The following is a 57,671-nucleotide window of genomic DNA, read 5'->3' on the forward strand; positions in this document are numbered from 1 at the left end:
TCGTGGCCGCCGGTACGCAGGCATCACGCCCGGTCACACCGGCCGGAGACGGCGTCGAGGAGATCGTGACCGGGGTGCTGGAGCGTGCCGTCGAGCCCGGCCGGACGTTCGCCGACAGCGGCCTCACCTCGTTCGACATGCTGCGGGTCGTCGGCGCCCTGGAACAGCGCTACGGCGCGCTGCCCAAGACCCTGCTGTTCGACCACCCCACGATGCCCGACCTCACCGCGTTCCTGGCCGGGCGGTCCGCCGGGACCGGCGTCCGGACCGAGACGGGCACCGGTCCACGGGCCACCGGCCGGACGATCGAGAGCGGCGCCGAGATCGACGGCGAGCCGGTAGTCGTCCGCAAGCGGACCCTGCCCGGCCGCCCGGCGCTGCGTGACATCCTGGCCGACCTCGACCGCCGCCACGCCAAGGAGGGCGGGCTGGCCGGACGGGACATCGCACCGTACGCGTTCGTCGACTCGGCACGGGCCGGCTACGTCAACTTCTCGGTCCGCGGCGACGACGTGTTCGCCTGGAGCTTCGTCGGGCACCACGACCACTTCCACGACCTCGTCGCGGAGTGGATCGCGTGGGCGCGGCGCAACGGCCTGCGGCCCAACTTCCTGTCCCTGGCCCACCTGACCGAGGTCGCCGGGGAACCGGTCACCGCGACCCCGTTCGGGGCGGTGCAGCGCCTGACGGACCTGGCCTCGTTCACGGTACGGGGCGGCCGGATGCAGCGCCTGCGCAGCCTCCTGCACCGGTTCGAGCGGGCCGGTGACTGCCGGATCGAGGAGTACCAGGCCGGCGCGTCGCCGGAGACCGACCGGCAGATCGTCGGTCTGATCGACTCCTGGGGTCGCCGCAAGCAGATGGTGAACCCGTACGTCGGCGTGGTCCGGGAGGAGATCGGCGGCGGCACGCTCGACCCCCGGCACCGGGTCTTCCTCACCCGTGTGGACGACGTTCTCGTCAACGCGGTCATCGTCACCCGGATCCCGTCCGAGCGGGGATACCTGCTCGATCTGGAGTTCTATGCCGACGAGATGCCCGCCGGTGGCCTGGAGTGGGCGATCGTCCGGATCATCGAGGTGACCGCCGCCGAGGGCTGCACGTCGTTCAGCTTCGGGGCGAGCTTCGGCGTCTCCATCACCGAGTCGCCGAACGCCGACCCGGCGGTGGCGGACGCGCTGGCGGAGCTGCACTCGGTGGGCGTCTTCGGGCCGGGCAACTTCCAGTTCAAGAACAAGTTCCGGCCCGAGAACACGCCGATCTACCTGTGCCAGCCGGCGACCGGCGACCGTACGTCGGTCACCGACATCATCCTGATGATCGCCAATCCGGACCTCGTGGACGGCGCCCCCGCCGATCCCGCGCCGCTGAACGACGCCGCACCGCCGCCGCACGCCATCGTGCCGCCGGACGCCGCCGTGCCGTCGCACAACGCCGCGCCGCCGGAGGACGCGGGCCCGCCGCCGGACCCGGCGCTGCGGCCGGGACGTACGGATCTGCTGGCCGCGCACGGGTACAACGCGCTCGCCCTGCCGACCGAGCTGGTCCCCTTCGACCTGCTCACCGACTCGTGGGCGGAGCGGGCGGACGGCTTCGTCGCCGCCCGGACGCGGCTGCTCGCCGAACGGTCCGGCCCGCCGGAGCTCACCGCGCACGACTGGCTGCCCATGCCAGAGGTGGTGCCGACCCGGTCCGGGCGGACGGCCGAGGAACTGCTGTGCCGCTGCCACCCCGGCCCGCGCGGCGTCGTGCTGCACGCGGCGGCCTTCCCGACCTGGCTGTCGACGCTCGCCGACCTCGGCTACGAACCGGTCGCCGTCGGGGTGGGCCGGCTCGACCCGGAGACGATCGAGGCGTTCGCGGCGGAGCTGACCCGCCGGCCCGCCGGGTCGGTGTCGTTCGTGGTGGCGGAGGCGGCCAACAACGCCGCCGGTGGCGTACCAGTCGAACCCGGCGCCCTCCGGGAGCTGCGCCGCGTCACCGCCGCGCACGGGGTGCCGCTCGTCCTGGACGCCAGCCGCGTCGTCGACAACGCCGTCGCGCTCGCCGGCCCCGGCGGGGATCCCTGGGCGGTGGTGCGGGACCTGCTCGCCGTCGCCGACACGGCGACGCTCAGCCTGTCCAAGGACTTCGGCGTCACAGCGGGCGGCCTGGTCGCTACCCGCGACCCGGAACTGGCGGCGCGGCTGCGCGAGCACGTGGCGCGGCGCGGCTCCGAGGTGGACCGGGCCACCCGGATGACGCTGCGGGCCGCCCTCGCGGACCGCCGGGGCGTCACGGAACTGGTCCGGCGGCGCGTCGCCGCGGTCGCGGTGCTCCGCGACGGCCTGCGGGCGGCCGGCCTGCCGGTCGTGGACGTCGACGGCGCCCACTGTGTCCTGCTCGACCTCGCCCGGATGCCCGGCCTGGCCGGTCAGGAGCACCCCACGATGTCCGGGCTGGCCTGGCTCTACGCCGGCGCCGGAGTCCGGGGCGCGCCGCACCTGGCGATCGGAGGGCCGCTCGCCGGCACCGTCCGGCTGGCAGTGCCGGTCGGCTTCGGGCCCGACGACGCCGAGGCGGTGGTGGCCGCCGTCTCCGCGCTCGCCGCCGCACCGGGAGAGATTCCCGAACTGGTCACCGGCGGGGTCCGCACGGCCGGGGAGGCGGCCCGGGCGGTCTACCAGCCCGCCGACCGGGTGCCCGAGGACGTCCGGCAGGCGCTGCGCGACCAGGCGCCGGCCGACGACAACGGCACCGTGCTGCGGGAACACCAGCCGGCCGTACGCCGACGGGTGGTGCCGGTGGCCGGCGCCCAGGTGGAGGTCTTCACCGCCGGCGACGGACCGCCGCTGCTGCTCGCGCACCCGTTCAACATCGGCGCGGGCGTCTTCGCGCGCCAGTTCGAGGCGCTGGCCGGGCGGTACCAGGTGATCAGCGTCCACCACCCCGGCGTCGGGGCGAGCACCGCCTCGGCCGACCTCACCCTGGACGGGATCGCCGCCCTCGAACTGCGGGTGCTGCGGGAGATCGGGGTCGACGGCCCGGTCCACGTCGCGGGCGCGTCGTTCGGCGGCCTGGTCGCGCTCACGTTCGCCCTGAACCATCCGGAGGACACCGCCTCGCTGATCCTGCTCGGCAGCTCCTACAAGATCGGCAACCGGGTCGGTGAGATCAACCGGCTGGCCGTCGTGGCCGCCCAGGACCTCGACCGCACGATCGAGGGGTCCGGCGCGGACCGGCTGCGGCACGAGCGGGCCGCCGTGGAGGCGCTGCTGCTGCGCTGCGAGAGCATGGACCCCCAGACCGGGCTGCGCTACCTCGACGTGTTCGCGGCCCGGCCGGACCTCCGCGACCGGCTGGGCGAGCTGGACCTGCCAGCGCTCGTGGTGCAGGGCCGGCACGACACAGTCATCCCGTCGGAGACGGCGCGGCTGCTGCACCAGGGCATCAGGGACGCCCGCTACGAGGAGATCGCCGATGCCGGCCACTTCCCGTATCTGACCAGCCCTCGGGAGTGCAACCGGATCCTGACCGACTTCCTGCGCGGCGCCGGAGGGGAGGGGTCGTGACCGTCCTGACTCCCGAGCTGGAACTGCTCGGTCCCGACGCGACGACCCGTACGACTGTGGTGCGGCCCGGCATGTGCGGGCCGGGGTCGCTGTTCGTCGGCCAGGTCGGCGACTGGACCTGGGACACCGTCAGCGCGCTCTGCGACACCAACGTCTACACCGCCCGCGACGCCGACGGGATGCCGACCTACCTGGCGTTCCACTACATCCACCTGCGCGGCGGCGCGGACCTGCACGTGCGCGGCATGACCTTCGGCGACGTGCTGCGGGTGGACTCGCGGTCCTTCGCCTCCGGCAGCGAGTCGGTGCTGACGCTGCACGAGATCCGGCGCGGCGACCGGCCGGGACGCGTCGTCGACCCGGACGAGTTCTACGCCCACCCCGACCCGGGATGCCTGTACGCGCAGAACTTCAACCGCTGGGTGGTGCGCGGCCCGTCCGGCGGCAACGGCGACCTGCGCAGCGCGTCCCCACCGGGGTTCCGGCACGGGCACCTGCCCGTGCTGCCCGCGCGGCACTCGCCCCGGCGCGCGTACGCCGAACTGCGCGCCCTCGGCGCCGAGCCCGACCCGTCCGACCCGCTGGACCGGCTGGCGCTGGACTACCCGGTCGATCCGAGCCGCGACCTCAACGGGGTGGGGCTGCTCTACTTCGCGTCCTACTTCTCCATCGTGGACTGGGCGTCGCTGCGGCTGTGGCGGCACCGCGGCGGCACCGACGCCGGCTTCCTCCGGCGGATCGTGCTGGACCAGCGGATGAGCTACCTCGGCAACGCCGACGTGGGCGCGGTGCTGCGGGTGCGGGTGTCCCGGCGGCCGGGCGGCGACGTGCCCGGCGCCGACGAGACGGTCCGGGTGGTGCTCGCCGACCGCGACACCGGACGGCCGCTCGCGGTGGCCCTTGCGCAGACCCGGACGGAGGGAACGACGTGAGCGCCAGCGACGAAGCGGTCCGGCGGGTGGTCCACGAGGTGATCACCGAGATCCTGCCGGCGGTCCCCGGCGACCGGATCCCGGGGGACGCGCACCTGCGCGACCTGGGCGCCGACTCGATCGACCGGGTCGAGATCATCCTGACCCTCCGTGAGCGGCTCGGCGTCGACGAGCCCCTCGGCAGCTTCAGCGACCTGCCCGACATCGACCACCTGGTCGCGTACCTCTGCGAGGTGACGGCATGAACGTGGGCATCGAGGCCCTGAACGTGTACTGCGGGGTGGCCTCCGTCGCGGTGCCGGTCCTGTTCGAGGGGCGCGGCCTGGACGCGGCCCGCCTCGGCAACCTGATGATGACCGCGAAGTCGGTCGCGCTGCCGTTCGAGGATCCGGTCACGCACGCGGTGAACGCCGCCAAGCCGATCCTCGACGCGATGGACGAGGCCGACCGCGACCGGATCGACCTGCTGGTGACCTCCAGCGAGTCCGGCCTGGACCTGAGCAAGTCGATCGCCTCGTACGTGCACCGGCACCTCGGGCTGAGCCGCCGCTGCCGGATGCTGGAGGTGAAACAGGCCTGCTACGCCGCGACCGGGGCGCTTCAGCTCGCCTGCGGCTACCTCGCCGCCGGCCTGTCACCGGGCGCCAAGGCGCTGGTGATCGCGACGGACGTGTCACTGGTGAACGAGAACGCCTCGTACACCGAGCCGGCGATGGGTACCGGCGCCGCCGCGGTGCTGCTCGGCGACGACCCGCGGGTGCTCGACGTGGACCTCGGGGCGTTCGGGACGCACAGCTACGAGACGTTCGACTCGGCCCGGCCGGGCCCGACGTTCGACGTCGCCGACGCCGACCGCTCGCTGTTCGCCTACCTGGACTGCCTGACGAACGCCTACGCGCACTACGCGGAGAAGGTGGCGGACGTCGACTTCGCCACCACGTTCGCCGGGCTGGCCATGCACACGCCGTTCGCGGGCATCGTCCGCGCGGCGCACCGCAAGCTCGCCCGCGAGCACCGGCTGCCCGACGCCGACGCGGACTTCGCCCGCCGGGTCGCGCCCGGCCTGGAGTACCCGCGGCTGGTCGGCAACCTCTGCTCCGGCTCGGTCTACCTGGCCCTGGCCAGCCTGATCGACCACCTGCGGCCGGACGACCCGGTACGGGTCGGGATGTACTCGTACGGCTCGGGCTGCGCCGCCGAGTTCTACAGCGGCCTGGTCGACGGCCGGTCCACCGCCGAGGTCGGCCGGATGCGCATCGGCGAGCACCTCGCCGGCCGGTGCGAGCTGACGTTCGACGAGTACAAGCGGATCCTCGCCGACAACGCCGACTGCCTGGTGCCGGTGGCGGACAAGCGGATCGACCCGGGGCGGTACGCCGAGGTGCTGGACCGGGTGGCCGGTGCGCGCACGCTGCTCGCCTGCACCGGCGTCCGCGCCTACCACCGCAGCTACGAGTGGATCGGAGCGGGCGCGTGACGCCGGGGCGGGATCTGGCCGCCGCGCTGCTGGCGGCGGGTCCGCTGCTGCGGGTGCTGCCGCCACCGGTGCGGGTGCGGTGCGCCGACCCGGCCACCGCGGCCGCGCTGGCCCGGCTGTGCGACCGGCTGGACGTGCCGGCGCCGGCGCCGGTGACCGACGCCGCCGACCTCGGCCCCTTCGAGCGGGTGGTGAGCGACCTGCTGGACCTCGACGCGAACCCGGCACCGCCGCCGGCGGACGAGCCGCGCGTGGTCGCCGAGGCGCGCGAACAGGACTTCACCTGCCGCTTCCGGTGCACCGACGTGCGTACCGGCGACGGGGTGGTGCTGCCCACGTACGCCGCCGGCGACCCGGACCGGCCGCCCGTGCTGATGGTGTCCGCGTGCGGGATGCCCGCCCGGCTCGCCGAGGGCTGGGCCGGCCGGCTGTCCCGCGACTTCCACGTGCTCGTCCCCGAGACGCGGGGCCTGTTCGCGGACGTGGACGGATTCTCCGCCGACACCGGCGTGGTGGCCCAGGCCGACGACCTCCTCGCGGTGCTGGACCGGTTCGGGCTGCGCCGCGCGCACCTGATCGGCCTGTGCGGCGGCGCGGTGCTCGCGGTCGTCGCGGCCGCGCGGGCGCCGGAGCGGGTGTCGTCGCTGAGCCTCTGGCACGGCGACTTCGACCTCGGCGACGAGAGCCCGAAGACCGACCACCAGCAGAACCTGCAGGCCCTGATGGCGATGGCCGCCCGCAGCCCGCAGCAGGCCGCGGCGGTGCACGCGGTGCTCACCAACACCATGCTCGGTGTCGCCCCGCCACGGCTGGCGCACCTGGTCACGTACCCGTACGCGACGCCGGAACTGCTGCGCCGGTACTGCCGGCTCAACGGCGCGATCATGGGCACGGACCTGCGCCCGTACCTCGCCGGGCTGACCACGCGCACGCTCGTCGTCACCAGCGAGGACGACCACACGGCGCACCCCGCCGGGTCGCGGGCCGTGGCCGCCCGGATCGCCGGGTCCGTCCTGCACGTCGCCGAGCACGGCGACCACCTGTCGCTGTTCCACGCCGAGGAGAGCCTCGTCGACCTCGCCGCGCGATTCGTCGCCGGCGACGACGCCCTCGGCACACGATCTCCCGCCGAAGCCGGCCGGCGGGTGCCCCCCGTCCCGACGAGAGGTGGAGAGGAGGTGTTCCCATGACCAAGGAGACCGCGCCCAAGAAGTCGCTCCCGGTGCGCAAGCTGGAGTCCATCAAGGCCAGCACCGTCGCCCCGTGCGCGCCCGCGCTGAACTGAACCCGGTGACACGGGGGCGGGGGTCCGGCTGCCGGACCCCCGCCCCTGCGCCCAGTCCCGCACCGTCAGAGGAGAGGTCCCACAGTGACCGAGTTCGCCCTCGACGCACCGGTCCTGGTCCGGCCGTACACCGCCCGCAGAGACGGTGACTTCGCCGTGATCGGTGACGACAGTCGTCAGGTCTACCTGTCCATCCCGGCCGAGGGCCTCGACCTGCTGGAGTGGCTGCGCGACGGCGCCACAGTCGGTGAGGCCGTCCGCCGCTTCGAGGCGACGCACGAGGCGTCACCGGACGCCGACGCGTTCCTCCAGGCGCTGGCCGACGAGGGGTTCCTCGCCCCGGCCGGCGCGCACGACCCGCCACCGGACGCCGAACCGGCCCGGCCGCCACGCCCCGGACACCTGGAGTGGCTGTCCCCGCAGGCCGCGCGGCGCCTGCTGAGCCGGCCCGTGCTCGCCGTCTGCGGAGTGATCGTCGGAGTCGCGGTCGCGATGGCCGTCGACCGGCCCGGGCTGGTGCCCGGACCGTCCAGCCTCATGTTCCACTCCCACTTCTGGGCCTACCTGCTGGTCGTCCTCGGCATCGCGGTGATCGGCGTGTGGCTGCACGAGCTGGCCCACGTCGTGGGAGCGCGCGCCGCCGGCACGTCGGCCCGCATGACTGTCGGCAACCAGATGTACGCCATCGTCGCGCAGACCGACCTGTCCGGGATGTGGATGGCGTCCAAGCGGGAACGTTTCGTCGCGGTGCTGGTCGGGCCGCTCGTCGACGTGATCGGCGCGGCACTGCTGTTCATCACGCTGTGGCTGAACGACGTCGGCGTCCTCGGCCTGCCGGAGCCGGTACGGCTGGTGGTGGCCGGCGTGCTGTTCACCTCGTTCATCCGGCTGCTCTGGCAGACGTTCCTGTTCCTGCGTACCGACTTCTACTACCTGATCACGACGGCGCTGGACACCCGGAGCCTGATGGCCGACACCGGCGCCTACCTGCGCAACCTCGTCCGGCGGGTGCTGCGCCGCCGGCTCATCGACCAGTCCGGGGTGGGGCGCGGCGAGATGCGCACCATCCGGATCTACGCGGTCGTCTGGGTGCTGGGCCGCGTCGTGGCCCTGGCCGTCCTGTTCACCGCGACGATCCCGCTGCTGTGGTTCTACCTGGTCCGGGTCGTCGGCTTCTTCCGCGGTGACGAGATGACCGGCCAGTTCACCTGGGCGGACGTGCTCGCGCTGGCGATGCTGTCGTTCCTGCTCGACGGCGGCGGCACCCTGATGTGGCTGCGGTCGCTGCGACGCTCCAGCCGGCTGCGCCGCCGCGCGCCGGACCGCGTCCTGGTGGAGTAGGCCCCCACGGACGACGACTCCGCCCGCACGCCGACGGCGCGGGCGGAGTCGTCGTCTGCGAGGCGCCTCAGCGCCCGGCGGACCTGCGGAACTGGGCGATCGCCAGGGGGATCGACAGGGCCAGCAGAGCGCCGATCCACAGCCCGGAGGCGGCGACCGGGTGTTGCAGCGGCCAGACGTCCGGCGCGGTGGACGGGTCGACGTTGCCGAACTGGACCCGGACCGCCTGGACGATCGCCGAGACCGGGTTCCACTCGGCGACCGGTTGCAGGACGCCCGGCATGGAGTCGATCGGCACGTATGCGTTGGACAGGAAGCCCAGCGGGATGGCGATGGTGAAGCCGGTGCTGCTGACCGCCTCCGGCGCCCGGGACGCCAGCCCCACCACTGCCATCAGCCACGACAGCGCGTACGCGAACGCCAGCAGGATCAGAAACCCCAGCGCCGCCTCGGGCAGCGACGTGCGGCTGCGCCACCCGACGACCAGGCCGAGCAGCGCGGTGACGGTGATGACCACCCCGCTGTTCACCAGGTCGCTCGTGGTGCGGCCGACGAGCACCGCGGACCGGGAGATGGGCATCGACATCAGCCGGTCGACGATGCCGTTGCGCAGGTCGGCGGCGATCGCGGTGCCGGTGTTGACGGCACCGAAGAGGACCGCCTGCACGAAGATGCCGCCGAGCAGGTACTCGCGGTACGGCACCCCCTGCGCGTCGATCGCGCCGCCGACGATGAAGCCGAACAGCAGCGTCATCATCGCCGGCGCGATGGCGGCGTTGAGCAGCATCTCGGGTACGCGCAGGATCATCCGCAGGTTGCGCTTCGCGACGACGACGCCCTCACCGAAGGCCAGTACGACGGCGTTCACTGCTTCTCCTCCACGGTCTCCTTGACGGGCTCGTCGCCTGTGCGCCGGCCGGGGCCGCCGGTGAGGGCGAGGAAGACGTCGTCCAGCGTCGCCGTGCGCAGCGCGGCGTCCCGGACCGGTATGCCGGCCTGGCGCAGCAGCCGCGCGCCGGCCAGGAGCGTGTCCACCCCGTCCCCGGCCGGCACGGAGATCCGGCCGGCTGTCTCGTCGACGCTGGCCGCACCGGTGCCGAGCGAGGTGAGTACCGCCTGCGCGGCGGTCAGGTCGGCGTCCGGCCCGACCGTGATCTCCAGGCTGGTGCCGGAGACCCGCCGCTTCAGCTCGTCCGGCGTGCCGCCGGCGACCACCCGGCCGTGGTCGATCACCACGATCTGGTCGGCCAGCCGGTCGGCCTCCTCGAGGTACTGCGTGGTCAGCAGCAGCGTCATGCCGCCGGAGACCAGCTCGCCGATGGTGTCCCAGAGCGCCGTCCGGCTCCGGGTGTCCAGGCCGGTGGTCGGCTCGTCCAGGAACAGCACCCGGGGGGTACGGATCAGCGCGGCGGCCAGGTCGAGGCGCCGCCGCATGCCACCGGAGTACTCCTTCGCCCGGCGTCCGGCGGCGTCCACGAGGTCGAAGCGTTGCAGCAGCTCGTCGGCCCGCTGCCGGCTCTGCCGGGCGCCCAGGTGCAGCAGCCGGCCCAGCATCTCCAGGTTCTCGAACCCGGAGAGGTTCTCGTCGACGGCGGCGTGCTGCCCGGACAGGCTGATCACCCGGCGTACCTCGGCGGCCTGGGTGACCACGTCGAACCCGGCCACCTCGGCCCGGCCGCCGGTCGGGGCGAGCAGTGTGGTGAGCAGCCGGACGGCGGTGCTCTTGCCCGCGCCGTTCGGCCCGAGGATCCCGGTGATGGTGCCCTCCGGCACCACCAGGTCCAGGCCGTCCAGCGCGGTCACCTTGTCGAACTGTCTGCGTAGCCCGTCAGCGACGATGGCGTTCGCCACGTCGTCTCCTCCCTCTGCGGTTCGGTCGGATGCTCACCGGCCGGCCGGCCGAACCGCAGTGGGAGCCGGTCGCGCCGGCCCGGTCAGAACTCGACCGTGAGCGCGGTCAGCCCGCGCAGCGTGAGCCCGGGCCGCCAGGGCGTCTCGTCGAGGCTCTCCGCCGGGCGCAGGTCGGGCATCCGGGCGAGCAGCGTGGTGATGGCGACCTGCCCCTCGACGCGGGCCAGCGGCGCGCCCAGGCACATGTGGGCGCCCCGGCCGAAGGCGAGGTGCCGGTTGGCGGTCCGCTCGATGTCGAGCCGGTCCGGCTCCGGGTAGCGGCCCGGATCGCGGTCGGCGGCCGCGAGGACCCCGATGACCATCTCGCCGCGGCTGATCGGCACGCCGCCGATCTCGGTGTCCTCGGCGGCGAACCGCGGGAAGCTGATCTCGATCGGGCCGTGGTAGCGCAGCATCTCCTCGACGGCGCCCGGCGCCAGCTCGGGCTTGTCGCGCAGCAGCTGCAACTGCTCGGGGTTGCGGAACAGCGCCAGGACCATGTTGCCGATCAGGTGCTGCGTGGTGCCGAGACCGCCGACCACGAGCAGCGCCACCATCTTCAGCAGCTCGTCGTCGCTCATCCGCTCGCCGTCGGCCTCGGCCAGGGCCATCCCGGAGATCAGGTCGTCGCCGGGCTCGGCGCGCTTGCGCTGGATCAGCGCGTCCAGGTAGCGCACGAACTCCTCGATCTCCGCCATCACCTCGGCCGGGCTCATGCCCTGCGGCGCGGACTGCGCGGAGGTCGGATCCAGCGACAGCAGCAGCTCCGACCAGAGCCGGAACCGGTCCCGGTCGGCGCGGGGGATGCCGAGCATGTCGGACATGACGGTGAGCGGCAGCGGCACCGCGAAGTCCTCGACCAGGTCGAAGGTCCGTCCCTCGCGTTCGAGCAGCCCGTCGACCAGCTGGTCGGTGATCTGCTGGACGCCGGGGCGCAGCCGTTCGACGTACTGCGGCGTGAACGCCTGCTGCACCAGCCGGCGCTGCCGCGTGTGCTCGGGCGGGTCGACGCTGCCCATGCTGCCGCCGAGCAGCCGTACCACAGCCTCGGGCAGCGCCGGCGCCTCCATGCCCTCGGGCATCACTGTCGGACTGGTCTTGAACCGGTGGTAGTCGGTGAGGAAGCTGGTGCACTCGTCGTAGCCGGTGACCAGCCAGACGTCCTGGCCGGTGGGCATCCGAACCCGGGAGACCGGGTTGGTGTCGCGGAGGGCGGCGTAGGTGTCGTAGGCCGTGTCCCGTGCGGCTGGTGACATCAGGTCCGGTTGTTCGGAGGTCGTCACGTCGGCGTCCCCTCTCCAGCGTTCGGCCGCACCGGTCGGCGCCGGCTCCGGATGAGCATTTCCGGGCCATGGCGACACCTCTGCTCAGAGTTGAGCACCGGCCACCCTGCGCACTACTGCGCAGACGTCACCGGCCCTCTTCCGGTGGACTGCGTGCTGTTGTCCTGGTTCCCTTCGATGACGGAGCGCCGACGCATGGACCTCGAAACCACGGAGACCGAACGCCTGCGCACGCTGGACCAGCAGCGCGTGTGGCACCCGTACACCCCCACCGACGCCTACCTCAACGCCAAGCCCCTGGTGATCACCCACGGCGAGGGTGTCTACCTGGTGGACAGCGACGGCAACCGCTATCTCGACGCGGGCTCCTCGCTGGGCGTGAACATCCACGGCCACCAACGTCGGGAACTGAACGAGGCGCTGGCCGCGCAGGCGGCGAAGATCGCGCACACCACGCTCTACGGCATGACCCACCCGGGCGCGGCGGAACTCGCCGACCGGCTGGTCCGGCTCGCCCCGGAGGGCATCGACAAGGTGCTGTTCCTGGAGTCCGGCTCCAGCGCCGTGGAGACGGCGATGAAGATGGCGTACTCCTACTGGGTCTTCAAGGGATCGCCGCAGCGCAACAAGTTCGTGTCCATGGGCGGGGCCTTCCACGGCGACACCATCGGCGCGCTGTCGGTGGGCCAGATGACGATCCTGAAGAACTTCTACCAGCCGCTGCTGCGCGAGACCAGCTCGTTCGCCCAGCCGTACGCGTACCGCTGCGGGTTGTGCAACAACAACTGCAACCTTGCCTGCGCGGACACGCTGGAGGAGGTGCTGGAGCGTGAGGGCGACGAGGTCGCCGCCGTGCTCGTGGAGCCGCGCGTGCAGAACGTCAGCGGCATGATCGTGGCGCGCGACGGTCACCTGGCCCGGGTCGCCGAGATCGCCCGCCGGTACGGCGTCCTGCTCATCGCCGACGAGCTGGGTGTGGGCTTCGGCCGTACCGGCCCGATGTTCGCCTGCCAGGCCGACGGCGTGTCGCCCGACATCCTCTGCGTCGGCAAGGGCCTGACCGGTGGGTACATGCCGTTGACGGCGACGATGGCGTCGGCGGAGGTGTTCGACGCGTTCCGCGGTGACGGCAAGATGCTGCTGTCCGGGCACACGTTCTCCGGCAACCCGCTCGCCGTCGCCGTGGCGCTGGCGAGCCTGGACCTGTTCGAGAAGGACGACCTGATCCGGCACGGCCAGGCGCAGGCCGTGGTCCTGGCCGAGGAGCTGGACAAGTTCCGCAGCGTGGCGCACGTCGGCGACGTCCGGCAGTGCGGCCTGCTGGCCGCCGTCGAGCTGGTGGCCGACGTGGAGACGCGCGAGCCGTTCCCGATGGAGCTGGGCGTCGCGACGCGCATCACCGAGCGGTGCCGGGAACTCGGCATGATCATCCACTCGGCGCCGAGCGACACCATCGTGATCGTGCCGCCGCTGGTGATGACCGAGGAGGAGCTGCGCACGATGGCGCGGATCCTGCTCCAGGCGACGCAGGAGGTCGTGGCCTCACTGCCGGCCTGAGCGCGGAGAAACGGGAACGGGACGGGCGAGAGGCCCGTCCCGTTCCGTCGTCTCCGGACCGCCTCAGGACCGTCTCCGGACCGCCTCAGGACCGCACGGCGAGATCGGCCAGCAGCGCCTCGGCCAGCTCGGCGGGCGGGCCGGCCAGGTAGAAGTGCCCGCCGCTGAACACGCGCAGGCTGAAGCCGGCCGACGTGACGTCGGCCCAGGAACGCATCTCCACCACGTCGACCTCCGGGTCGGCGTCCCCGGTGAACGCCGACACGGGACAGCGCAGCGGCGGGCCGGGCAACTGCCGGTACGTCTCGTTGACCGCGAAGTCGGCGCGCAGCCCCGGCAGGAACAACGCCATCAGGTCGTGCCGGCGCAGCACCTCGTCCGGCGTGCCACCGAGCGCCGCGACCGCGGGCAGGAACTCGTCCGCGCCGAGCGTGTGCCGGTCCGGCCGGCGGGCGGGCAGGTGCGGCGCGCGCCGGCCGGAGACGAACAGCCGTGCCGGGCCGCCGCCCGGACCGGCGGACAGCCGCCGGGCGGTCTCGTAGGCGACCACCGCGCCCATGCTGTGGCCGAACAACGCGTACGGGCGGTCCGCGTGCGCGCTGATCGCGGCGGCCAGCGGGGGCACGAGGTGGTCGATGCTGGTGTACGGCGGCTCCCGCAGGCGGGACTCCCGGCCGGGCAGCACGACCGGGCAGACGCCCAGGTACGGCTCCAGCGCGGCGCGCCACGGCCGGAAGAACGAGCCGCCGCCCCCGGCGTGCGGGACGCAGTACAGCAGCATCGGAGCGTCCCGGTCGGCCGGGCCCTTGATCCACTGGTTGCTCATCGTTCCTCCTCGTCGGACCGCAGCACCACGTGCCCCACAGTGCCGGTGGCGCCGACCGCGGTGACGAGCGCGCGCAGCGGGACGCCGGTCCACGGCTCGGGCCGGCGCACGAACCGCACCGGCAGCGCGTCGAGGTCGACGAGCGGGTGGGGCGTCTCCGCCAGCAGGGTCGGTACGAGCCGGCGGTGCCGCAGCTGGAGGAGCACCTTGGTCAACTGCGCGAGCCCGGATGCGGCCTCCGCGTGGCCCAGGTTCGGCTTGAGGGTGCCGATCGGCACGCGTACCCCCTCGGGACCGGGCGCGGCGGCGGCCAGGAACCGGCCCACGGCCTCGATCTCGGCGGCGTCGGACAGGGCGGCGCCGGAGGCCGCGCACTCGACGTATCCGATGTCGGCGGGGGTGAGCCCGGCCCGGCTCACCGCCTCGGCGAGCGACCCGGCGAGGGTGGCCGCGTCGGGCGTGCCGAAGCGGCTCGTCGCGCCGCTGTGCCCCACCCAGGTGCTCTCCACCACGGCGTCGACGCGGTCGCGGTCCCGGCGCGCGTCGCCGAGCCGGCGCAGCAGCAGGGCGCCGGCGCCCTCGCCGGGCGACCAGCCGGCGGCGGTGGCGTCCAGTGCCGGGTGCGGCGTCTCGGCGACCAGGCCCAGACCGCGCAGCACCGCCACGTGGTACGGGTGCGCCAGCAGGTTGACCGCGCCGACCACAGCGGCGTCGCAGTCGCCCCGGTCGAGGCTCTCGGCCGCCTGGCGCAGGGCGGTGAGCGCCGAGGAACAGGAGGTGTCCACGGCGACGCTCGGGCCGCGGAAGTCGAAGGTGTGGGAGATCCGGTTGGCGATCTCGGAGCCGGTGCCGGAGATCCGGGCCGGGTCGCCGTCGCGCCACCGGTCGGTGCCGGCGAGGCGGTGGTCGTGCCACATCACACCGACGAAGACACCGACCCGGCCGAGGGACGCCGGGGTGTGGCCGGCGTCCTCCAGGCACGCCCACACCACTTCGAGCAGTACGCGTACCTGCGGGTCGAGGACGGCGGCCTCGGCCGGCGCGATCCCGAAGGCCATGCTGTCGAACGTCTCCAGGCCGGACAGGTAGCCGCCGGCCGGTCCGGAGCCCCGCCCGGGCGGGGGCGGAGTGATCGCGCAGTGGCCGGCGTCGAGGTTGCGCCAGAGCGTCCCGACGTCGTCCGCGCCGGGGTAGCGGCCGGCCACCCCGACCACGGCGATCTCGCGCGGCCCGGCGACGGACGGCGGACCGGCGGCGGGGGTGCCGGGCGTCTCGGCCTCGTCGTCGGGCGTCACCGGACCGCACAGGAACGCCTGCTGGAACACGTGGCCGTCGTCCAGCCGCAACGCGGCGCGGACCGGCGCCTCGGCGACCGCGCCGACCGGGCACAGTCCCAGCCCGTGGTCGGCCTGGGCGCCCATCAGCACCTGGCCGAGGTAGCCGGCCTCCAGCGCGAGGTACCGGTCGGCGTCGTCGCCGTAGAGCGGGCGGATCGCCCGCGCCTGCCCGACGAGGAGGAGCTGGAACGCCGCCCGGTCGTACACCGGGCGGTTGTAGACGAAGTGCGCGGTGCGGTCCAGGGCCGATCCGTCGCCGATGCGGCGCAGCGTGTGTTCGTCGGGGTGGTGGTAGTAGACGCCGGCCGGCAGCCCGGTGACCCGGTCGCCGGGCACGTGGACGTAGACCTGCACGCCGTAGGTGTCGCCGGCCGACGGGTACAGCCGCCGCGTCCGGTCGCCGTCGGACAGTGGACGCAGCAGGCTCAGCAGGTCCGCCACAGTGGACAGCGGCACGGGCCGGCCGAGGAAGTCGCGGCGCGAGGCCCGTCGCCGGTACCGCCGTGGCGCGGGGCGCTCCCCGGGCAGCGGCACGGCCTCGCCGTCGTCGCGCAGGTCGAGCCGGGCCGCGGCGAAGGCGGACCGTTCGGTGGGGGAGAGCACGTCGACCGTCCGCGGAGGCGGCGCGACGGCCGGGGACGGGTCCGCGGGTACGGGCGCGGGCGTGCCGGGCGACAGGTGCGCGGCGATGCCGTCGATCGTCGGGTTCTCCAGCAGCGCCGCCACCGGCACCCGCGTGCCGAGACGCTCGTGCAGCCGGGCCGAGACCTGGACCATGGTGAACGACGTGGCGCCCTGGTCCCACAGGTCGGCCGCCGGGTCGACGGTCTCGCCGAGCAGTTCGCCGAACAGTTCCGTGAGCACCTGACGGACACCGGGCTCGTGCGGAGCGTCCGCCGGTCCCGGCGGGTCCGGCGGCCCGACCGGCGACGTGACCGGCGGCAGCGGCCACGGCAGCCGGGCGCGGTCCAGCTTGCCGTTGTCGGTGGCGGGGAACTGCTCCAGCACGGCCAGATGGCTCGGCACCATGTAGTCGGGCAGCGTCTCGGCGGCGAAGGCCCGCAGGTCGCGGACGGCCGGTGCGGCGCCGCCGGAGGACAGCAGGTACGCCACCAGCTTGCGTTCGCCGCCCTCCTCACGGGCCACCACCACCGCGTCCTTGACGCCCGGATGGCCGCGCAGCCGGTGCTCGATCTCGCCGAGTTCGACCCGGAATCCGCGGATCTTCACCTGGTGGTCGGCCCGGCCCAGGAAGGTCAGGTTGCCGTCCGGCAGGAACGCCGCCCGGTCGCCCGTGCGGTACATCCGGTCGCCGGGCGGCCCGAACGGGCACGGCACGAACCGGTCCTCGGTGAGGTCCGGCCGGTTGTGGTAACCGGCGCTGAGCACCTCCCCGGCGATGTAGAGGTCGCCCTCGACGCCGGGCCGGCACGGGCGCCGGTCGTCGTCCAGGACGTAGTAGCGGGCGTTGTCGATCGGCCGGCCGTAGGGGATGCTGCGCCACCCGGGCTCGACGGTCCCGACGCGGTACCAGTTCGACCACACGGTGGCCTCGGTCGCCCCGCCGAGGTTGACGATCTCGGCGGCGGTGAAACAGGCCCGCAGCTCGTCGGGCAGGGACAGCGGCGTGTGGTCACCGCTGAGGAACACCAGCCGCAGGTCGGTCGTGCCGGGCCGGCCGCGGTGCGCGGCGGTCAGCGGTACGACGTGCGCCAGGGTGGTCGGCGCGGAGTTCCAGAACGTGACCGGCTCCCGCAGCAGGACGTCCAGCAGCAGCGCCGGGTCCTTCTGCTGCTCGGAGTCGGCGACGTAGATCGAGGCGCCGTAGCCGAGCAGCCCGAGGATGTCGAACACGGACAGGTCGAAGCCGAGCGAGGTCACGCACAGCCCGGTGTCCTCCGGTCCGAAGCGGAACGTCCGGCGCGCCCAGTGCAGGAGGTTGTGCACGGCCCGGTGGGTGACCGCGACACCCTTGGGCCGGCCGGTGCTGCCGGAGGTGAAGATGACGTAGGCGAGGTCGTCCTCGCCGGTGCACGGCTCCGGATCCGGCACCGCTGCGGAACCCACCCGGTCGGCGTGGACCACGGCGATCCCGTCCGGCCGGCCCGGCGCCGGCAGGTCCAGGTCGCTCGTCGTGACGAGCGCGACCGCGCCCGCGTCGGCGAGCATCAGCGCGGCGCGCGCCGGCGGCAGCGACGGCTCCACCGGCAGGTAGGCGCCACCGGCCTTGAGCACGCCGTACACGGCGGCGACCATGAGCGGCCCCCGGGCGACGCTGATCCCGACCACGGACCCGGCGCCGACGCCCGCGGCGCGCAGCCGGACCGCGATCCGGTTCGCCACCGCGTTCAGCTCACCGAAGGACGTGGTCCCGTCGCGCCCGCGTACGGCCACCGCCTCGGGCCGGGTCCGGGCCTGGGCCTCGAACAGCAGGTGCACCGGCCCGGCGTGCGGGAACTCGACGGCGGTGTCGTTCCACCCGTACACGACGTCGCTGAGGTCGGCCAGTTCGGCCAGCGCCGACCGGTACGCGTCGAAGATCCGGTCCAGGTCGTCGTCGCCGATCGCACCCTCGGTGGCGTCCCAGAACAGCCGCAGCGTGTCGTCGCCCTCGTCGATCGCGATGCAGTCCAGCGCCACGTCGGGCGTGCACGTCAGCCACGGGCCGGCTGTCACGCCGTCCGGCAGCGGCACGTCGCCGAGTTCGAGCAGCCCGGTGCACACGACCGGGTACCCGGCGCCGCCGTCGCGCATCCGCCGCAGCACCAGCCGCCGCAGCTCGGCCAGGCCCGAGGCGCCGTCCGCCGCCGCGTCGGCGGTGATCTGCCGGTCGTAGCGCCCGGCGAGGTCGAGCAGGCCCTCGCCCGGTTCGCCGGCGGCCAGCCAGCTCAGCGCGGTCAGCTCGGCGGGCCGGAACGGCTCGGACCGCGGCGTCCAGCGCACCAGCGGCACCGCGAAGCGGTCGCGGTGGCAGGTGCCGATCGCTGTGGTGAGCGCGGCCATGAGCAGCGCGTCGAGGGCGAGGCCGCGTTCCCGGGCCAGCCGCCGGATCCGCGTCCAGCCCGGCACCCGGGCGGTACGCCGCCGCCGTGGCCCGGTGCGCGCCTCGACCGGCGGGCCGGGCGGAAGGTCGGCCAGGCGGTCCTGCCAGTACCGGCGGGCGTGCGGGTCCGGTGCCGCCTGCGGTGCGCGGGGCGGCCCGGCCACCGGCGTGCCCGGCTCGGCGTAGCGGCGCATCAGCTCGCGCAGCAGCAGGTGGATGCTTCGGCCGTCGGCCACCAGCAGGTCCAGCGCCACGTGCACGGTGGCCCCGCCTGCCTCGTCCACCTGGACGCGCAGCTCACCCTGGGGGAGCCGGCCGAGCGGGAAGGCCCGGCCCACCATGTCCCGCTGCACCGCGTCGGGCGACGGCACGCCGCCCGCTTCGCCCGGCCCGGTCACCGGGATGTGCCACCGGTCCGGCACGTCGTCGCAGGTGACCAGCCGTCCGTCCGGGGTGACGACGGTCCGCAGCGGCTCGTGCGCGGCGAGCAGACCCAGCCAGGCCGCCTCCAGCCGGGGCAGGTCGAGCCGGTCGACGGCGAAGGCGTGCACCACCTGGCAGCCGCTCCACGGGCCGGTGCCGCCCGTGGTCCGGGCCACGAAGTACGCCTGCTGGAGGTCGTTCAGGGGCCGGCCGGCGTCGTCGGGGACGGGCCGTAGCCAGCGCAGCGTGTTGACGAACCAGGCGAAGGTCGCGGCGACCACGCCCGGGCCGAAGGCGTCCTCCGCGACGTCCCACCGCACGCGCAGTTCGCCGTCGCGCTCGCCGATCTGCGCGTCGAGCGTGACGCCAGTGGTCTGGCTGACCGCGTACCGGCCGTCGGCGCCGGTCCCGCCCACGTCGAGCAGGCTGGTGAACACCACCGGCAGCTGCGCCGGGACCGGCAGCCGGCGGGACCGCAGCTCACGGAGCGCGGCCACACCGGGCACGTCGGCGTGCTCGAGGTCGCGGCGCAGCCGGTCGTGGACCGCCCGGGCGGCCTCGGCGAACGGCCGCCCGGTCGTCGCCTCGGCGACGAACACGGTGGTCGAGGTGAACGGCCCGGGCACACCCGCCGCCTCGGCGGGCAGCCAGAGCCGGCTGTTCGTGGTCAGCACGAGCGAGAACGCCGCGTCGGCGCCGGCCCGCCGCAGTGCCTCGGTGAAGGCGGTGAGCACCACAGCGGTCGGTGAGACGCCGAGATCGCCCGCGTACGCGGTCACCGCGGCCCACTCGCGTCGCGTCAGCGCCGCCGTGTACGGCACCCGCACCGGGCCGGGCTCCACGCCGGAGGTGGGCAGGGCGGGTCCGGGCGGCAGGTCGCGCAGCGCGTCGGCCCAGTACTCCAGGCCGGCGCGGTACCCGTCGCCGTCGCGGTGGGCGGCGAGGGCCACGCCGAGGTCCCGCAGGCCGGCGCCGGGGGCGGGCAGCTCGCGCCCGGGGTCGTCGTGGAGCGCCCGGAGCTGACCGACGAGCAGCTCCAGCCCGGCGCCGTCGACGATCGCCGCGTCGACGCTGAGGTGCAGCACGCCGCCGCCGTCCGGGGCCCGGGTCACCTCGACCGTCCACAACGGCTCGTCGCCCGGGCCGTAGGAGTGGTGGGAGAGGCGCCGGCGTACGTCCTCGGCGTCGTCGCCGACCGGCATGGTCCAGTCCGGCGGCCGCTCGGCCACCCGCTGGCGCCCGTCGGGGGTCAGCACGAGCCGCAGCGCCTCGTGGTGCCCGACGAGCCGCCCCCACGCCGCGCGCAGGCGGTCCACGTCCAGGTCGGCGACGTCGTACTCACGGTAGAGGTGGCAGCCGGGCAGACCGGTCGCCTTGGCCAGCAGGTACCCCTCCTGGAGCGGGGTGAGCGGGAACGGTTCGTGCCGCCGCCCGGGCTCGGGGCGTACGTCGGGACGCAGCCCCGCGCCGGCGGGCGCGGCGTGGGCGGCCAGCTCGGCCAGCTCCCGGGCGGTGGCGCAGCGGCGCAGCGCGTCGGTCGGCAGCTCGGTGCCGAACGCGGCGCCGACCTCCAGCAGCAGCCGCGCGGCGGCGAGGGAACCGAGTCCCAGGTCGCCCAGGGCCGTGTCGGCGTCCGCTGTGACCCCGGCCGGCAGCACGCCCGACAGGACGTCCAGGACGATCTCCACGCGGTCCGGGATGGCGGTCTGCTCGTTCATGCGCTCCCCGCTCCGAAGGCCGGCGTTCGCCGCAACCTAAGCGGCGCCGGACCGGACGTGCTGCTCAACTCTGGGCAGCACGTCCGTCCGGCGGGCCGGACAGTCCAAGTCGTGTCCTTACGACCGAAGTCCGCCTGGGTGTTCCCGGGGCAGGGCGCGCAGCGCCGGGGCATGGGCGGTGACCTGTTCGACCGCTTCCCGGACGAGTGCGCCGCCGCCGACCGGATCATCGGCGTACCGGTGACCCGGCTGTGCCGGGACGACGACCTGCTCGGCGACACCCGGTACGCCCAGCCGGCGCTGTTCGTCGTCGGCGCGCTGGCCTACCTGGCGGCACGCGACGAGGAGCCGCCGCCGGACTACCTCGCCGGGCACAGCCTCGGCGAGTACGCGGCGCTGTTCGCGGCCGGCTGCCTGGACTTCGAGGAGGCGCTGCGCCTGGTGTGCCGCCGCGGCGAGATCATGGCCCGGGCGGCCGGCGGCGGCATGCTCGCCGTCCTCGGTGAACGGCTGGACCGGCTGCCCGGGGTACTCGCCGACGCCGGTGTCGACGACGTGGACGTGGCCAACGACAACGCCGACGGCCAGGTGACGCTCTCCGGCCCGCGCGAGTCGCTGTCGGCGGCGGCGCGGGCGGTCACCGGCGCCGGTCTGGGCCGATGCGTCCCGCTTCCGGTGGCCGCCGCGTTCCACTCGCGGTACATGCGCGTCGCGGCGGGCGAGTTCGCCGAGGTGCTGTCGCAGGTCCGCTTCGCGCCGCCGCGGGTGCCGGTGATCTCCAACGTGACCGCCCGGCCGCACGACCCGCTGCTGCTGCCCGACCTGCTCGCCGTGCAGCTGCGTCGCCCGGTGCGGTGGCGCGAGACCATGGCGTATCTGGTCGGCCGCGGCGTGCGCACGGTGCGCGAGCTGGGTCCGGGCCGTGTGCTGACGGACCTGTTCCGTCCGGTGCTCGCGGCGGCGCCGGCCGTGCCGGACGGCGGCGATCCGGGACCGGCGGCGCTCGGCTGTCAGCGGTTCCGCGCCGACTACGGCGTCACGTGGTCCTACCTCGCCGGCTCGATGTACCGCGGGATCAGCTCGGTGGCGATGGTCGCCCGCCTGGGCAAGGCGGGCCTGCTCGGCTTCTTCGGCGCGGGCGGCTTCGACCGCGACGAGGTCGAGGCGGTCCTGCGCTCGCTCACCGCGGATCCCGGTCCGGGCCGCTTCGGCATGAACCTGCTGGCGATGCCGGACAACCCGGCGCTGGAGTCGGCGCTGGCGGAGCTGTACGTCCGGCACGACGTCCGCTACGTCGAGGCGGCCGGGTACACCGGGGTCACCGCGGCCCTGGTGCGGTTCCGCTTCGCCGGCGCGCACCTGAGCGCCGACGGCACCCCGGTCGCCGTCCGGCACGTCGTGGCGAAGGTGTCCCGGCCCGAGGTCGCGGCCGCGTTCCTGGCCCCGCCGCCGCCGGCGATGCTCGCCGCTCTCGTGGCCGAGGGCGCGCTGTCCGCCGGGGAGGCAGCCGCGGCGGCGCGGCTGCCGGTGAGCGGCGACCTGTGCGCCGAGGCCGACTCGGCCGGGCACACCGACGCGCGGTCCCCGTTCACCCTCGTGCCGGACCTCGCCCTGCTGCGCGACGCGGAGATGCTCCGGCACCGGTACCACGAACGGATCCGGGTCGGCGCCGCGGGCGGCCTGGGCACCCCGGAGGCGGTCGCCGCGGCGTTCGTGCTCGGCGCCGACTTCGTGGTCACCGGGTCGATCAACCAGGCCACGCCCGAGGCCGGGACGTCACCCGAGGTCAAGGACCTGCTGGCAGGCGCCGGGATCCAGGACACGGCGTACGCGCCGGCCGGTGACACGTTCGAGTTCGGCTCCCGCGTGCAGGTGCTGCGCCGTGGCACGATGTTCGCGGCGCGGGCCACCCAGCTGCTCCAGCTCTACCACCGCTACGACACCTGGGACGAGGTGCCCGCCGCGATCCGCGACGCCGTGGAACGGACCACCTTCCGCCGGCCGTTCGCGCAGGTGTGGCGGGAGACCGAGCGGCACTACCGGGACACCGGCCGGGCCGCGGAGGTGGAGCGCGCCGGCCCGCGACGGCGGATGGCACTGGCGTTCAAGTGGTACTTCGCCCACGCCACGGAGGTGGCGCTGCGCGGCGACACCACCGAACGGGCGAACTTCCAGGTCCACACCGGACCGGCGATGGGCGCCTTCAACAGGTACGTGCGCGGCACCGAACTGGCCGACTGGCGGCTGCGGCACGTCGACGTCATAGCCGAACTGCTGATGCGCGGGGCGGCCGACGTCCTGCGCCGGCACTGTCCGCCGGTGGCCATTAGTGAGCAGAGCCGCTGGTCCGATGCTGACTAGCGTGTCCGGGCGCCCACCGAACCAGCCGAAGCGAAGGAGTCTCCGATGACCACCACATCGAGTCCGCCGTTCGTGTTGCCGACCGCCCAGGCCCAGACCACGATCGACCGGGCCGCGATCCTGCACTCGGGCAACGCCGGCGTGATCGTCGAACGGGTCGGTCAGTTGCGTGCCGAGTTCCGCTCCGAGGCCCGGCAGTTCGCCCGGGAGCTGTCGGAGTACCTCAACACCAACTACGCCGGCATCATCACGGTGTTCGTCTACGAGGAGACCTTCGGCACGAAGGACCGCCTCCACTGGCTGATGCACCTGAAGTCGCTGCACGCGTACGAGACGCTGATCGAGATGGGCAGCCGCGACGCCGGCTGGCGGGACATCATCATGCGCCAGCGCATCGACCCCGCGCGCGGCGGCGGCACGTGGGACCGGATGTTCCTCGACGGCGACCTGCACGAGACGGTGCTCATCCCGTCGGCCTTCGGCATGTACGGCACGTCGGACGAGACGCCGGACTCGGTGCGGACCACCGAGGGCGCCGCCACGTTCACCGTACCCACCGCGCAGCTCCAGACCGACGTGCCGGTCGAGGACCAGCTCAACTCCGCCACCTGCGGCATCCTCATGCACCGCACCGGCGAGCTGCGCTACGAGTTCCGGGCCGAGGGGCGCGCGTTCGCCCGGGCGCTGTGCGAGAGCTGGAACCGGGCGCTCGCCGGCCACGCCACCATCTACCTGTACGAGGAGGCGTTCGGCCGGTCCGACCGCATCCACCACTTCATCCACCTGAAGTCGCTCAGCTCGTACTACACGCTGATGGGCGTCCGCGCGATGAGCGACCCGGCCACCCGCGAGGTGTTCACCCGCCAGTGGATCCCGGAGGAGAAGGGCGGCGGCGGCTGGGAACGGATGTTCGTCCAGTCCAGCCTGTCCGACCTGTCGCTCACGCCCCAGCACTGGGGCATGTACGCCACCAAGACGGAGCGGTGACCGATGCCCGTGACTGACTGCCTGCACACGATCTTCTCCCGGCGGGCGGCGGAACAGCCGCACCGGATCGCGGTGACCTGCGGCGACCACCGGCTGTCCTACAGCGAGCTGGACCGCCTGTCCGGTGAGCTGGCCGAGCGGCTGCGCGGGTACGGGGTCGGCCCCGGCGTCCACGTCGGGGTGTGCGTGGACCGCTCGGTCGACCTGGTCGTGTGCGTCCTGGCGGTGGTGAAGGCGGGCGGCGCCTACGTGCCGGTGGACGCCGAGCATCCGGCCGCGCGGGTCGCGGCCGTGCTGGCCGGCAGCCGGGTTCCGGTGACGGTGGCGGTGACCCGTACCGCCGACTCGCTCGCGGAGTGGTCGGGTCCGGTGCTGTGGGCCGACGACAGCGAGGACGACGACGACACCGACGACGAGGACGGCGAGGGCACGGCCGCCGAGGCCGCGGCCGGTGCCGGCCCGGCGGACCGGGCCGTCGGCGCGGACGCGGTACGGGAGCCCGCCGGTGAGGCCGGGCCGGACGACCCCGCGTACGTCATCCACACGTCGGGCTCCACCGGGGCGCCGAAGGGCGTGGAGGTGTCGCACCGCAGCGTCGTGGCGCTACTGGAGCACGGCGCGGAGCGCTTCGGCTTCGGCGGCGACGACACGTGGACGCTGTTCCACTCGATCGGCTTCGACTTCTCCGTCTGGGAGCTGTGGGGGGCGCTGCTGTCCGGCGGCCGGCTCGTCGTCGTACCGGGGCGCGTCGCCCGGACCCCGGCGCTGATGCTGGACCTGGTGCGGCGCGAACAGGTCACGGTGCTCAACCAGACCCCGTCGGCGTTCCGCCAGCTCGCCGCCGCCTACCTGGCCGACGAGGGCCCGGACGACCTGCGCCTGGTGGTGTTCGGCGGCGAGCGGCTCGACGTCGCGATGCTGGCGCCGTGGATCGCCCGGCGCGGCGACGACCGGCCGGAACTGGTCAACATGTACGGCATCACCGAGGTGACCGTGCACGCCACCGAACGCCGGATCGTCGCGGCGGACCTCGACCGGCCGTCGGTGAGCCCGATCGGCCGGCCCCTGCCCGGCGTACGGATCGAGCTGCGCGACGAGACCGGTGCGCCGGTGCCGGACGGCACGCCGGGGGAGCTGTACGTGGCGGGCGCCGGGCTGGCGCGGGGCTACCTGCACCAGCCGGAGCTGACCGCCGAACGTTTCGCCGAGTCCGGCGGTGAACGCTGGTACCGCTCCGGGGACCGGGCCGTGCGGACCGACGGCGACCTGGTCTACCTCGGCCGGGTCGACAGGCAGTTGAAGGTCCGCGGCTACCGGATCGAGCCGGGCGAGGTGGAGGCGGCGATCCTGGCGCACCCCGGCGTCGGCACCGCGCTGGTGACCGCCCAGGACTTCGGCGAGGGCGACGTACGCCTGGTCGCCTACGTCGCGCCCCCGCCCGGCGCGGACCCGTCCGCGCTCACCGAGGCGGACCTCGCCGTGACCGTGGCGGACCTGCCCGGCTACCTGCGGCCGTCCCGCTTCCACGTGGTCGCCGACATCCCGCTCACCGTGCAGGGCAAAGCCGACGTGGCGGTCCTGGACCGCCTGGCCGAGCCGGCCGAGCAGGCCGAGCAGGCCGGCGACGACGCGGTGTCCGGGGTGAAGGCCATCGCCGACGAGGTGCTGCGCCGCGACGTGCCGGTGGACGGCGACCTGTTCGACCTGGGCGCCACGTCGCTGGCCCTGACCCGGATCGTGGCCATGGTGAACGACCGGTTCGGCATCGCGCTGACCGGCGCCGAGATGGAGGAGCCCACGGTCGGGTGCCTCGCCGAGGTGGTGGACGCGTCCCGACGCCACCATTCCCTGCAACAGGTAGGAGGATGACATGGAGGACGACTACACGCTCACCGACGAGGAGCTGGCCGACTTCCACCGCAACGGGTACTTCGGCCCGTTCCCGGTGTACGAGGTCGAGGAGATGCAGCGGCGGTGGCGGCGGGAACGGCTGCGCCTGCTGGACCGCTCGCACGCGGTCTACCAGGACGAGGCCGCGCTCTCCGGGAACACCAACATCTCCAACTACGACCGGCACCTGGACAACGAGTTCCTGGCCGACCACATCTGCCACCCGCGGATCGTCGACCGCGTCGTCAGCGTGCTCGGCCCGGACGTGCAGTGCTGGCGGTCGGAGTTCTTCCCCAAGTACCCGGGCGACGAGGGCACCGACTGGCACCAGGCCGACACGTTCGCCAACGCCTCCGGCAAGCCGCAGATCCTCTGGCCCGGCGACGCGAAGGACTTCGGCGGCACGATCACCGTCTGGACGGCCTTCACCGAGGCCAACGAGGAGACCGGGTGCCTCCAGTTCATCCCGGGCACCCACCGGACGATGTTCTACGACGAGACCAAGCGCATGCACTACGACCCGGCCTCCATCAACAGCACCGACAAGGACGGCGTACGCCGCGGGTTCTTCGGCTACGACTACCGCGAGCTGCAGATCGACCCGGACTGGAAGCCCGACGAGTCCAAGGCGGTGTCGATGGTGATGCGGCCCGGCGAGGCGATCATGTTCTGGTCGACGCTGATGCACGCGTCGCTGCCGCACGCGGGACGCACCGAGGAGATGCGGCTCGGCTTCGCCGGCCGGTACGTGCCGGTGTCGGTGGACGTCTACCCGGACACCGACGTCATCGAGGAGTACGGCGGCGCCGTGTCGCTGGACCGCTGGGGCTCGGTGCTCGTCGCGGGACACAACGGCAACCCGCACAACCGGATGGCGACCGAGACCACGCGCGGCCACCGGTTCACCCGGCGGGACCGCTCCGGGGCGCGGGTGTCACCGGCATGACCGTCTTCGAGGTCGTGAAGGCGAGCCTCGTCGAGGTCGTCCCGGACGTCGACCCGGCGAGCGTCACCGCCGGGCGCACGCTGAGCGACCTCGGCTGCACGAGCATCGACCGGGCCGAGGTCGTGACGCTGGCCATGGAGCGGCTCGGCATCGTGGTGCCGATCTCCGAGTTCCGCGACGTCAACGACCTCGACCGGATCGTCGAGCTGCTGCGGACGCACATGTGAGCACGGTCGCGGTGACCGGCACCGGGATCGTCTGCGCGATCGGTGCGGACGTCCCGTCGTTCACCACGGCGCTGCGGGCGGGCCGCAGCGGTGTCGTCGGCACCGCTGACGGCCTGGCCGCGCCGATCACCGGGTGGTCGTTCGACGACGCGGTGGCCGGCGTGCCCGAGCCGCTGCGCCGCCGGGCGGTCCGGGCCGCGGCGCGCGCGCCGCAGCCGGTGCGGGCCGCCGTCGCGGCGGCGCTCCAGGCGTGGACCGGGGCCGGCCTGCCCGGCGCCCGGATCCCCGGCGACCGGGTCGGGATCGTGGTGGCCGGGCACAACCTGACCGCGCGGTACACGCACGAGCTGTACCGGACCTGGCAGGAACGGCCGGCGTACCTGCCGGCGCGGTTCGCCCTGCACGTCCAGGACACCGACCACGTCGGGACGCTCAGCGAGGTGCTGTCCGCCACCGGCGAGGGTTTCACCGTCGGCGGGGCCTCGGCCAGCGGCAACGTCGGCATCGTGCACGCCGCCCGGCTGGTCGCCGCCGGCGCGGTGGACTGCTGCGTCCTGGTCGGCGCGGTCACCGAGCTGACGCCGATGCACCACCGGGGTTTCGCGGTGCTCGGCGCGCTCGCCGAGCCGGGTGGCGACCCGGCCGCCGCCTGCCGGCCGTTCGACCACGACCGGCGCGGCTTCGTCCCCGGCGAGGCCGCCGCGGCGCTGGTGCTGGAACACCCGGCCGCCGCGGCCCGGCGTGGCGCGGCGGTCCTGGCGACGGTGGCCGGGTACGCCCTCGGCCTGGACGCCAACCGGCTCGCCGACCCCGACGCGGCCGGGCAGGCCCGCGTGATCCGGGCCGCCCTGGCCGCCGCGGGGCTGGCCCCGCACGAGGTGGACTACGTCAACGCCCACGCCACCGGTTCCCGGCTGGGCGACGAGACGGAACTCGCGGCGCTGCACGACGTGCTCGGCGCCGCCGCCGGCCGGCCGTGGGTGAACGCCACCAAGGCGCTGACCGGTCACTGCCTCGGCTCGGCCGGGGTGGTCGAGGCCGTCGCCACCGTCGCGCAGCTCACCGGCGGCTTCGTGCACCCCAACCCGAACCTGGCCCGACCGATCGATGCCCGGATCCGGTTCGCCGGCGCCGGGCCCGAGCCCGCCCGGCTGCGGTACGCGCTGTCCACCGGCTTCGGCTTCGGGGGCATCAACACGGCCGTGGTCCTCGCCCGTACCGCCGATGGAGGTTGAACGATCATGTACGACGTCGTCGTCGTCGGGGCCCGCTGCGCGGGCGCGCCGACCGCCATGCTCCTGGCCCGCCAGGGCCACCGGGTGCTGCTGCTGGACCGCAGCGCCTTCCCGGCCGACAAGCTCTCCACGCTGTACATCCAGCAGCCGGGCGTCGCGCGGCTGGCTCGCTGGGGTCTGCTGGACGCGCTTCGGGCCACCGGCTGCCCGCCGCTGGACCACGTCGTCTACGAGCTGGGTGACGTGCGCGTCGAGGGCTGCTGCAGCGGCATCGACGGCATCCGCGCGGCGTACGCGCCCCGCCGCTCGATCCTGGACCCGCTGCTGGCCGGCGCCGCTGTCGACGCCGGCGCCGAGTTCCGCGACGACTGCCGCGTCACCGGCCTGCTGTGGGAGGACGACCGGGTCGTCGGTGTGCGCACCGACCGCGGCGACGAGCGGGCCGCACTGGTCGTCGGCGCCGACGGGATGCGCTCCACCGTCGCCGGGCTCACCGGCGCGCCCACGACGACGTCCCACCCGCCGCTGACCTGCGCGTACTACGCGTTCTGGGACGGGCCGAAGACACACTTCGAGATGTACGAGGGCGACACCGGCTGGGTGTCAGCGGTGCCGACGAACGACGGCGCGGTGCTCATCGCCGCCTACTACCCGCAGCAGCGCTTCGACGAGGTCCGGCACGACGCGCGCGCGGCCTACCTCGACAACGTGCGGACCAACGCGCCGCGGCTGTACGAGCAGATGGAGCGCGGCCGGCAGATCGGCGGCGTGCACGGCACGGGTGACCAGCAGAACTTCTTCCGCCGCGCGCACGGCCCGGGCTGGGCGCTCGTCGGCGACGCCGGCCACCACAAGGACTCGCTGACCGCGCGCGGCATCTCCGACGCGTTCATGCAGGCCGACCTGCTCGCCGAGTCGGTGGGCGAGCACCTGGCCGACCGGACACGGCTCGACGCCGCGCTGGCCGACTACGACCGGGAACGCGAGCAGCGGCTGATGGAGAACTACCAGGCGACCCTGCTGGTGGCCCAGGCCGAGGCCCGGGACAAGCGCCGCGCGCTGCTGCGCGCCGTCGGCAGCAGCCCCGAACTGACCACCCGCTACTTCGACGCGGTGGCCGGGATCGTGCCGCTGCGGGAGCTGTACACACCGGAACTGATGGCGCTGATGTCCGCCCCGACGGCCCCCTGACACCGCGCCCTATTGAGCAGACACCCGTGCCGGTGATCGGCGACCGTCAGATCCGCAGACGTCTTGCGATCCGACCTCACCGGCACGACCTTTGTGGAGGAACCATGTCGCCCACCCCTTACGACTCGCCCTTCAATCGCCGCGCGCTGCTCCGGATGGGGCTCGTCGCGGGCGCCGCGGTGGCCGGCGTGCCGCTGCTGTCGGCCTGCGGCGACGACGACGAGCAGCCGTCGCCGGCGGCGGCCGGCGGGGGGTCGCTGACGGTGCTGAAGGTGGGCGCGCCGAACGCGGTCACCGACGCCGAAGCCGGCAACCCGCTCCTGACCAGCATCGGCGCGACCCTCATCGTCATGCGGCACGTGTACGACTCGCTGATGGTGCTCGACAACGGCGAGTACAAGTACCAGCTCGCCGAGTCGGTGCAGCCGAACGCCGACGGCAGCGTGTGGACGATCAACCTGCGCTCCGGGGTGACGTTCCACGACGGCAAGCCGGTCACCGCGGCCGACGTGGTGCACAGCATCCGTACGCTCGGCGCCAAGCCCAGCAACCGGGCCTCCGTCTACGCCAACGTCGACCTCGCCAAGGTGACAGCCGTCAACGACCGCACCGTCACCGTCCCGCTGCTGACCCCCCGCGGTGACTTCAAGGAAGCCGTCCTCGTCGTCTTCTCGCCGGTCTTCCCGGCCGGCATGACCGAGTTCAGCAAGCCGATCGGCTCGGGCCCGTACCGGCTGGCCGAGCGCAACGGCACCACGACCCGGCTGGTCGCCAACGAGCAGTACTGGGGTGGCAAGCCGAGCGTCGCCGAACTCCAGATCGTCGGCATCCTCGACGCCGGCGCCCGGCTGTCGGCGCTGAAGGCGGGACAGGTCGACTACGCCGTCAGCATCAGCTCCACCGGCGCGAAGACCGAGGCGGCGAACAGCGAGCTCACCGTCGTACGCGGCGGTCCGGCGAACGCCAACGCGCTGTCGTTCGCGATGAACCAGAAGCTCGCGCCGTTCGACGACGTCCGGGTCCGCCAGGCGGTCCGGCTCGCCGTGGACCGGCAGGCGCTCGTCGACAACGCGCTGCTCGGGCTCGGCTCGACGGCCGACGACGTGGTCGGCAAGAGCCTGCCCGGCTACGCCGACCTGCCGGCGCGCGCCCGTGACCTGGAGCAGGCGAAGCGGCTGTTCGCCGAGGCCGGGATCACGAAGCTGACGCTGCGGACCGGCGAGATCGTCCCCGGCATGCTCAACGCCAGCCGGCTGATGGCCCAGCAGCTCAAGGAGGCGGGCGTCGAGCTGACCCTCCAGGAGATCTCGCCCGACGCCTACTACGCCGACCTCATGACGCTGGCCACGCACCCGTTCCAGGCGTTCTACTACGTCAACCGGCCGGCCGCCGTGCACCTGTCGGCGGTGACCCACGGCAAGGCGCCGTTCAACGTCACCGGCACGTCGGCGGCCTACCAGGCGCGGCTGGCCAAGGCCCAGGCGACTGTCGACGACAACGCCCGCGCCGAGGCGTTCAAGGCGTTGCAGGAGGAGTTCTACAAGGAGGGCGGCGATCTGCTGTGGGGCTTCCAGGAGCAGCTGGACGCCGCCCGTAAGGGGATCAGCGGGGTCCGCACGATGCAGTCGGTCCAGCTGTTCGACCGGGCGACCGGGCCGGCGTGACCGCGCTCGGGTTCCTGGCCCGACGGCTGCTGGCGACGGTGGCCACGCTGTTCGCGGTGGCGGTGGTGCTCTTCGCCGGCTCGGAGGTGCTCCCGGGTGACGCCGCGTCGGCGTCACTCGGGCCCGACGCCACCATCGAGGAGGTCGCGCAGCGCCGGGCCGAACTCGGCGTCGACCGGCCCTGGCCGGTGCGGTTCGTCGAGTGGGGGACCGCGGCGCTGCGCCTCGACCTGGGCACCAGCACCTCGATGCACCGGCCGGTGGTGGACGTCGTGGCCGAGCCGCTGGCCGCCACCGGCCTCCTGGTCGGGCTCACCGCGGCGGTGACGGTGCCGCTGGCGATGGGACTGGGGCTGCTCACCGGGCTGCGGCCGGGCGGCCGGGTGGACCGGGCGGTGTCGGCCGTCGCGGTGGTGGCGGTGTCGATCCCGCAGTTCGTCACCGCCGGCCTGCTCGTGCTGGTCTTCGCCGACCTGTGGCCGCTGCTGCCGGCGATCTCGCTGCCGCCGCTGGGCGGCGGACCGCTGGACCGGCCGGAGATCCTGGTGCTGCCGGTGGTCGCGCTGACGCTGTTCGGCGCGGCGTGGGCGAGCCGGATCGTGCGGGCGACTGTCATCGACGCGGACGCGATGCCCCACGTCGAGGCGGCCCGGCTGGCCGGGCTGCCCGAGCGGGTGGTCGTGGCGCGGCACCTGCTGCCCGCGGCGGCGCCGCCGTGCGCGCAGACGTTCGCGTGGCTGCTGTCCGGGCTGTTCGGCGGCACCACAGTGGTCGAGGTGGTCTTCAACTACCCGGGCCTGTCGCAGACGCTCGTGGCGGCGGTCCGCAACCACGACACCGCCGTCCTGGAGGGGGTCGGGCTGCTCCTCGCCGCGATCATCCTCGTCTCGTTCATCGTGGCCGACCTGCTCGTCCTCGCGGTCGACCCCCGGCTGCGGGTGGCCGCCCGATGAGGGCCGCGCGGTGGCTGCTCGCCGGGACGGCCGTGGCCGTGGTGCTGTTGGTGCTGGGCGTGGCGCTGTTCGGCCCGTTGTTCGCCGGCGAGCCGGAGCGGATCGTCGGGTTGCCCTACAGCGCCCCGACGGCCGGCAGCCCGCTGGGCACCGACAGCGCCGGACGGGACGTGCTGGACCGGGTGCTGGCCGGTGGCCGGCCGCTGGTGGCCGTGCCGGTGGTGGCGACGATCCTGGCCACCGTGCTCGGCCTGGTGCTGGGCCTGGTCGGCGGCTACTTCGCCGGGATCACCGACGCCGTGGTGTCCCGGTTGGACTACCTGCTGCTGGGCCTGCCGCCGGTGCTGATCCTGCTGGTGCTGCTGCACGGCTGGGGGTACAGCGCCACCACGATGATCATCGTGGTGGTGCTGACCGGCACGCCGTTCGTCTCCCGGGTCACCAGGGCCGAGACGCTCCGCGCGGTCGAGGACGGGTACGTGGTGGCCGCCTACGCCGGCGGTGACTCGCACCTGTCGGTGATCGTCCGGGAGATCCTGCCGAACATCGTCCGGCCGGTGCTCGCCGACTTCGGCACCCGCCTCGCCATCGCGGTCACGCTGACGGCGGCGGCGGCGTTCCTCGGCTTCGGCTCCAGCGGCCCGAACTGGGGGGCCATGATCAGCCAGAACGTCGAGGGCATCCAGCTCACCCCGTGGGGCGTCGCGGTGCCGGCGATCCTGCTCGGTGTGCTCACCGTCGCCGCGAACCTCGGCATCGACCGGATCGTCGGGCGGGTGCTGCGATGATCGAGATCAGTGGGCTGCGGGTCGAGGACACCGCCGGCCGGGCCGTCCTGGAGAACCTGTCGTTGCGCGTCGCCGAGGGTGAGCGGGTCGCCGTCGTGGGCGAGTCCGGGGCGGGCAAGACGACACTGGCGATGGCCCTCGTCGGCGCGGTACGGCGCGGACTGCGGGTGGCCGGGGGCACGGTCGTGGTCGACGGGCACGACGTGCTGACGGCCTCCGGCGCCGAGGTACGCCGGGTCCGGCGGCGGGTGCTGGCGTACCTTCCGCAGGACCCGCCGTCGGCGCTGAGCCCGACGCTGCGGGTCCGGGCGCAGATCCGGGAACTGGCCGCGGACCGGTCCGACGCGGCCGTGAGCCGAGGGCTGGTCGAGGTGGGCCTGCCGGGCGACCGGGCCTTCCTGCGCCGGTACCCGCACCAGCTCTCGGGCGGCCAGCAGCAACGCCTGGCGCTGGCCCGGCTGCTGGCCGGCGACCCGCGCGGCCTGGTGCTGGACGAGCCGACGACGGGCCTGGACGGGCTGGTGCGCAAGCAGGTGCTCGACCAGCTGGACCGGCTCTCCGCCGACCGCGGGCTGGCGGTCGTGTTCGTCACCCACGACCTCGCCGCGGCCGCCCGGATGACCGATCGCCTGATCGTGCTGCGGGGCGGCGTCGTGGTCGAGGAGGGACCGACAGCGCAGGTGCTCGCCCGCCCGGCCGCCGCGTACACCCGGGACCTGCTCGCCGCGGTGCCGGACCTGCCGGCCGAGATGCGCCGCCGCGCCGCCACGCCGGTGCGGGGCGCGGAGGTCCTGACCGTGTCCGGGCTGACCGTGCCGCGCGGAGGGCGGGTCGTCCTGGACGACGTGTCCCTGCGGTTGCGCGCCGGCGAGGCGCTGGCCCTGCTCGGCACGTCGGGCTGCGGCAAGACGACGCTCGCCCGGGCCGTCGTCGGGACGCTGCGCCCCAGCTCGGGCCGGGTGACGCTGTCGGGCGAGGTCCTGGAGCCGACGCTCGGGCGCCGGCCGGTGCACCAGCGACGCCGCATGCAGCTCATCCCGCAGGACTCCGGCGGGTCGCTGAACCCGCGGCGGCCGGTGGGCGCGGCGATCGGCCGGGTGGTCCGCCTGGCCGGTGGGATGACGGCCGAGGCGGTGGCGGCGGAGACCCGCCGGCTGATGGGGCTCGTCGGCCTGCCGGGGGAGCTGGCGTCGCGGCTGCCGCGGGAGCTGTCCGGCGGGCAGCGGCAACGCGTCGCGATCGCCCGCGCGCTCGCCGCCGGGGCCGACGTGCTCGTCTGCGACGAGATCACGTCGAACCTCGACGCCCAGGTGGCGGCCTCGGTCCTGGCCCTGCTCGACTCGCTGCGGCGGACCCTGGGCCTGGCGGTGCTCATCGTGACGCACGACCTCGGTGTGATCGCCCGCAACGCGGACCGGGTCGCCGTGCTCAGCGGCGGGCGGATCGTCGAGGAGGGGACCGTCGAGCAGGTGTTCGGCAACCCGCGCCACGAGGCGAGCAGGATGCTGCTGGACGCCGCGCGGCCCGTCACGGCGGTGGCGGACGTGCCGTGACAGCCCGAGGCGGAGGGCCGCTACCGGCTTCCCGGTAGCGGCCCTCCGCCTCGATCTCAGCGCGTCAGACGAGCTCGTCGAGGAGTTCGTAGTTCAGCGTGAAGGTGTGGCTGCCGTCCTCCAGCTTGCGCATGGTGGCGGTGCCCTGGATGCCGGCGAGCCCCTCGGTGCCGGTCCCCGGCACGATGTGCCACTCGGCGCCGCCCTCCTCGTCGCTCATCAACCCGACGGCCTGGTGCTGGAGCATGAAACTGCCCTTGGAACCGCCGATCGACACCTCGATCACTTCGTGACCGACGTATCCGGCGCCGCCCTTGCCATAGGCGAACAGGAACTGCGCGCGGCTGGTGCCCTCGAGTTCACCGGAATACGTCTTGGTGACCGAGGCCCGCGAGAATTTCATGCCGTCGGGGGTCTCCTGCCACTCGTCTTCGTCCCAGGAGTCGAGCGTAAATGAAGCAGTCGCGGTGCTCACCTTGTCTCATTCCTTCCGTGGTTCTCTTTCAGTCCCAGACCGAGGCGCAGAACGGGTGACCGGCCGGGTCGAGGAAGACCCGCCACTTCGCGTCGCCGGGCTGGTCGGCGGGCTTCGTCGCACCCAGGCGCAGCAGCTCGGTCTCGGCCGTCTCGATGTCGTCGACGGCCAGGTCGAGGTGCAGTTGCTGGGGAACCGTCTGCCCGGGCCACTCCGGACGCCGGTAGTTCTCCACCCGCTGCAACGCCACGGCGACGCCGTCACCGTTGCTGAGGAACGCGCCGGACTCCGACTCGTGCACCGGCTCGAGGCCGGCCGCTTCCCGGTAGAAGGCCACCAGCGGGGCGATTTCGGAACAATCCAGTGTTACCGCCGCCAAGCGACCGACAGCCATTCATGTCTCCTGGAGATTTGTCGTCCGATCGAAAGCGTGGCCCGAGCCTAGCAATCCGCCGTCGTCCACGCCACGGTCGCCGGGTGTGTCGCGACCGGCCTGCTCATTAGACGGTTGCGAATGGACAGCAGGCCCCGAAGGGGCAGCAGCATACCGGCTGAACCGTCGGCGGCGCCACCGATACACCAATCGAGTTGCCCTCACTTCGTGCTCACAACAGCGCAGCGTCAGGCGCACTCGTCCGCCACGATTCGCCGGTACCCCAATCACCGGCGTGGAGGAGAACACGGTGGAAGGCTTCGAGATCTTCACCTACGGGGACGCCGTCGCCGACGTCTTCGACGGGACGGGATGGGCCGGCGACCCGGGTGACACCGAGGAGACGATCGAGTGGCTCGCCGAGAACGCCGGCGGCGGGCCCGTGCTCGAACTCGGCGTCGGCACCGGCCGGGTCGCCGTCCCGCTGGCCCGCAGGGGCATCGAGGTGCACGGCATCGACGCGTCGGAGGGGATGCTGACGCAGCTGCGCGACAAACCCGGCGGCGAACTGGTGCACGTGCACGTGCAGGACTTCACCGACTTCACGCTGCCGTACAAGTTCTCGCTGGCGTACGCGGTCTTCGACACGCTGCCGTTCATCACCGACCAGGAGGAGCAGATCCGCTGCTTCCAGAAGGTCGCCGACGTCCTGGAGCCGGGCGGGCGGTTCGTGATCCAGACGTCGATCCCCGACCCGGCGCGGTACGACCGCAACCAGCGCACCCAGACCGTACGGGTGGAGAAGGACCACGTCGTGATGACGTTCACCCGGCGCGAGCGGATCTCCCAGTGCTCGTCGATCCAGTTCGCGGTCCTGCGGCCCGACGGCATCCGGTTCTTCCCGATGCGCATCCGCACCGTCATGCCGTCGGAGATGGACCTGATGGCCCGCCTCGGCGGGCTCACCATGGAGTCGCGCTGGGGTCACTGGGACGGACGACCACTGCGCGACTCCGACGAGCGGCACATCACCGTCTACCGCAAGTAGAGCGGCGGATCGGTGGAGCACAGCCAGACGAGCGCCGGCGGTGCGGGCCGGCGCCTTCGGGTGGTCCTGGTGCAGCAGGGCGTCTGGGACATGCCGCTGGAGTCGCTGCCGCTCGCCTCGGCGTACCTCAAGGCGATGGTGTCCGGCGACGCCGAGCTGAACGACCAGGTGTCGGTGGAGATCTGCAACTTCCGGGGGCGGGTGACGCACGGGGAGATGGCCGCCCGGCTGTTCGCCGGCCCGCTGCCCGACGTGATCGGGTTCTCCGTCTTCGGCTGGAGCCAGCGCGCGTTCGGGGCACTCGCCGCCACCTACAAGCAGCTCAACCCGCAGGGATGGGTCATCTTCGGCGGCACCCACGTCAGCGCGCAGGCCGAACGCGTGTTCCGGCTCTACCCGGAGATCGACGTGGTGGTCAACGGCGAGGGCGAGCTGACCTTCCTCGACCTGCTCCGCGCCCGGCTGGCCGGCGTGGCCCCCGACGCCCTCGGCGACGTGCAGGGCATCTCCTGGCACCGCGCCGACGGCAGCGTGGTCACCAACCCGGACCGGCCCCGGATCGAGGATCTCGACATCATCCCGTCGCCGTTCCTCACCGGAGCCGTCGAACTGCTCGACGCCGACGGCCGGTTCCGCTACGACGTCGCGCTCTTCGAGACCAACCGCGGCTGCCCGTACAAGTGCTCGTTCTGCTACTGGGGCGGCGCTGTCGGCCAGCGGGTACGCGCGTTCTCCCGGGAACGGCTGCGCGCCGAGCTGGAACTGTTCGCCCGGTGCGGCGTGCACACAGTGGTCGCCTGCGACGCCAACTTCGGCATGCTGCCGATCGACCTGGAACTCGTCGACGACCTCATCGACATCAAGCGGCGGCACGGCTTCCCGCTGGCCTTCGAGAGTTCGTGGGCCAAGAACAAGTCGAAGGTGTTCTACGAGATCGTGCGGCGGATGAAGGAGGCGGGGCTGCGCAGCTCCTTCACCCTGGCCCTCCAGTCGCTCAACCCGGACGCCCTGACCCTGATGCGCCGGCGGAACATGAAGGTCAACGACTGGCGTGACCTGGTGCGGTGGCTCAACCGGGAAGGGCTGGACTGCTACGCCGAGCTGATCTGGGGCGCGCCGGGCGACACCGTCGAGTCGTTCCTGGCCGGGTACGACGAACTCGCCCAGCACGTGTCCCGGATCGCCGTCTACCCGATCATGCTGTTGCCGAACACCGAGTACGCGGAGAACAAGGAGCTGTACGGCATCGTCGCGCTGCGCGGCGACAACGACGACTTCGAGTACGTGCTCGCCCACCGCACCATGACCTTCGCGGACAACGCGGTGATGCAGCGATTCCTGTTCTGGGCCCGGGTGATGGCCGAGAACGCGGTCCTGCGTCACTGCTGGCTGCCGCTGCGGCGGCTCGCCGGGTGGGAGCAGTCCCGGGTCCTCAACAGCCTCGCCGACTGGGCGGACACCACCACGGCGCGGGAGGCGATCCCGTTGCGGGAGGCCGCGATGCGGGGTCACGGCGGCGGCGCGCCGGCGTACGCGGCCGCCATCGGCTACCTCTTCACCGAGGCGGACGGGCGGCGGGCGCTGGAGCTGTGGTGGCAGGAAGTGGTCTCGCGGCAGCTCGCGGCCGACGTCCGCCCGTTCCTCGACGAGGTGTACCGCTACGACCTGCTGACCCAGCCGGTCTGCGAGCCGGACGGACTCGCCGTCGTCGAGATCGGCGGCGTCGAGTACTTCCACCGCCCGGACGTGACCCTGGCCTACGACGTGCCGGGCGTCCTCGCGCGGATGCGCGCCGACGAGCCGGTCTCGCTGGAGCCGGAACCGATCCGCGTCGACATCTACTACCGCACCGGCGCCATGACCGCGGTCATGTCGACGAACCACGAGGAGATCCTGCACTTCATGGGGGAGGTGCGCAGAGCAGGCACCCCGCTCACAGTCCCCTGACCGATCGCCGGTGTCCGGAGTGGACCGGCGCTGCCATACTCGGCCCGATGGGGTCGTCGTCGAGGTGACTGTGCAGTTCCGGGTGCTGGGTCCGCCGGAGGTCGTCCGGCACGGGCGGGTGGTGCCCCTCGGCGGGCCGAAGCAGCAGGCGCTGCTGGCCCTGTTCCTGCTGCGGCCGAACCGGTTCGTCGCCGCCGACTGGCTGGTCGACGCGCTCTGGGACGCACGACCGCCGGCCAGCGCCCGGACGACGCTGCGCACGTACGTCGCCGGGCTGCGCCGGGCCGTGGAACCCCAACGGTCCCACCGCGAGCCGGCGCGCGTCCTGCGCAGCCACCCCGGGGGGTACGAACTGCGGGTCGACGCCGACGCGGTGGACGCGATCCGGTTCGCCGGCCTGGTGGACCGGGCTGCGGACGCGCTCGCGGCCGGGCAGGCGGCGGCCGCCGAGCGGACGTACACCGAGGCGCTGGCGTTGTGGCGCGGCGAGCCGCTGGCGGGCGTGGCCGACCTGACCGCGGTGCGTCCGGAGGCGGCCCGGCTGGCCGAGCTGCGGCTGAGCGCCGAGGAGGGGCGGCTGACAGCCGCCGTCGCCGCGGGCCGGCACGCGACGCTGCTGCCGGAACTGCGCCGGTTCGTCTCGGCGCACCCGCTGCGCGAGGGCGCCCGGGCGCAGCTGATGCTGGCCCTGTACCGCTCGGGGCGGCAGACCGAGGCGCTCGCCGTCTTCGACGAGGGCCGCCGGATCCTGGCCGGCGAGTACGGGATCGACCCCGGTGAGCAGACCCGCGCCGTGCACCGGCTGATCCTGGAGCAGGCCGTACCGCCTGATCGGAGCAGTCCCGCGGACACCGGCGGCCCGGCGACCGCCGGGGCGGTGCCGGAGCGGGACGGCGGACCGCTCGTGGGCCGGGACGCGGAGCTGGAGCGGCTGCGGGACACGCTGGACGCGGCCACCGGGCAGAGCGGGCGGGTGCTGACGCTGGTGGGGGAGGCCGGCATCGGCAAGACCAGCCTCGCCGCGGCACTCGGCGCCCGCGCCGCCGCGACCGGCGTCCCGGTGGTCTGGGGCCGCTGTCCGGACGTCGGGCAGGCGCCGCCGTTCTGGCTGTGGAGCCAGGTGGTGCGCGCGCTGGTGGCGATGCCGCAGACCCGCGCCACCGGCTCGGCGAGCCGCCTGGACGGGTTCGCCGCCGGCGCGCCGAGCGGACCGGCCGACGGTCGCGGTCTCGACCCCACGGCCCGGTTCCAGGTGTACGAGGCGGTGTCGGAACTGGTGCACGCGGCGGCCCGGGAGCGCGGCCTGCTCGTCGTCCTCGACGACCTGCACGCCGCCGACCCGGACTCGCTGCTGTTGCTGCGGTTCCTCGCCACCGCCCTGCCCGCGTCCCGGGCGCTGGTGGTCGCCACGCTGCGGCCGTACGGCGACGACCCGGCCCTGGTGGCGACGGTCGCCGAGCTGGCGCGCGGGGGCGGCTTCGGTCAGGTCCGGCTCGCCGGGCTGGACGCCGCGGCGGTCGCCGACCTGGTCCGGGACCGCACCGGCGTGGCGCCGCCGGAGCCGGTGGTGACCCGGCTCGTCACCCGGACCGGCGGGAACCCGTTCTTCCTCACCGAGCTGCTGCGGTCCCGGACCGATCCGGGCGCCGCAGCGGAGCTGCCGCCGAGCATCCGGGACACCGTGCGGCTGCGGCTCGCCGGACTGCCCGGCCCCGCCCGGCGCTGCCTCGACCTGCTCAGCGTGGCCGGGCACGACCTGGACCTGGCGGTGCTGGCGGCGGCACTGGACAGCACCGCCGAGACCGTCGCCGAGGACCTCGCCCCGGCCTATCCGGCCGCGCTGGTGGTCGAGACCGGACCGGGCGCGCTCGCGTTCCGCCACCCGCTGATCGCCGAGGTCACCTACGCCGAGCTGGTCCCGCCGCGCCGGGCCGCGCTGCACGCCCGGCTGGCCGCCGCGTACGAGCGGACGGCCGGCACCGCGCCGGCCGAGCTGGCCCACCACTACGGGGAGGCGGTCGGTCTGGGCCACGGCGAGGACCACCTGCGGTGGTCGCTGCGCGCCGCCGACGACGCCACCCGCCGGGTCGCCTACGAGGACGCGCTCGGCCACCTCGAACGCGCCGCGCTCCGGCTGGCCCCGGCCACGCGGGTCTCGCCCGACGCGGCGGCCACCGAGCTGACCGTCCAGTTGCACCGCGCGTCCCTGCTCCAGATGACGGTGGGCGTCGGCAGCGACGCGGTCGACCGGGTCTGCGCCCGCGCCCGAGAGCTGCTGACGCTCGTCGGGCCGGACGCCGACATCCGCCACGCGCTCTGGGCGCTCGGCGAACTCGCCGCCAACCGGGCCGAGTTCGCGATCTGCGCCGACCTCGCCGGGCGGCTCGTACGGGCGCCCGACGACGGCAGCGGGCTGACCGCCGTCGCAGGTGAGTACCTGCTGGGCGCGGTCGCCTACTTCACCGGCCGGCAGGCCGAGAGCGAGCGGCGGCTCACCGCCGGGATCGAGCGGCTGGGTACCGTCGACCGGGTGCTGCTGCGCCGCGAGGTGGGCCGCCGTCCGGTGCTGGCCTGCCACAACTTCCGGGCGCTCGTGCGCTCGATGCGCGGCGACCCGGCCGGCGCGCGGGCCGACATCGCCGCCGCCGAGGCCCTCGCCGAGGACCTCGACGACCCGTACGGCCGGGCCAACGCGGCGCTCTACGCCGCCTGGCTGGCGATGCAGGAGCACGACGTCGCCGCGGCCGACGCGGCGGGGCGACGGTGCCGGGACATCGGCCGCGCCACCGGCCTGCCGCACATGACCGCGACCGGCGCGTACTTCCTGGAGTGGGCCGCCGCGCGCGGCGGCGACCACGGCCGGCTCGACGCGATGCGCGCCGCCGCCGAGGAGTTCTACCGTCCCGGACTGCGGTCCACCCGGACCATCACGCTCTGCGCGATGGCCGAGGCGTACCTGACCGGCGACCGTCCGGACACCGCGGCGACACTGGCCGAGGAGGCGCTGGCAGTGGCGGACCGGGTGGGCGAGCGCGTCTTCGTCGCGGAGTTGCACCGGATCCGCGGCGCGGCCCGGCGCGACCGCGCGGAGTGGGACCTCGGCGCGCGGATCGCCGCCGAGCAGGGCGCCGGGCTGCTGCTGCCGCGGTTCGCCGTCTTCTGACCGGCGTGGAGTCCCGCCTCCACGCCGCCTCCACACACTTTCCACAGCCGTTCCACGCCCGGCTGGTGCCCTGGTCGGTGTCGGGTAGGACGGCCGGAGCCGTCCGGGACCATGTTCCGAAGGGGCACCACCATGGGATCAGCTCAGCCGCCGGCTCACCAGGAGGCCCAGGAGGTCGAGGTCGCCGTCGTCGGCTGCGGGCCGGTGGGTGCGCTCACCGCCAACCTGCTCGGCGCCCGCGGTGTCACCACGCTGGTCGTGGAGCGCAGCGCCACGCCGCACGGTCAGCCGCGGGCCTTCTCCTGTGACGACGAGGCGCTGCGCATCTACCAGCAGGCCGGGCTGCTCGACGAGGTACGCGACGAGACGATCGCGCCGCCGCTGGTCGAGTACGTCAACGGCGCGGGCCGGGTCTTCGCCCGGATGAAGCTGTCCGAGACGGACTTCGGGTACGGGCACGCGCCGCTGCGCTTCTTCGACCAGCCGCGACTGGAACGGACGCTGCGCGCCGGGCTGGACCGCTTCCCGCACGTCCGGCTCGCGCTCGGCACCGAGTTGGTCGGCCTGACCCAGGACGAGGACGGCGTGACGGTGCTCCTGTCCGACGTGGTCACCGGGCAGCGGCGGGCGGTCCGCGCCCGGTACGTGCTCGGCTGCGACGGCGCCCGCAGCGCCACCCGCGCCGCCGTCCGGATCCCGCTGTCCGGGGCGAGCTACGCCGAGCCGTGGCTCGCGGTCTCCGGCGACGTGCCGCCCGACGCCGTGCGGGTGGCCGACACCACGTTCGTGTGCGACTGGCGGCGCCCGGCGTTCGTCTCTCCCGGCGCGGCCGGCAGCTACCGGATGGAGTTCATGCTGCGCCCGGGCGAGACCGAGGACGAGGTGCAGCGGCCGGAGACCGTCGCCGCGCTCGTCTCGCCGTACGTCGACCCGGACCGGTTCGCCGTCACCCGGGCGGTCGTCTACACCTTCCACCATCTCGTCGCGCAGCGGTGGCGGGAGGGACGGGTGTTCCTGCTCGGCGACGCGGCCCACCAGATGCCCCCGTTCATGGGCCAGGGCCTGTGCAGCGGCCTGCGCGACGCGGCGAACCTGTCGTGGAAGCTGTCGCTGGTGCTGTCCGGCGCCGCCGATCCCGCGGTGCTCGACACGTACGAGACCGAGCGGCGCCCGCACACGGTGGAGATGGCACAGACGAGCGTCCGGCTGGGACGCGTCTTCCTGGCCCGCAACCGGATCTCCGCCTGGCTGCGTGACACCGCGCTGCGGGCGGTCCAGACGGTTCCCCGGGTACGGCGGTTCGTGGAGCGCTTCGAGTTCAAGCCGGTGCCGGCGTACCGGCGGGGCCTGATGACCGGCGGGCGGCGGGACGGCGTGGTCGGGACCATGTTCCCCCAGCCGCGGGTCCTCATCCCGGGTGCGCCCGGCGAGCGCCTGCTCGACGAGGCGCTCGGCGACGGCTTCGTCGTGCTGGGTCGCGCCGGTGTGGACGACCCGCCCGGCGCGTGGTGGCAGGGGTTGCCGGTGCGGTTCGTCGCGGTCCACCCGTCCGGCACGCCGCTCGCCGGCCTGCCGGACCCGCTCGCCGGCCTGCCGGAGTCGTCCGCGGACGGCCGTCCGGACCGGATCGACGTCGTGGACGCCGACGGGGTGCTCGGCGGGTGGCTGCGGCGGCACGGCGCCGACCTGGTGGTGCTGCGGCCGGACCGGTTCGTGTTCGCGCTGGCGACGGCCGATGGGATCGAGCAGGCCGCACGGGACCTGTCGGCCGCCCTCGGCGCGCCGCCGGACGGCGGCCGGAACCGGGCGGCCGGCCCGGGACTCGCGACGGCACCGGCAGTGCCCTCGTCGTCGTGACCGCCCTCGTCGGCAGCCGGGCCGATCTCCCACGCCCGCCGTCGCGGCGTGCCGACGTGCGGCCCCGGCCGTGGCGGTCCGCCGGCCGGCGGTGCCGAGCCGGCTCGGCGTCCACCGCCGCGCGCAATCGTCTTCCCGACTCGGCCGCCCGATGTGGCCGGACGGGCAGGGGGTTGTCTTGCGCGCGGGCAGAAAGATCCGGCACGCCGTTGCGCCGCCCTGGACCGCCGACCCTGTAGCCGGACGTCCCCCGGGGACGAGACTCGTACCGGACCGGCGGTGCCCCGCGTGCGGCACCCGGCCCGAGCCGGCCGTCTCCCGGTCGACCCGATCGAGACTTCCCACTCTCCTACGACGATCGTGCGCCGCCGTCCGGCCTCGCGCCGGACGGTCGTGCGCGCGGAAAGGTGGCAGTGATGCGTTCACGAAGATCAGGCCGGTGGACCGGCGCGGTGGCGGCCGCTCTGGCGGTGGTCCTGCTGGGGCCCGGGGCGACAGTGCCGGGCGCCGCGGCACCGGTCCGGGTCGCCGGCCCGCCGGGAGCGGGCCTCGTCGCCGGCTGCGAGACGTTCGGGTTCACGGCCATGCCGGCGGTCGCCGGTGTGGCCTCTCCCCGTGACGTCGAGGCGGTCGACACCAACCAGAACGGCTTCGACGACCTGCTCGTCGCCTCGGCGAGCGGTGACGGCGACGTGCACCAGCTCATCGCCGTCGGTAACGGGACGTTCCGCACGTCGGTGGGGCCCGGCGCCCCGCCGGAGGTCTATCCGGCGCCGGGCACGCCGCGCGCCGTCACCGTCGGCTACTTCAACCGGGACGCCAAACCGGACTACGCCGTCGCGACCACCGACGGGGTGGGTGTCTGGTTCGGCGCCGCCGGTGGAGACCCGGGCTTCGGGCCGGGAGGGCGCGTGCTGGCCGGCCGCAGCGTGGCGGACGTCGCGGTGGCCGACTTCGACCGTGATCTGCTGCCCGACCTGGCGGCCCTCGACCCGGAGGACCGGACCGACCGGGACGACGACCGGGTGCGGGTGTTCCGCAACCTCAACGGCGGCAGCTTCGACCAGAGGTTCCTCCTCGGTGACCAGCCGACGTACGTCCAGCCGGACTTCCTCGCCGCCGGCGACCTGACCGGCAACGGCGTGCCCGATCTCCTGGTCAGCAGCCGCACACAGGGCACGGTGTCGCTGATCCGCGACGGCGCTAACAGCCCCGCGCCCCGGGTGGAAGGGATCGGCGAGGCGTGGAAGCCCGCGATCGCCGACTTCGACCTCGACGGGCGGCTCGACGCGGCCGTCGCGATCCCCGGCGAGGACCGCATCCGGTTGTGGAGCGACTACCGCGATCCACCGTCCGGCGGCTTCCCGCCGGCGCCCCGGGAGTTGCCGTCGCTGGACCTGGGGCCGCTGACCCCGGGGCGGGAGGGTCCGCACGACGTGGACGTCGCCGACGTCAACCGGGACGGCCGTCCGGACCTGGTGGTGGTCGGCTACGCCAGCCGGGCGGTCTACGTCTTCCCGGGCCGTGGCGACGGCACGTTCGGCACCCCGGCCGTCCTCGCGGCGGGCAGCCGGCCGGTGCAGGCGGCCGTGGGGCGGTTCGACAACAACCAGTCCCTCGACGTGGCCGTCCTGGACGAGGTCGACAACACCCTGCGCGTCTACCTGAACACCTGCACCGCGCCCGGACCGAACCTGACCGCCGGCGGGCTGGAGGTCACCCAGGTCATCCAGGACCTGGGCAACTCCGTCGACCTGGTCGCCGACCGCCGCACCGTCGTCCGGGCGTACGTCGGCACCGACGCGCAGACGCCCGCGGTGACCGCGGCCCTGCACGGGTTCCGGGCCGACGGCACGTCGCTCGGCCCGCCGCTCGCCCCGGCGAACCCGGGCCGCCTGCTGGTGCCCGACCGGACGGTGCGACGCGGACAACTGGGCGGCGGTTTCCTGTTCGAGCTGCCCACCCAGTGGACGAGCGAGGGCCAGGTCAGGCTGCGGGTCGAGATCAACCCGGACCGCCGGGTCACCGAGCCCGACCACCTGGACAACGTGACCGAGCGCACGGTGCGCTTCCAGGCGTCCCAACCGGTACGCGTCAAGCTGATCCGGTTCGGCTACCAGCGCGACGGACAGACAGTGCTGCCTCCCGAGTCCGACCTGGACCGGGCCGAGTCGCTGCTGCGGCGCACGCTGCCGACGAGCCGGCTGGAGGTCACCCGCGCCGACTACCGCGACGACCACCCGTTCTTCTGGATCGGTGACGACAGCTTCTTCCTCGACGCGCAGGACGCGCGTTCGGTGCTCGACCGCTACCGGCAGGCGACGGCAGGGACGCGGGAGCCCGGCGTCTACCACCTGGTCATGGTGAACCGGGACCGGATGGGCGGCATCGCCGAGAACATCCCCGGATGGGTGGCGGTCGGCGGAGCGCACAACCCCACGACCATCCTGCACGAGCTGGGGCACCTGCTCGGCGCCGGGCACGTGGAGTGCACGGACAATCCCGGCGACGAGACCGGGCCCCGGTCCTACCCGTACCCGCGCGGCACCATCGGCGGGCCGGACCCGGCGAATCCCGGCTTCGCCGGCTACGACATCGGTGACGCCTCGGTCGGCGCTCCGCGCCGGATCGTCTGGGCGCCGGACACCAGCCCGCCGGTCGCCGACCTGATGAGCTACTGCCGCAACACCTGGGTCTCCGACGACCTGTGGCGGCTGTGGCGCAACCGCGTCCAGAACCCGCCCGCCCAGCAGGGCGCGACGGGTGACCTGCTGGCGCTGTCCGGCGCCGTCGGCGACGGCACCGCCACCCTCACCGGGCAGCGCCTGACCCGCACCACCCAGCGCCCGGCCACCACGCCCGGCCCGTACGCGCTGCGGCTGCTCGACGCCGCCGGGGCGACGCTCGCCGAGCATCCGTTCACCCCGGCGGCCACCGAGCACGCCGCGACACGTCCCTTCCAGGAGGTCGTCGACTTCGCCCCCGGCACCCGCCGGGTGACGCTCGTGGACACCCGCGCCGGGCGGGACCTCGCCACCCTCCCGGTGTCGGCGAACCCGCCCGTCGTGGCGCTGGCGGGCGAGGCGCCGCCCGCGTCGGTGCCGGCCACCGGGCCGGTCACTGTGGGCTGGAGCGCCGGCGACGCCGACGGCGGTCCGGTCACCGCGAGCGTCCTGTACAGCCCGGACGGCGCCGACGACTGGCGGGTGCTGGCCACCGGGCTCACCGGGACGTCGTACACGCTGGACGCCGCGCAGCTCGCGGGCACCGGCGGCGCGGCCACCGGCCGGCTGCGGGTACGGGTCACCGACGGTGTGCACACCGCCGACGCGACGAGCGGTCCGCTCACTGTCGCCGGCAAGAACCCGGCGGTACGGATCACCGCTCCGATGGGCGGCACGTTCTTCGCCACCGGGCAGACGGTCACGCTCGCCGCGTCCGTCACCGACCCGGAACAGGGCGACCTGGACGGGTCGGCGGTGCGCTGGACCTCCGACCGTGACGGTGACCTCGGCACCGGCGCCACCCGTACGCCGGGGCAGCTCAGCGAGGGACGGCACGTCCTCACGGTCACCGCCACCGACGCCGACGGCCTGCGGGCCACCGCGCGTGCCGAGGTGACTGTGGGCCGGGTCCTGCCGGCCGGTGGCCCGCCCACAGCCGACGCCGGGCCGGACCGGACCGCCGTCGAGGGCGACACCGTCACCCTCGACGCGACCCGGACCACCGACCCGGACGGCGACCCGGTGACCCTGTCCTGGACGGTGCTCGCCCAGCCGGAGGGTGGCGGCCTCGGCGGCGGCCTGCGGCTGGAGGGTCCGGCCCGCACGCCGTCGTTCCGCGCCGACCGGGCCGGCGCGTACCGGCTGGAACTCACCGCCACCGACGCCCGCCACGGCACCGCCACCGACACGGTGACAGTCACCGTGGCGAACCGGCCGATCGAGGTGAGCCCGATCGCACTGGACGAGGAGCTGCGGGTGGCCGGTCCGGTCACCGTGCGGGCCACGTTCACCGACCCGGGCGTGCCGGACACCCACCGCTGCGCGGTCGACTGGGACGGCGGGGGTCCGGCCCCGGCCACGCCCGGTGTGGTCAGCGAGGACCGCAACGAGGGCGGCTGCGTCGCCACCGGCGATCTCCGGCCCGGCGTGCACGTCGCGCGCCTCACGGTGACCGGCGACGACGGCGGAACCGGGCAGCAGACGGTACGGATCGTGGTCTACGACCCGTCGGACGTGACGGTCGCCGGCGCCGGCGCGATCGTCTCACCGGCGGGCGCGCTCAGCGCCGACGTGGCCGCCACCGGTCCGGGGGAGTTCGCCTTCGTCGCGGGCCTGGTGAAGGGTTCACCCACGCCGTTCGGCGCGACCACCTTCCGGCTGCCGGGACGCGAGTTCACGTTCGCCGGTACGACACACGAGCGTCTGACCGTCGCCGGATCGGTGGGCCGGTACCAGGGTGAGGGCACCGTGAACGGCCGGCCGGGGTACGCGTACCAGCTCACTGTCGCCGACGCCCCGGACGGACGTGACGTGGACCGGTTCCGGATCAGGATCTGGGAGAGCGACGGAGGGCGCGTCGTCTACGACAGCGGCCGGGGCGCACCGGACGATCTCGACCCGGCGCACCTGCAACCGCTGAACCAGGGCCGCGTCGTGGTCGTCGGCTAGCCCGGCGCCCCTCCCGCCGTCCGCCGCCGGGAAGAGGCGGACGGCGGGAGGCCGCGCCCGTCACACCACGTAGTGCTTCGCGACCCTGTCGATGTGTGGGCCCTTGCCGAGATCCGGCCACGGGCGTAGGAAGAACACCACCGTCCGCTGTCGAAGGAGACACGCGTGCCCACCCCCAGACGGCTCCGTCTCGCCGTGTCCGCGTTGGTGACCGCATCGGCCGTGCTGCTCGGTTCCGGCGCCGCCGCGGCGCCGTCCGCGCCTCCCGCACCGGCCGGGCAGCGGTCCTGCGACCCGATCGACCCGGCGGCCTGCCTGCTGCCGTTCCCCAACGACTACTTCACCGTCCCGGACCGCAGCACCCCGACCGGCAAGCGGGTCCGGTTCGCGGCCTCCGCGATGCCCGCCAACGTGCTCGGCGTGCCGATCGACCCGGCGGAGTGGAACCGGCAGGACGGGTTCAGCCCCGGCTCGCCGATCCTGGCGCGCGTACCCGGCCTCGACGCCGAGCGGACGCGGATCGCGCCGGTCACCGACGTGGGCCGCTCGCTGGCGCCGGACGCGCCGATCGTGCTGCTCGACGCCCGCACCGGCAGGCGTACGCCCTACTGGGCGGAACTGGACGCGCACGCCGCCGGCGACCCGGACCGGCAGGCGCTGATCATCCGGCCGGCGGTCGCGCTGACCGAGGGCACGAGGTACGTCGTCGGCCTGCGCGGCATGCGCGACGGCGACGGCGCGCTGATCCCGGCGCCGAAGGCGTTCCGCGCGTATGTGACCGGCGCCGGCCTGGACCGGCGCGACCCGCGCGCGCCGCAGATGAGGCGGGTCCTCGCCGACCTGAGCCGGGCCGGTGTCAAGCGGCACAGCCTGTATCTGGCCTGGGACTTCACAGTGGCCAGCCGGCGGGGCCTCACCGGGCGGATGCTCGCGGTCCGGGACGGCGCGTTCGCCGCGCTCGGCCGCCGCGCGCCCTCGTTCACAGTCACCCAGGTCACCGACTACACGCCGGAGCAGGATCCGCTGATCGCCCGGCAGGTGACCGGCACCGTCGCCGTACCGTCCTACCTGACCGGTGACGGCGGACCGGGCTCCCGGCTGCACTACGGGCCGCCCGGCGGCGACGGCACCCCGCCGGCGCCGGACGCGCTGCCCACACCGTCCGGCACGACTGTGGCGGCCGACTTCGTCTGCAACATCCCGCGCAGCGCGTCCGCCGCGAAGCCGGCCCACCTCTCGCTCTACGGCCACGGCCTGCTCGGCCGGCCGACCGAGGTCAACGCCGGCAACGTCAAGACCATGTCGCAGACGTACGACTTCACCTTCTGCGCCACGAGCTGGATCGGCATGGCCGCCGCCGACGTCCCGTACGTGGCGGGCGCCTTCACCGACCTCAGCGCCTTCCCCGCGGTGGCCGACCGGCTCCAGCAGAGCTTCCTGAACTTCCTCTTCCTGGGCCGGACGATGATCCACCGCAGCGGGTTCGCCGCCCACCCGGCGTTCCGCGACGCCGCCGGGCGGCCGCTGATCGACGTGGCCGGCGGGCTGCACTACGACGGCAACAGCCAGGGCGGCATCAACGGCGGCGCGCTCACCGCCGTCGCCCAGGACTGGACCCGCTCGGTGCTCGGCGTGCCCGCGATGAACTACTCCACGCTGCTGCAACGCAGCGTCGACTTCGCCCCGTTCCAGTCCGTGATGGACGGCTACTACCCGGACCGCATCGACCAGCAGCTCATCTTCGGTCTGCTCCAGATGCTGTGGGACCGGTCCGAGGCCAACGGGTACGCCCAGCACATGACCGACCGGCCGCTGCCGCGTACCCCGGCGCACCGGGTGCTGATGCACGTGGCCTTCGCCGACCAGCAGGTCTCGACCGCCGCGGCGGAGGTCCAGGCGCGCACCATCGGCGCCCGACTGCACACCCCGGCGCTGGCCGACGGCTGGTCACCGGACGTGCGGCCGTTCTGGGGCATCGCGCCGATCCGCAGGTACCCGTACGCCGGCTCGGCCATGGTGGTCTGGAACAGCGGCGCCGCGTACGCGCCGCCGCCGACCAACCTGGCCCCCGCCGGACCGGAGTACGGCGAGGACTCGCACGAGTTCCCGCGCGCCCAGCCCGGCGCGCAGCGGCAGAAGGCGGTGTTCCTGCTCACCGGCAAGGTGATCGACGTCTGCGCGGGCGGACCCTGCCCGTGAGCTGCGTCCGGCCGGTCTGAAGACGCCTACCCGCCGCCTGACCTCCGTCGGCAGCCGGCACACCAATGTCCTAGGACGCTCTGGCGGGTGTGCCGGCCGTCGCGGTGCGGCGCAGCGCCGTGCCCACTCAGAGCAGCACCTCGACCGGCGCCGGATGGCCGAGGAAGTGCACCGGGCTGGCGGTCGGCCCGTACGCCCCGGACTGGTGCACCACCACCAGGTCGCCGACCTCGCACCGGGGCAGCTCCACCCGCCGGCCGAGCGTGTCCAGCGGCGTGCAGAGCGGTCCGACCACTGTGACCGTCTCCCGCTCGTCGGCCGGCTTCGCGGTCACAGCGGACACCGGGTAGTTGCGGCGTACCACCTGGCCGAAGTTGCCGGAGGCGGCGAGGTGGTGGTGCATGCCGCCGTCGACCACCAGGAACGTCTCGCCGCGCGAGTGCTTGCGCTCCACCACCCGGCTGACGAAGACGCCCGCCTCGCCGACCAGGTACCGCCCCAGCTCCAGCACGACAGCGGTGTCCGGGTGGCGGCGGCGCCACTGCTCCACCTCCACGGCCAGGTGCCGGCCGTACGCGGCCAGGTCCAGCGCCTCGTCGCGGGGGAAGTACGGGATGCCGAGCCCGCCGCCGATGTTGACGTGCGCGAGGTCCAGCCGGTGCTCGCGTACCAGCCGGTCGGCCAGCTCGAACGTCTGGCTGACCCCCGTGGTCAGCGCGTCCAGGCGCAGGTTCTGCGACCCGGCGAAGATGTGCAGCCCGCACAGTCCGCGCCGGCCCGGCCCGCGCAGCACCTCGCCGACCGCCTCGGCGTCGATGCCGAACTGGGTCGCACCGCCGCCCATCGTCATCCCGGAACCGGAGAGCTGGAAGTCCGGGTTGACCCGCAGCGCGAACCGGGCGGACCGCCCGACCGCCGTCTCGATCCGGCGCAGCCGGGCCAGCTCGTCGCCGGACTCGACGTTGACCACCACGCCGGCGGCGATCGCGGCGGCCAGCTCCGGGTCGCGCTTGCCCGGCCCGGCGAAACTGATCTGCTCCCGGTCGACGGCGGTGCCGAGCGCGGTCAGCAGCTCACCGTGGCTGGCCACGTCGAGACCGTCGACGAGCGGCGCGAGGCGCTGCACCAGGGCCGGCATCGGGTTGGCCTTGATCGCGTAGTGCAGCAGCACACCGTCGGGCAGGGCCGCCCGCAGCTCGGCGACCCGGTGGCGGACGGCGGCGAAGTCGTACAGGTAGAAGGGGGTGCGGCCGGCGATGTCGGCGGCGAGGTTCAGGTCCATCAGGGCTCCACGCGGTAGAGGGTGAGGTCACGCAGCAGGTCCATGTCGTGGCCGAAGGCGGCCCGGTCGGCGCCGTAGACCATGAACACGGCGGAGGGCGGCTCGACGATGTGCGCGCTGGCGCGCGCGACGGTCTCGCCGACCGACACGTGCACCTGCACGGTGTGCTCGCTGCGCAGCGCGGGCAGGTCGACGGCGCTGACCCGGCCGGCGTGACGAGGGGTGATCACCCAGGCCCCCAGCTCGCCGGTCGGCCGGGCCCGCACGTCGTACGGCTCGCCGGCCCGCAGCAGGTAGTGCGCGAGGTCGATGTCGACGCCGTGGGTGCGCAGGTAGACGGCGCGCATCTCGCCGCCCGGCGGCCGGGCCGCGACCTCCAGGAAGACCAGCTCGCCGTCGGGCGTGCCGAACACCTCCATGTGTACGCCGCCGTCCGGTGGCCGCAGCGCGGCGAGCGCCCGGTGGCCGAACCCGGACACCCGCACGGCCGTCGGGTCGTCGGCGGGCAGCGTCCACACGCCGAGCGACCGTCCGGCGGCGAACTCCATGCAGGGGTTGAGGTTGGCGCACACGTTGCTCCACACCACCCGGCCGTCCTGCACCAGCGCGTCGAAGTTGTAGAGCGTGCCGGAGACGAACTCGTCCACCTCGTAGCTGTTGCGGTCCTTCGGCGAGGACGCCCAGCTCGCCCAGGCGCGCAACGCCGCCGGCCCGTCCAGCCGCCGCACGTCCATGCTGGCGTACCTGTCGACCGGCTTGACCACCATCGGGAAGCCGATCTCCGCGGCGATCCGCTCGCAGTAGCCGCGCGGGTCGGCGGCGTGCCGGTCCCGGTCGAAGCGCAGGTGCCGCGGCAGCCGCAGGCCGCTGCCGGCGAGCGCGGCCTTGCTGGCCATCTTGTCCACGAACGGCAGCAGGCGCGCGGCCGGCCAGCCGGCCGTGCCGAGGCGCTCGGCGAGTCGCGCGCAGATCAGCTCGCAGGACTCGTCGTTGGTGAGGAACCGGAGCTGCTCCGGCCGGGGGCGGGGCAGCTCCCGGTCCAGCAACGCCACCAGGTCGGTCGTCTCCATGTCGTCGGGCACGACGATCCGGGCGTACGCGGCGCGCTGCTCGTCGGTGAGCCGGCGCGCGTAGTGCGGGCTGGAGACCAGCCAGAGTTCCGCGTCCGCGAGCCGGCCCAGGTCGGCCAGGCCGGATCGGATCACGTTGTCGTTGATGAGGATGACGTACAGCTTCTTCACGCGACTCTCCTCGCGGGTCAGTGTTCGAGCAGGACGGCGCCGAACGTGCCGCCGACCCCGACGGACGCCATCAGGGCCAGGTCACCCGGGCGCAGCCGGGGCCGGACGGTGTCCAGGTTCAGGAAGATGTCGGCGCCGAAGCAGTGGCCGTACCGGGGCACGTTGTCGAGCACGATCCGATCGGCCGGTACGCCGATCACACCGGCCGCCGCCCGCCACACGTTGACGTTGACGTTGTGCGGCAACAGGACTGTCAGCTCGTCGGGACGGCGTCCGGCCCGCCGCAGCGTCCGGTCGACCACGTCGCCGAGATGCTCCTGGAAGCGGCGTTCGTACTCCTGGCGGCTCGGCGCGCCGGGCTCGGTGTAGATGCCGCCGGCGTACTGGCCGTGCGTGGCGACCGCGTGGGCGAGCACCCGGTCGCGGGGCCCGTTCCGGCGCAGCAGCACCGCGCACGCCACGTCCCCGGCGATGCCGGTGTCCAGCACCCGCAGATCCGGGCTGTCGGCGGTCTCGCCGATCAGCAGGACGCCGACGGCGTCGCCGGGCCGCCCCGCGAGCAGCCGGTCCATCAGGTCCAGCGCGCTGATGCTGGAGACGCACTTGTTGGACTGGGTGCCGAAGCACAGCGCGTCGCCGCCGAGCTGCCGGGCGACCAGCCGGGGCAGGCCGGCGCCGACCGGTCCGATGTACGGGCCGGTGTGCGCGTGCACCACCACCGCCACCCGGTCCGGTGTCACGCGCGCCTCGTCGAGCAGCCGCCGGACGGCGTCCAGCAGCATCGGGAACTCCTGCCCGGCGGCGGCCACCGGGATCCGGTCGTAGCCGTAGAGCCGGCCGTACACCCGGGCGCGGGCCGAGGTGAGGCCGAGCAGCGCGTGGTCGTCGGTGACCGACAGCCGCCGTTCCGGTTCCACGCGTACCACCGCGTCAATCGCGATCATCGGGTGTCCTCCGGGCGGGCGGCGCGGCGACGACGCGGCGGCCGTTGACCGGGCTGCACGACAGCACCCGGGCCGGCACCCGGACCAGGCGGGTGGCCCGGTAGCGGCGCAGCAGCTCGCGCCACTGCTCCGGATCGCGGTCGTCGAGCGCGGCGAGCCGGCCGAGCTTGCGGTACTGGAGGACCCCGCGTGGGCGGGACTGCGGGCGGGCCCGGCGGATGTAGCCCCAGGCGTCCCACATCAGCGGTTCCCAGCCGGCGAGGGCGGCCAGGTCGTACAGGAACAGGTTGCGGGCCTGCCAGCGGCCGGCGTCGGCGTTCAGCATCAGGCCGCTGAGGCGCAGCGCCGCACGCTCGCCCTCCTGGGCCCGGCGCCAGGCGCGGGCGCCGGTGAGGAACACCGACTCCGGTACGTCGTCCCGGTAGTGGTCGGGCAGTTGGAAGGTGTCCCGGGCGGTCCGGTACATCCGGCCGTCGGCGTACCGCCACCGGCCCTCGCCGGCCGACCAGTACTCGACCACCACGTGGTCGTGCATCGGCCGGTAGGGCACGTACAGGTGGTGGGCGGTGCCGTACCGCAGCCGGGCCGGCACCCCCTGCTCCCGCAGCACGGCGCAGAGCAGCAGGCTCGCGTCCCGGCAGACGCCCAGCCAGCGGCGGTGCAGCGGCCGGGCCCGGGTCAGCGGCGCCGGGTCGAGGGCGAGCACCCGGTCGAGCATCCGCCGGGTGGTGCGCAGGTCGACCTCGGCGAGCCGGTCCGGTCCGGGCTTCCAGCCGGCCGCGGGCGGGTCCAGCTCGTAGTGGGCGAAGAGGCCGCCGATGACCTCCACGAGGGCCGGCACGTCGGCCGGCAGCCGGCGCAGCGCCTCGGCGTGCGGTCCGGGTTCGGTCATCGGGGTGTGCCGGCGGTAGGTGGCGAGCATCCGGTCCAGCCCGGCGGCCGGTGTCCGCACGGCGGCGGTCACGATTCCTCCTCGAGCCGGCGCCGCAGCTGCGGGTAGTCCACCTTGAGGCTGCGGTTCTGCGGCAGCGGGCCGATGTGGATGCGGCTCGGCCACAGGTGTTCGGGCAGTTCCCGGCTGATCCGGCGGCGCATCTCGGGCACCGGCGTCGCGGTGTCCGCGACGAACGCGACGAGCCCCTGGACGAGGCCGCCCGGCGCCACCGGCCAGCCGACCACCGCCACGGCCTCGGTGCCGAGCACCTGCCGCAGCAGGGTCTCCACCTCGAGCCGTTCCACCCGGTGCCCGCGGACCTGCATCTGGTCGTCGCGGCGGCCCTTGAACACCAGCCCCCAGCGCGGGTCGTGGGCGACCAGGTCGCCGGTGCGGTACCAGCGTCCTGGCGCGTCCGGCAGCTCGACGAACCGGGCCGCGGTCTGCTCCGGGTCGCCGTGGTAGCCCGGGACGAGCTGGCTGCCACGCAGCAGCAACTCGCCGGTCTGCCCGGCGGCCACCCCGGCCAGGTCGGCGCCGACGACGCGGACCTCCTGCCGGGGGTACGGCCATCCGATCGGCACGACGTCCGGCAGGTCCTGGTCCGGCCGCCAGCCGAAGGAGGTCACCGCGATCGTGCACTCGGTTGGCCCGTACACGTTGAACAGCTCCCCGTCCGGGTTGGCGGCGTGCCACGCCTGCGCGAGCCGCCGGGGCAGCGGTTCCCCGCAGAACAGCGTCCGGCGCAGGCTGGGCAGCGCGCCGGGCCGGAGCAGGCCGAGGTCGAGCAGGCTGACGCCGGTGGTGGGCACGGACAGCCAGAAGGTCAGCGCGTGCTCCCGTACCAGCGTGGGGAGCTTGTAGACGGCCTGGTCGGGCAGCGCGTACACGGCCGCGCCGACGGTCCACGGCAGCGCGATGTCGTGCACCGACAGGTCGAACGTGAAGTTGTTGACCTGGGCGAACCGGTCCTCGCAGGTCGGGCCGAACAGCTCGATCGCGCCGTCCAGGTACGCGGTGAGGTTGTCCAGTGTGACCAGGACGGCCTTGGGCACCCCGGTGCTGCCGGAGGTGAACATCAGGTACGCGCCGCCCTGCGGCCGCCGGGGCTCGCCCTCCCACCGCGGCCCGGGGCCGTGGTCGAGCACCGGCGCCGGCGGCGCCATCATCGTCCGCAGCCGGTCGTCCTGGTCCGGGTCACCGCTGTCCAGGACCGCGACCACCTGTCCGTCGAGCCGTTTGAGCACCTTCTCGCAGTAGGCGGGCGGCGACGTGGGGCACATCGGCACGAACGCCTTGCCGGCCAGCAGGCTCGCCAGAATCGCCACGTACCGGGTCAGGTTCCGGCCGCAGTACACCAGGCAGAACGGCTCGTCCCGCTCGTCGAGCCGGCCGGCCAGGGTGTCGGCGCGGGCGAACAGCTCCCGGTACGTGTACGCGCGGTCGTCGACCCAGAGCGCCGTACGCTCCGGGTGCCGCCGGGCGGCGGCCAGCAGCCGGTCGCGCAGCTCGGCGCGGTATCCGATGGTCATGTGTGACTCCCGTATTCGAGCACCACGGCGGCGAAGACCGCGCCGAGCCCGACCGTGGCGAGCATCAGCCGGTCACCGGGCCGCAGCAGGCCCGCGCGGTCGGCGGCGGCGAGGTTGAGGAAGATGTCGGCGCCGAAGCAGTGCGCCGTGTGCGGCACCTGGTCCAGGTAGACCGACTCGAACGGAATGCCGGCGCGCGCCGCGACCTGCTTCCAGGAGAACGTGTTGACGTTGTGCGGCAGCACCATGTGGATGTCCGGCCAGGTCAGCCCGGCGTCGTCGAGCGCGCGGCGCATCACGTCGGCGAGCCGCGCCGGGTACTCGGCCTCGAACTCGGCGTTGGCCGTCTCGTCCTGCCACTGGCAGGCGGCGTGCCGGCCGTACGTGTCGATCCGGGCGGCCAGGACGCGGTGACCGGCGTCGCGGCGGCTGAACAGGCAGGCGACCCCGGCGTCGCCGGTGACCGAGCTGTTCGGGATCACCTGCATGATCGGGGTGAACGCGACGTCGGCTGTCACCACGATCGCCACGTCGGTGGCCGAACCCCGGGCCAGCAGCCGGTCGACCACCCGCATGGCGGACACCGTCGACGCGCAGTTGTTGGTGGTCATGCCGAACGACTGCGCCCGGTCCAGCCCGAGCCGGCGGCAGATCCGGGCCAGGCCGGCGCGGCCCACCACGTCCTGGTGGGTGCCGGTGTGGGCGTGCACCAGCCAGCGGATCCGGCCGGAGTCCACACCCGACTCCTTGAGCAGGTTCGCCACCGTCTCCTCGACCAGGGCGGCGGTGTCGCCGGACCACACCGGTACCCGGTCGAGGCCGTAGATCCGGTGGAACACGGCCAGCTCGGCGCGCGGCATGTCGTACCGGCCGGCGAGGGCGAAGAGGCTGGGCCGGTCGTCCGGCACGACGGCCTGCACGGCGGTCAGGTTCAGCACGGCGCACCGGCCGGTGCCAGGGCCGCAGTGGGCACCGGGTACCGGCGCAGCAGCTCGGGCTTGTCCACCTTGCCGTTGCTGTTGCGCGGCAGCGTGGCGAGCACCTCGTAGCGGGTGGGCCGCTGCCAGGTCTCCAGGCCGGACCGGCAGGCCGCACGCAGCGCGGACGCGTCGACGGCGGCCGGGTCGGCGGCGACGAAGGCGGCGATGTCGTGGTCGCCGTCGTCGAGGGCGGTGCAGACCACGCTCGCCTCGGCGACGCCCGGCGCGGACCGCAGGACCTCCTCGACGTCGCGGGGGATCAGTTTGCGTCCCCGGACCTTGATCACCTCGTCGATCCGGCCCTTGAAGAAGAAGTGACCGTCCTCGTCGAGGTAGCCGTAGTCGCCGGTGTAGAGGCAGCGGCCGCCGCGTACCGGGTGCTCGCGGATCTTGCGGGCGGTCTCGTCCGGCAGTCCCCAGTAGCCCCGCATCACCGTGCCGCCGCGCACCACGAGCTGCCCCACCTGGTACGGCGGGCAGGGCCGGTCCTGCTCGTCGACCACCAGGATCTGGGTGTTCGGGATGGCCTGCCCGACGCTGCCCGGCTTGGCGTCGAGCAGCTCCG

38 protein-coding genes (1 of these 38 running past the window's edge) are annotated in these 57,671 nt (G+C 74.0%); 24 read left to right on the plus strand and 14 right to left on the minus strand.

What is annotated here, in order from left to right; all coding sequences use genetic code 11:
* The 6 genes from ABD52_RS02845 to ABD52_RS02870 form a co-directional block, all read left to right on the plus strand.
* Window positions 1-3,551 (plus strand): alpha/beta fold hydrolase (locus ABD52_RS02845; RefSeq protein ID WP_047890684.1); only part of this gene is annotated, 3,551 nt, incomplete at its 5' end.
* The gene (locus ABD52_RS02850) at window positions 3,548-4,483 is read left to right on the plus strand and encodes an LnmK family bifunctional acyltransferase/decarboxylase (protein ID WP_047890685.1); all 936 of its coding nucleotides are present in this window, start codon (window positions 3,548-3,550) and stop codon (window positions 4,481-4,483) included. The genes ABD52_RS02845 and ABD52_RS02850, both read left to right, overlap by 4 nt.
* Complete coding sequence (locus ABD52_RS02855) at window positions 4,480-4,728, plus strand: acyl carrier protein (RefSeq protein ID WP_047890686.1); 249 nt, start codon at window positions 4,480-4,482, stop codon at window positions 4,726-4,728. Before ABD52_RS02850 ends, ABD52_RS02855 begins: the two co-directional genes overlap by 4 nt.
* A complete protein-coding gene (locus ABD52_RS02860; RefSeq protein WP_047890687.1) occupies window positions 4,725-5,960 on the plus strand; it encodes a hydroxymethylglutaryl-CoA synthase family protein in 1,236 nt (411 codons plus the stop codon). The genes ABD52_RS02855 and ABD52_RS02860 overlap by 4 nt, the downstream gene beginning before the upstream one ends.
* Window positions 5,957-7,150 (plus strand): alpha/beta fold hydrolase, encoded by a 1,194-nt coding sequence (locus ABD52_RS02865; protein ID WP_047890688.1) that lies wholly within the window; start codon window positions 5,957-5,959, stop codon window positions 7,148-7,150. Before ABD52_RS02860 ends, ABD52_RS02865 begins: the two co-directional genes overlap by 4 nt.
* 179 nt (window positions 7,151-7,329) lie before the next feature.
* Entirely contained in the window at window positions 7,330-8,586 is a 1,257-nt protein-coding gene (locus tag ABD52_RS02870) for a hypothetical protein (protein WP_047890689.1), read from the plus strand.
* A gap of 67 nt (window positions 8,587-8,653) precedes the next feature.
* Here ABD52_RS02870 and ABD52_RS02875 read toward each other — a convergent pair whose 3' ends face one another.
* The 3 genes from ABD52_RS02875 to ABD52_RS02885 all read right to left on the minus strand — a co-directional run bounded on the left by ABD52_RS02875 (window position 8,654) and on the right by ABD52_RS02885 (window position 11,759).
* On the minus strand, window positions 8,654-9,454 hold the full coding sequence (locus tag ABD52_RS02875) for an ABC transporter permease (RefSeq protein ID WP_013287036.1): 801 nt from the start codon (window positions 9,452-9,454) through the stop codon (window positions 8,654-8,656).
* Window positions 9,451-10,437: an ATP-binding cassette domain-containing protein gene (locus ABD52_RS02880; protein ID WP_047890690.1), complete on the minus strand. Its 987-nt coding sequence runs from the start codon at window positions 10,435-10,437 to the stop codon at window positions 9,451-9,453. Before ABD52_RS02880 ends, ABD52_RS02875 begins: the two co-directional genes overlap by 4 nt.
* Before the next feature lie 83 nt (window positions 10,438-10,520).
* Window positions 10,521-11,759, minus strand: a complete 1,239-nt coding sequence (locus ABD52_RS02885; protein ID WP_047890691.1) for a cytochrome P450 — start codon at window positions 11,757-11,759, stop codon at window positions 10,521-10,523.
* Between the two features lie 195 nt (window positions 11,760-11,954).
* Between ABD52_RS02885 and bioA the strand changes: the two genes are divergently transcribed.
* Entirely contained in the window at window positions 11,955-13,316 is a 1,362-nt protein-coding gene (bioA, locus tag ABD52_RS02890; RefSeq protein WP_013287033.1) for an adenosylmethionine--8-amino-7-oxononanoate transaminase, read from the plus strand.
* Between the two features lie 85 nt (window positions 13,317-13,401).
* Here the strand turns inward: bioA and ABD52_RS02895 are convergent, their stop codons facing one another.
* Together ABD52_RS02895 and ABD52_RS02900 are read right to left on the minus strand one after the other, a co-directional pair.
* Entirely contained in the window at window positions 13,402-14,142 is a 741-nt protein-coding gene (locus ABD52_RS02895; RefSeq protein WP_013287032.1) for a thioesterase II family protein, read from the minus strand.
* Window positions 14,139-20,663, minus strand: coding sequence for a non-ribosomal peptide synthetase (locus tag ABD52_RS02900; protein ID WP_047890692.1), 6,525 nt, complete (start codon window positions 20,661-20,663; stop codon window positions 14,139-14,141). The genes ABD52_RS02895 and ABD52_RS02900 overlap by 4 nt, the downstream gene beginning before the upstream one ends.
* 111 nt (window positions 20,664-20,774) lie before the next feature.
* Between ABD52_RS02900 and fabD the strand changes: the two genes are divergently transcribed.
* The 11 genes from fabD to ABD52_RS02955 all read left to right on the plus strand — a co-directional run bounded on the left by fabD (window position 20,775) and on the right by ABD52_RS02955 (window position 34,458).
* On the plus strand, window positions 20,775-23,024 hold the full coding sequence (fabD, locus tag ABD52_RS02905) for an ACP S-malonyltransferase (RefSeq protein WP_235437313.1): 2,250 nt from the start codon (window positions 20,775-20,777) through the stop codon (window positions 23,022-23,024).
* A gap of 45 nt (window positions 23,025-23,069) precedes the next feature.
* A complete protein-coding gene (locus ABD52_RS02910) occupies window positions 23,070-24,011 on the plus strand; it encodes a DUF6039 family protein (protein ID WP_013287029.1) in 942 nt (313 codons plus the stop codon).
* A gap of 3 nt (window positions 24,012-24,014) precedes the next feature.
* Complete coding sequence (locus ABD52_RS02915) at window positions 24,015-25,880, plus strand: non-ribosomal peptide synthetase (RefSeq protein ID WP_047890693.1); 1,866 nt, start codon at window positions 24,015-24,017, stop codon at window positions 25,878-25,880.
* A gap of 1 nt (window position 25,881) precedes the next feature.
* Complete coding sequence (locus ABD52_RS02920; RefSeq protein ID WP_013476310.1) at window positions 25,882-26,847, plus strand: chlorinating enzyme; 966 nt, start codon at window positions 25,882-25,884, stop codon at window positions 26,845-26,847.
* Window positions 26,844-27,074 (plus strand): phosphopantetheine-binding protein, encoded by a 231-nt coding sequence (locus ABD52_RS02925; RefSeq protein ID WP_013287026.1) that lies wholly within the window; start codon window positions 26,844-26,846, stop codon window positions 27,072-27,074. Before ABD52_RS02920 ends, ABD52_RS02925 begins: the two co-directional genes overlap by 4 nt.
* The gene (locus tag ABD52_RS02930; protein ID WP_047890694.1) at window positions 27,071-28,309 is read left to right on the plus strand and encodes a beta-ketoacyl synthase N-terminal-like domain-containing protein; all 1,239 of its coding nucleotides are present in this window, start codon (window positions 27,071-27,073) and stop codon (window positions 28,307-28,309) included. Before ABD52_RS02925 ends, ABD52_RS02930 begins: the two co-directional genes overlap by 4 nt.
* A 6-nt stretch (window positions 28,310-28,315) precedes the next feature.
* Window positions 28,316-29,500 (plus strand): NAD(P)/FAD-dependent oxidoreductase, encoded by a 1,185-nt coding sequence (locus ABD52_RS02935; RefSeq protein ID WP_013287024.1) that lies wholly within the window; start codon window positions 28,316-28,318, stop codon window positions 29,498-29,500.
* A gap of 104 nt (window positions 29,501-29,604) precedes the next feature.
* Window positions 29,605-31,164 carry an ABC transporter substrate-binding protein gene (locus tag ABD52_RS02940; RefSeq protein WP_047890695.1) on the plus strand — a complete coding sequence of 520 codons (1,560 nt, stop codon included), beginning with the start codon at window positions 29,605-29,607 and terminating at the stop codon, window positions 31,162-31,164.
* Window positions 31,161-32,117, plus strand: a complete 957-nt coding sequence (locus ABD52_RS02945; RefSeq protein WP_013287022.1) for an ABC transporter permease — start codon at window positions 31,161-31,163, stop codon at window positions 32,115-32,117. The genes ABD52_RS02940 and ABD52_RS02945 overlap by 4 nt, the downstream gene beginning before the upstream one ends.
* Window positions 32,114-32,905, plus strand: coding sequence for an ABC transporter permease (locus tag ABD52_RS02950; RefSeq protein WP_013287021.1), 792 nt, complete (start codon window positions 32,114-32,116; stop codon window positions 32,903-32,905). The genes ABD52_RS02945 and ABD52_RS02950 overlap by 4 nt, the downstream gene beginning before the upstream one ends.
* Complete coding sequence (locus tag ABD52_RS02955; RefSeq protein ID WP_030268242.1) at window positions 32,902-34,458, plus strand: ABC transporter ATP-binding protein; 1,557 nt, start codon at window positions 32,902-32,904, stop codon at window positions 34,456-34,458. Before ABD52_RS02950 ends, ABD52_RS02955 begins: the two co-directional genes overlap by 4 nt.
* A gap of 64 nt (window positions 34,459-34,522) precedes the next feature.
* On the opposite strand, the gene ABD52_RS02960 is transcribed toward ABD52_RS02955, so the two are convergent.
* Together ABD52_RS02960 and ABD52_RS02965 are read right to left on the minus strand one after the other, a co-directional pair.
* Window positions 34,523-34,933 (minus strand): DUF3224 domain-containing protein, encoded by a 411-nt coding sequence (locus ABD52_RS02960; RefSeq protein ID WP_013287019.1) that lies wholly within the window; start codon window positions 34,931-34,933, stop codon window positions 34,523-34,525.
* A gap of 28 nt (window positions 34,934-34,961) precedes the next feature.
* Window positions 34,962-35,327, minus strand: a complete 366-nt coding sequence (locus tag ABD52_RS02965) for a VOC family protein (protein ID WP_013287018.1) — start codon at window positions 35,325-35,327, stop codon at window positions 34,962-34,964.
* 274 nt (window positions 35,328-35,601) lie between these two features.
* Between ABD52_RS02965 and ABD52_RS02970 the strand changes: the two genes are divergently transcribed.
* The 6 genes from ABD52_RS02970 (at window position 35,602) to ABD52_RS02995 (ending at window position 50,193) form a co-directional block, all read left to right on the plus strand.
* Window positions 35,602-36,354: a class I SAM-dependent methyltransferase gene (locus tag ABD52_RS02970; protein WP_235437314.1), complete on the plus strand. Its 753-nt coding sequence runs from the start codon at window positions 35,602-35,604 to the stop codon at window positions 36,352-36,354.
* A gap of 12 nt (window positions 36,355-36,366) precedes the next feature.
* Window positions 36,367-38,301 carry a KedN5 family methylcobalamin-dependent radical SAM C-methyltransferase gene (locus ABD52_RS02975; RefSeq protein ID WP_013476314.1) on the plus strand — a complete coding sequence of 645 codons (1,935 nt, stop codon included), beginning with the start codon at window positions 36,367-36,369 and terminating at the stop codon, window positions 38,299-38,301.
* Between the two features lie 64 nt (window positions 38,302-38,365).
* Window positions 38,366-41,464: a BTAD domain-containing putative transcriptional regulator gene (locus ABD52_RS02980; RefSeq protein WP_235437315.1), complete on the plus strand. Its 3,099-nt coding sequence runs from the start codon at window positions 38,366-38,368 to the stop codon at window positions 41,462-41,464.
* 132 nt (window positions 41,465-41,596) lie between these two features.
* A complete protein-coding gene (locus tag ABD52_RS02985; RefSeq protein WP_235437316.1) occupies window positions 41,597-43,321 on the plus strand; it encodes a bifunctional 3-(3-hydroxy-phenyl)propionate/3-hydroxycinnamic acid hydroxylase in 1,725 nt (574 codons plus the stop codon).
* Window positions 43,322-43,737: 416 nt separating this feature from the next.
* Window positions 43,738-47,994, plus strand: a complete 4,257-nt coding sequence (locus tag ABD52_RS02990; RefSeq protein WP_047890698.1) for a VCBS repeat-containing protein — start codon at window positions 43,738-43,740, stop codon at window positions 47,992-47,994.
* 165 nt (window positions 47,995-48,159) lie between these two features.
* The gene (locus tag ABD52_RS02995) at window positions 48,160-50,193 is read left to right on the plus strand and encodes a hypothetical protein (RefSeq protein ID WP_047890699.1); all 2,034 of its coding nucleotides are present in this window, start codon (window positions 48,160-48,162) and stop codon (window positions 50,191-50,193) included.
* A 127-nt stretch (window positions 50,194-50,320) separates the two neighbouring features.
* Here the strand turns inward: ABD52_RS02995 and ABD52_RS03000 are convergent, their stop codons facing one another.
* The 7 genes in view from ABD52_RS03000 to ABD52_RS03030 are tightly spaced (at most 17 nt apart) and all read right to left on the minus strand, a layout consistent with a single transcriptional unit that may run on beyond the window.
* The gene (locus tag ABD52_RS03000; RefSeq protein ID WP_047890700.1) at window positions 50,321-51,475 is read right to left on the minus strand and encodes a pyridoxal-dependent decarboxylase, exosortase A system-associated; all 1,155 of its coding nucleotides are present in this window, start codon (window positions 51,473-51,475) and stop codon (window positions 50,321-50,323) included.
* The gene (locus tag ABD52_RS03005) at window positions 51,475-52,716 is read right to left on the minus strand and encodes an acetyl-CoA carboxylase biotin carboxylase subunit family protein (RefSeq protein ID WP_030268258.1); all 1,242 of its coding nucleotides are present in this window, start codon (window positions 52,714-52,716) and stop codon (window positions 51,475-51,477) included. Before ABD52_RS03005 ends, ABD52_RS03000 begins: the two co-directional genes overlap by 1 nt.
* Before the next feature lie 17 nt (window positions 52,717-52,733).
* Window positions 52,734-53,660 carry a 3-oxoacyl-[acyl-carrier-protein] synthase III C-terminal domain-containing protein gene (locus tag ABD52_RS03010; protein ID WP_013476321.1) on the minus strand — a complete coding sequence of 309 codons (927 nt, stop codon included), beginning with the start codon at window positions 53,658-53,660 and terminating at the stop codon, window positions 52,734-52,736.
* Complete coding sequence (locus tag ABD52_RS03015) at window positions 53,647-54,624, minus strand: transglutaminase domain-containing protein (protein WP_047890701.1); 978 nt, start codon at window positions 54,622-54,624, stop codon at window positions 53,647-53,649. The genes ABD52_RS03010 and ABD52_RS03015 overlap by 14 nt, the downstream gene beginning before the upstream one ends.
* Window positions 54,621-56,126 (minus strand): AMP-binding protein, encoded by a 1,506-nt coding sequence (locus tag ABD52_RS03020; RefSeq protein ID WP_047890702.1) that lies wholly within the window; start codon window positions 56,124-56,126, stop codon window positions 54,621-54,623. The genes ABD52_RS03015 and ABD52_RS03020 overlap by 4 nt, the downstream gene beginning before the upstream one ends.
* On the minus strand, window positions 56,123-57,064 hold the full coding sequence (locus ABD52_RS03025; RefSeq protein WP_047890703.1) for a ketoacyl-ACP synthase III family protein: 942 nt from the start codon (window positions 57,062-57,064) through the stop codon (window positions 56,123-56,125). Before ABD52_RS03025 ends, ABD52_RS03020 begins: the two co-directional genes overlap by 4 nt.
* Window positions 57,058-57,671, minus strand: the final stretch of a protein-coding gene (locus ABD52_RS03030; protein ID WP_047890704.1) for a class I adenylate-forming enzyme family protein. 925 nt of this gene lie beyond the right edge of the window; 614 of the gene's 1,539 nt are visible here — the last part of the coding sequence; the start codon falls outside the window, past its right edge; the stop codon is at window positions 57,058-57,060. The genes ABD52_RS03025 and ABD52_RS03030 overlap by 7 nt, the downstream gene beginning before the upstream one ends.

This window comes from Micromonospora sp. RV43, assembly GCF_001029515.1.
GTDB classification, from domain to species: Bacteria; Actinomycetota; Actinomycetes; order Mycobacteriales; family Micromonosporaceae; genus Micromonospora; species Micromonospora aurantiaca.

Bases quoted from the DNA above. Each gene is read 5' to 3' on its own strand.
- ABD52_RS02915 (WP_047890693.1), top strand. From the start codon at position 24,015: ATGCCCGTGACTGACTGCCTGCACACGATCTTCTCCCGGCGGGCGGCG.
- bioA (WP_013287033.1), top strand. From the start codon at position 11,955: ATGGACCTCGAAACCACGGAGACCGAACGCCTGCGCACGCTGGACCAG.
- ABD52_RS02955 (WP_030268242.1), top strand. From the start codon at position 32,902: ATGATCGAGATCAGTGGGCTGCGGGTCGAGGACACCGCCGGCCGGGCC.
- ABD52_RS02965 (WP_013287018.1), bottom strand. From the start codon at position 35,327: ATGGCTGTCGGTCGCTTGGCGGCGGTAACACTGGATTGTTCCGAAATC.
- ABD52_RS03000 (WP_047890700.1), bottom strand. From the start codon at position 51,475: ATGGACCTGAACCTCGCCGCCGACATCGCCGGCCGCACCCCCTTCTAC.
- ABD52_RS02920 (WP_013476310.1), top strand. From the start codon at position 25,882: ATGGAGGACGACTACACGCTCACCGACGAGGAGCTGGCCGACTTCCAC.
- ABD52_RS02925 (WP_013287026.1), top strand. From the start codon at position 26,844: ATGACCGTCTTCGAGGTCGTGAAGGCGAGCCTCGTCGAGGTCGTCCCG.
- ABD52_RS02910 (WP_013287029.1), top strand. From the start codon at position 23,070: ATGACCACCACATCGAGTCCGCCGTTCGTGTTGCCGACCGCCCAGGCC.
- ABD52_RS02950 (WP_013287021.1), top strand. From the start codon at position 32,114: ATGAGGGCCGCGCGGTGGCTGCTCGCCGGGACGGCCGTGGCCGTGGTG.
- ABD52_RS02985 (WP_235437316.1), top strand. From the start codon at position 41,597: ATGGGATCAGCTCAGCCGCCGGCTCACCAGGAGGCCCAGGAGGTCGAG.
- ABD52_RS03010 (WP_013476321.1), bottom strand. From the start codon at position 53,660: ATGATCGCGATTGACGCGGTGGTACGCGTGGAACCGGAACGGCGGCTG.
- ABD52_RS02860 (WP_047890687.1), top strand. From the start codon at position 4,725: ATGAACGTGGGCATCGAGGCCCTGAACGTGTACTGCGGGGTGGCCTCC.
- ABD52_RS02990 (WP_047890698.1), top strand. From the start codon at position 43,738: ATGCGTTCACGAAGATCAGGCCGGTGGACCGGCGCGGTGGCGGCCGCT.
- ABD52_RS02900 (WP_047890692.1), bottom strand. From the start codon at position 20,663: ATGAACGAGCAGACCGCCATCCCGGACCGCGTGGAGATCGTCCTGGAC.
- ABD52_RS02935 (WP_013287024.1), top strand. From the start codon at position 28,316: ATGTACGACGTCGTCGTCGTCGGGGCCCGCTGCGCGGGCGCGCCGACC.
- ABD52_RS02895 (WP_013287032.1), bottom strand. From the start codon at position 14,142: ATGAGCAACCAGTGGATCAAGGGCCCGGCCGACCGGGACGCTCCGATG.
- ABD52_RS03020 (WP_047890702.1), bottom strand. From the start codon at position 56,126: ATGACCATCGGATACCGCGCCGAGCTGCGCGACCGGCTGCTGGCCGCC.
- ABD52_RS02940 (WP_047890695.1), top strand. From the start codon at position 29,605: ATGTCGCCCACCCCTTACGACTCGCCCTTCAATCGCCGCGCGCTGCTC.